This window comes from Erwinia sp. Eh17-17 (assembly GCF_039675725.1).
Taxonomy (GTDB): Bacteria; Pseudomonadota; Gammaproteobacteria; order Enterobacterales; family Enterobacteriaceae; genus Erwinia.
This window is the reverse complement of record NZ_JBDFQT010000001.1, coordinates 344,141-401,811: the sequence shown is the minus strand read 5'-3', so window position 1 is coordinate 401,811 and position 57,671 is coordinate 344,141. Positions and strand designations below refer to the sequence as shown.

At 57.8% G+C, this 57,671-nt stretch carries 48 protein-coding genes, 1 tRNA gene and 1 pseudogene (1 of these 50 cut by a window edge); 12 read left to right on the top strand and 38 right to left on the bottom strand.

Features of this window, described 5'->3' with window-relative positions:
- Positions 1-879 precede the first annotated feature (879 nt).
- Positions 880-1,332 carry a transposase gene (locus ABEH87_RS01715; protein ID WP_346573348.1) on the top strand — a complete coding sequence of 151 codons (453 nt, stop codon included), beginning with the start codon at positions 880-882 and terminating at the stop codon, positions 1,330-1,332.
- A 71-nt stretch (positions 1,333-1,403) separates the two neighbouring features.
- Here ABEH87_RS01715 and ABEH87_RS01710 read toward each other — a convergent pair whose 3' ends face one another.
- From ABEH87_RS01710 to ABEH87_RS01600, 23 genes are all read right to left on the bottom strand, one after another.
- Complete coding sequence (locus ABEH87_RS01710) at positions 1,404-3,383, bottom strand: hydantoinase B/oxoprolinase family protein (RefSeq protein ID WP_346573346.1); 1,980 nt, start codon at positions 3,381-3,383, stop codon at positions 1,404-1,406.
- The gene (locus ABEH87_RS01705) at positions 3,373-5,433 is read right to left on the bottom strand and encodes a hydantoinase/oxoprolinase family protein (RefSeq protein ID WP_346573344.1); all 2,061 of its coding nucleotides are present in this window, start codon (positions 5,431-5,433) and stop codon (positions 3,373-3,375) included. Before ABEH87_RS01705 ends, ABEH87_RS01710 begins: the two co-directional genes overlap by 11 nt.
- Positions 5,430-5,900, bottom strand: coding sequence for a GNAT family N-acetyltransferase (locus ABEH87_RS01700; RefSeq protein WP_346573342.1), 471 nt, complete (start codon positions 5,898-5,900; stop codon positions 5,430-5,432). Before ABEH87_RS01700 ends, ABEH87_RS01705 begins: the two co-directional genes overlap by 4 nt.
- A 193-nt stretch (positions 5,901-6,093) precedes the next feature.
- Positions 6,094-6,600 carry an Lrp/AsnC family transcriptional regulator gene (locus tag ABEH87_RS01695; protein WP_062742678.1) on the bottom strand — a complete coding sequence of 169 codons (507 nt, stop codon included), beginning with the start codon at positions 6,598-6,600 and terminating at the stop codon, positions 6,094-6,096.
- A gap of 131 nt (positions 6,601-6,731) precedes the next feature.
- Positions 6,732-8,048, bottom strand: coding sequence for a 4-aminobutyrate--2-oxoglutarate transaminase (gene gabT / locus ABEH87_RS01690; RefSeq protein WP_346573340.1), 1,317 nt, complete (start codon positions 8,046-8,048; stop codon positions 6,732-6,734).
- A 139-nt stretch (positions 8,049-8,187) separates the two neighbouring features.
- The gene (locus ABEH87_RS01685) at positions 8,188-9,315 is read right to left on the bottom strand and encodes a M20 aminoacylase family protein (protein WP_346574542.1); all 1,128 of its coding nucleotides are present in this window, start codon (positions 9,313-9,315) and stop codon (positions 8,188-8,190) included.
- A gap of 7 nt (positions 9,316-9,322) precedes the next feature.
- The gene (locus ABEH87_RS01680) at positions 9,323-10,249 is read right to left on the bottom strand and encodes a glyoxylate/hydroxypyruvate reductase A (RefSeq protein WP_346573338.1); all 927 of its coding nucleotides are present in this window, start codon (positions 10,247-10,249) and stop codon (positions 9,323-9,325) included.
- A complete protein-coding gene (locus ABEH87_RS01675) occupies positions 10,249-11,097 on the bottom strand; it encodes a GNAT family N-acetyltransferase (protein WP_346573336.1) in 849 nt (282 codons plus the stop codon). The genes ABEH87_RS01680 and ABEH87_RS01675 overlap by 1 nt, the downstream gene beginning before the upstream one ends.
- Positions 11,098-11,106: 9 nt before the next feature.
- Positions 11,107-12,438, bottom strand: coding sequence for an FAD-binding oxidoreductase (locus ABEH87_RS01670; RefSeq protein WP_346573334.1), 1,332 nt, complete (start codon positions 12,436-12,438; stop codon positions 11,107-11,109).
- Between the two features lie 302 nt (positions 12,439-12,740).
- A complete protein-coding gene (locus ABEH87_RS01665) occupies positions 12,741-14,405 on the bottom strand; it encodes an ABC transporter ATP-binding protein (protein WP_346573332.1) in 1,665 nt (554 codons plus the stop codon).
- Complete coding sequence (locus tag ABEH87_RS01660; RefSeq protein WP_137269314.1) at positions 14,402-15,256, bottom strand: ABC transporter permease; 855 nt, start codon at positions 15,254-15,256, stop codon at positions 14,402-14,404. Before ABEH87_RS01660 ends, ABEH87_RS01665 begins: the two co-directional genes overlap by 4 nt.
- On the bottom strand, positions 15,256-16,209 hold the full coding sequence (locus tag ABEH87_RS01655) for an ABC transporter permease (RefSeq protein ID WP_346573329.1): 954 nt from the start codon (positions 16,207-16,209) through the stop codon (positions 15,256-15,258). The genes ABEH87_RS01660 and ABEH87_RS01655 overlap by 1 nt, the downstream gene beginning before the upstream one ends.
- 29 nt (positions 16,210-16,238) lie before the next feature.
- Positions 16,239-17,843 carry an ABC transporter substrate-binding protein gene (locus tag ABEH87_RS01650; RefSeq protein WP_346573327.1) on the bottom strand — a complete coding sequence of 535 codons (1,605 nt, stop codon included), beginning with the start codon at positions 17,841-17,843 and terminating at the stop codon, positions 16,239-16,241.
- A gap of 57 nt (positions 17,844-17,900) precedes the next feature.
- Positions 17,901-19,178 (bottom strand): FAD-binding oxidoreductase, encoded by a 1,278-nt coding sequence (locus ABEH87_RS01645; protein ID WP_346573326.1) that lies wholly within the window; start codon positions 19,176-19,178, stop codon positions 17,901-17,903.
- A gap of 18 nt (positions 19,179-19,196) precedes the next feature.
- Positions 19,197-19,865: a haloacid dehalogenase type II gene (locus tag ABEH87_RS01640; protein WP_346573324.1), complete on the bottom strand. Its 669-nt coding sequence runs from the start codon at positions 19,863-19,865 to the stop codon at positions 19,197-19,199.
- Between the two features lie 41 nt (positions 19,866-19,906).
- The gene (locus ABEH87_RS01635) at positions 19,907-21,376 is read right to left on the bottom strand and encodes an aldehyde dehydrogenase family protein (protein ID WP_346573322.1); all 1,470 of its coding nucleotides are present in this window, start codon (positions 21,374-21,376) and stop codon (positions 19,907-19,909) included.
- A 352-nt stretch (positions 21,377-21,728) separates the two neighbouring features.
- A complete protein-coding gene (locus ABEH87_RS01630) occupies positions 21,729-23,186 on the bottom strand; it encodes an NAD-dependent succinate-semialdehyde dehydrogenase (RefSeq protein WP_346573320.1) in 1,458 nt (485 codons plus the stop codon).
- Positions 23,187-23,678: 492 nt separating this feature from the next.
- Complete coding sequence (locus ABEH87_RS01625; protein ID WP_346573318.1) at positions 23,679-24,887, bottom strand: MFS transporter; 1,209 nt, start codon at positions 24,885-24,887, stop codon at positions 23,679-23,681.
- Positions 24,888-24,991: 104 nt separating this feature from the next.
- Complete coding sequence (gene cbl / locus ABEH87_RS01620) at positions 24,992-25,948, bottom strand: HTH-type transcriptional regulator Cbl (RefSeq protein WP_346573316.1); 957 nt, start codon at positions 25,946-25,948, stop codon at positions 24,992-24,994.
- A gap of 146 nt (positions 25,949-26,094) precedes the next feature.
- Positions 26,095-27,012, bottom strand: a complete 918-nt coding sequence (nac, locus tag ABEH87_RS01615; RefSeq protein WP_346573314.1) for a nitrogen assimilation transcriptional regulator NAC — start codon at positions 27,010-27,012, stop codon at positions 26,095-26,097.
- A gap of 309 nt (positions 27,013-27,321) precedes the next feature.
- Positions 27,322-28,353: an ABC transporter permease gene (locus ABEH87_RS01610; protein WP_346573313.1), complete on the bottom strand. Its 1,032-nt coding sequence runs from the start codon at positions 28,351-28,353 to the stop codon at positions 27,322-27,324.
- 19 nt (positions 28,354-28,372) lie between these two features.
- Entirely contained in the window at positions 28,373-29,857 is a 1,485-nt protein-coding gene (locus ABEH87_RS01605) for a sugar ABC transporter ATP-binding protein (protein WP_346573311.1), read from the bottom strand.
- A 33-nt stretch (positions 29,858-29,890) separates the two neighbouring features.
- The gene (locus tag ABEH87_RS01600; protein ID WP_062743083.1) at positions 29,891-30,814 is read right to left on the bottom strand and encodes a sugar ABC transporter substrate-binding protein; all 924 of its coding nucleotides are present in this window, start codon (positions 30,812-30,814) and stop codon (positions 29,891-29,893) included.
- A 513-nt stretch (positions 30,815-31,327) separates the two neighbouring features.
- Between ABEH87_RS01600 and ABEH87_RS01595 the strand changes: the two genes are divergently transcribed.
- A tRNA-Asn gene (locus tag ABEH87_RS01595) sits at positions 31,328-31,403 on the top strand.
- A gap of 148 nt (positions 31,404-31,551) precedes the next feature.
- Positions 31,552-31,662: pseudogene (locus ABEH87_RS01590) on the top strand (DUF4102 domain-containing protein); the annotation flags it as partial.
- Positions 31,663-31,905: 243 nt separating this feature from the next.
- On the opposite strand, the gene ABEH87_RS01585 reads toward ABEH87_RS01590, so the two are convergent.
- Genes ABEH87_RS01585 through ABEH87_RS01575 form a run of 3 tightly spaced genes read right to left on the bottom strand, consistent with a single transcriptional unit; the run spans position 31,906 to position 34,460 of the window.
- Positions 31,906-32,343 (bottom strand): hypothetical protein, encoded by a 438-nt coding sequence (locus ABEH87_RS01585; RefSeq protein ID WP_346573309.1) that lies wholly within the window; start codon positions 32,341-32,343, stop codon positions 31,906-31,908.
- A gap of 51 nt (positions 32,344-32,394) precedes the next feature.
- On the bottom strand, positions 32,395-33,783 hold the full coding sequence (locus ABEH87_RS01580; RefSeq protein ID WP_346573307.1) for an ATP-binding protein: 1,389 nt from the start codon (positions 33,781-33,783) through the stop codon (positions 32,395-32,397).
- On the bottom strand, positions 33,783-34,460 hold the full coding sequence (locus ABEH87_RS01575; protein ID WP_346573305.1) for a response regulator: 678 nt from the start codon (positions 34,458-34,460) through the stop codon (positions 33,783-33,785). Before ABEH87_RS01575 ends, ABEH87_RS01580 begins: the two co-directional genes overlap by 1 nt.
- A gap of 205 nt (positions 34,461-34,665) precedes the next feature.
- On the opposite strand from ABEH87_RS01575, the gene ABEH87_RS01570 reads away from it, so the two are divergent.
- Complete coding sequence (locus ABEH87_RS01570) at positions 34,666-35,502, top strand: MipA/OmpV family protein (protein ID WP_346573303.1); 837 nt, start codon at positions 34,666-34,668, stop codon at positions 35,500-35,502.
- A 546-nt stretch (positions 35,503-36,048) separates the two neighbouring features.
- On the opposite strand, the gene ABEH87_RS01565 is transcribed toward ABEH87_RS01570, so the two are convergent.
- Positions 36,049-36,531: a cold shock domain-containing protein gene (locus tag ABEH87_RS01565; protein WP_346573302.1), complete on the bottom strand. Its 483-nt coding sequence runs from the start codon at positions 36,529-36,531 to the stop codon at positions 36,049-36,051.
- 140 nt (positions 36,532-36,671) lie between these two features.
- Between ABEH87_RS01565 and ABEH87_RS01560 the strand changes: the two genes are divergently transcribed.
- Positions 36,672-37,370, top strand: a complete 699-nt coding sequence (locus tag ABEH87_RS01560) for an RluA family pseudouridine synthase (protein WP_346573300.1) — start codon at positions 36,672-36,674, stop codon at positions 37,368-37,370.
- A gap of 50 nt (positions 37,371-37,420) precedes the next feature.
- Here ABEH87_RS01560 and ABEH87_RS01555 read toward each other — a convergent pair whose 3' ends face one another.
- Complete coding sequence (locus ABEH87_RS01555; RefSeq protein ID WP_346573299.1) at positions 37,421-37,960, bottom strand: DUF2058 domain-containing protein; 540 nt, start codon at positions 37,958-37,960, stop codon at positions 37,421-37,423.
- Positions 37,961-38,076: 116 nt separating this feature from the next.
- The gene (gene katG, locus ABEH87_RS01550) at positions 38,077-40,287 is read right to left on the bottom strand and encodes a catalase/peroxidase HPI (RefSeq protein ID WP_346573298.1); all 2,211 of its coding nucleotides are present in this window, start codon (positions 40,285-40,287) and stop codon (positions 38,077-38,079) included.
- 301 nt (positions 40,288-40,588) lie between these two features.
- Here katG and ABEH87_RS01545 point away from each other — a divergent pair, with 301 nt between their 5' ends.
- Positions 40,589-42,094, top strand: a complete 1,506-nt coding sequence (locus tag ABEH87_RS01545; protein WP_346573296.1) for a hypothetical protein — start codon at positions 40,589-40,591, stop codon at positions 42,092-42,094.
- An 85-nt stretch (positions 42,095-42,179) separates the two neighbouring features.
- Here ABEH87_RS01545 and ABEH87_RS01540 read toward each other — a convergent pair whose 3' ends face one another.
- Genes ABEH87_RS01540 through ABEH87_RS01515 form a run of 6 tightly spaced genes read right to left on the bottom strand, consistent with a single transcriptional unit; the run spans position 42,180 to position 48,475 of the window.
- On the bottom strand, positions 42,180-43,043 hold the full coding sequence (locus ABEH87_RS01540) for a ribokinase (RefSeq protein WP_346573294.1): 864 nt from the start codon (positions 43,041-43,043) through the stop codon (positions 42,180-42,182).
- 1 nt (position 43,044) lies between these two features.
- Positions 43,045-43,902, bottom strand: a complete 858-nt coding sequence (locus ABEH87_RS01535; RefSeq protein ID WP_346573292.1) for a MurR/RpiR family transcriptional regulator — start codon at positions 43,900-43,902, stop codon at positions 43,045-43,047.
- Positions 43,902-44,873 (bottom strand): ABC transporter permease, encoded by a 972-nt coding sequence (locus ABEH87_RS01530; protein ID WP_346573290.1) that lies wholly within the window; start codon positions 44,871-44,873, stop codon positions 43,902-43,904. The genes ABEH87_RS01535 and ABEH87_RS01530 overlap by 1 nt, the downstream gene beginning before the upstream one ends.
- Positions 44,874-44,894: 21 nt before the next feature.
- Positions 44,895-46,388: a sugar ABC transporter ATP-binding protein gene (locus ABEH87_RS01525; RefSeq protein ID WP_346573288.1), complete on the bottom strand. Its 1,494-nt coding sequence runs from the start codon at positions 46,386-46,388 to the stop codon at positions 44,895-44,897.
- A 16-nt stretch (positions 46,389-46,404) separates the two neighbouring features.
- Positions 46,405-47,445, bottom strand: a complete 1,041-nt coding sequence (locus tag ABEH87_RS01520; RefSeq protein WP_346573287.1) for a substrate-binding domain-containing protein — start codon at positions 47,443-47,445, stop codon at positions 46,405-46,407.
- Between the two features lie 49 nt (positions 47,446-47,494).
- The gene (locus tag ABEH87_RS01515; protein ID WP_346573285.1) at positions 47,495-48,475 is read right to left on the bottom strand and encodes a TIM barrel protein; all 981 of its coding nucleotides are present in this window, start codon (positions 48,473-48,475) and stop codon (positions 47,495-47,497) included.
- Between the two features lie 320 nt (positions 48,476-48,795).
- Here ABEH87_RS01515 and ABEH87_RS01510 point away from each other — a divergent pair, with 320 nt between their 5' ends.
- The 6 genes from ABEH87_RS01510 (at position 48,796) to ABEH87_RS01485 (ending at position 55,826) form a co-directional block, all read left to right on the top strand.
- On the top strand, positions 48,796-49,881 hold the full coding sequence (locus tag ABEH87_RS01510; RefSeq protein WP_346573283.1) for an aldose 1-epimerase family protein: 1,086 nt from the start codon (positions 48,796-48,798) through the stop codon (positions 49,879-49,881).
- Between the two features lie 343 nt (positions 49,882-50,224).
- A complete protein-coding gene (locus ABEH87_RS01505) occupies positions 50,225-51,235 on the top strand; it encodes a substrate-binding domain-containing protein (RefSeq protein WP_346573281.1) in 1,011 nt (336 codons plus the stop codon).
- Between the two features lie 86 nt (positions 51,236-51,321).
- Entirely contained in the window at positions 51,322-52,806 is a 1,485-nt protein-coding gene (locus ABEH87_RS01500; RefSeq protein WP_346573279.1) for a sugar ABC transporter ATP-binding protein, read from the top strand.
- Positions 52,799-53,800: an ABC transporter permease gene (locus tag ABEH87_RS01495; RefSeq protein ID WP_346573277.1), complete on the top strand. Its 1,002-nt coding sequence runs from the start codon at positions 52,799-52,801 to the stop codon at positions 53,798-53,800. The genes ABEH87_RS01500 and ABEH87_RS01495 overlap by 8 nt, the downstream gene beginning before the upstream one ends.
- Positions 53,797-54,846 carry an ABC transporter permease gene (locus ABEH87_RS01490; RefSeq protein WP_346573275.1) on the top strand — a complete coding sequence of 350 codons (1,050 nt, stop codon included), beginning with the start codon at positions 53,797-53,799 and terminating at the stop codon, positions 54,844-54,846. The genes ABEH87_RS01495 and ABEH87_RS01490 overlap by 4 nt, the downstream gene beginning before the upstream one ends.
- 119 nt (positions 54,847-54,965) lie before the next feature.
- Positions 54,966-55,826 (top strand): MurR/RpiR family transcriptional regulator, encoded by an 861-nt coding sequence (locus tag ABEH87_RS01485; protein ID WP_346573273.1) that lies wholly within the window; start codon positions 54,966-54,968, stop codon positions 55,824-55,826.
- Positions 55,827-55,876: 50 nt separating this feature from the next.
- Here the strand turns inward: ABEH87_RS01485 and ABEH87_RS01480 are convergent, their stop codons facing one another.
- The 3 genes from ABEH87_RS01480 to ABEH87_RS01470 form a co-directional block, all read right to left on the bottom strand.
- On the bottom strand, positions 55,877-56,401 hold the full coding sequence (locus ABEH87_RS01480; protein ID WP_346573272.1) for a PadR family transcriptional regulator: 525 nt from the start codon (positions 56,399-56,401) through the stop codon (positions 55,877-55,879).
- A gap of 1 nt (position 56,402) precedes the next feature.
- Positions 56,403-57,194, bottom strand: coding sequence for a siderophore-interacting protein (locus ABEH87_RS01475; RefSeq protein WP_346573270.1), 792 nt, complete (start codon positions 57,192-57,194; stop codon positions 56,403-56,405).
- 125 nt (positions 57,195-57,319) lie between these two features.
- Positions 57,320-57,671: the end of an EmmdR/YeeO family multidrug/toxin efflux MATE transporter gene (locus ABEH87_RS01470; RefSeq protein WP_346573268.1), read on the bottom strand. Its footprint extends 1,079 nt past the window's final position; 352 of the gene's 1,431 nt are visible here — the last part of the coding sequence; the start codon falls outside the window, past its right edge — the gene reads right to left on this strand; the stop codon is at positions 57,320-57,322.

Below are 57,671 nucleotides of genomic sequence, written 5' to 3'. Positions count from 1 at the left end.
GCACGGGGCGACCGAAAAAAAAGGTCTTCATCACCGCTGTGCTATGCCATTGGCACGGGGCGACCGAAAAAAAAAGGTCGCCCCCTACGGGACATTAGGAAACCATCACCCTGGGGCGACCGGTGCGATGGTTCGCCTCCGGTGGCAATACCGTTACCCGAATCCTGTAGGGGCTGACCTTCTTTTCCGGTCAGCCCGCAGCGCGCAGACCATCAACACGGGGCGACCGGAAAAAAAGGTCGCCCCCTACGGGACATTAGGAAACCATTACCATGGGACGACCGGTGCGATGGTTCACCCCCGGTGGCAATATCGTTACCCGAATCCTGTAGGGGCTGACCTTCTTTTCCGGTCAGCCCGCAGCGCGCAGACCATCAACACGGGGCGACCGGAAAAAAAGGTCTTCATCACCGCTGTGCTATGCCATTGGCACGGGGCGACCGAAAAAAAAGGTCGCCCCCTACGGGACATTAGGAAACCATCACCATGGGGCGACCGGTGCGGTGGTTCGCCCCCGGTGGCAATATCGTTACCCGAACCCTGTAGGGGCTGACCTTCTTTTCCGGTCAGCCCGCAGCGCGCAGACCATCAACACGGGGCGACCGAAAAAAAAGGTCTTCATCACCGCTGTGCTGTGCCATTGGCACGGGGCGACCGGAAAAAAAGGTCGCCCCCTACGGGACATTAGGAAACCATCAACACGGGGCAACCGGTACGATGGTTCACCCCCGGTGGCAATACCGTTACCCGAATCCTGTAGGGGCTGACCTTCTTTTCCGGTCAGCCCGTCATTTTTTCGAGCCGTCTCGGGAAAACACTCTTTGATATTTTACCTGTAAACACCGGGCTTTTACGCTGGGGTTTTCAGGGAGAAACATCATGCAAAAACGGAAATCGCTTCGCCTGCCTCACTATGATTACCGCCATCCGGGCGCTTATTTCATTACGCTTGTCACCCACCAGCGTAAACACTATTTTGGCGAAATTGAGGCCGGCATTCTGCACCCTTCCCCTGCCGCCACGACGGTATGCCGCTGCTGGCGAACGCTGCCGGACAGGTTTACTACGCTGAAAATCGATCAAATGGTGCTGATGCCCAATCACCTGCACGCTATTCTCTGGATAACGCAAGGAACCGGACCCGGCCTGAATTCCCTTGTCGCCCTGTTTAAAGGCAGCGTCAGTAAAACGGTTCGCTCACCGCGGCCTTTGTGGCAGCGGGGATTTTACGATCGGGTTATCCGCAACAGTGCAGAATTAACCCGCATTCGCGACTATATTCGTCAAAACCCGCTGCAGTGGGAACTGGATAAACTGAACAGCGCAGAATAATGCGGATACCGGATGACGGGGCACCAACCTCTGTCCGCACGGTCGGGGAAATCCTCGGTACGGGACCGGTGTTATACCGCGCTCAGCGCCGGGAAACGTTGCTTCAGCCCGGCAAACAGCCCCGACATCTGTTCAGCCAGCGGCAGCTCGCCGCCCTCGCCCGCCTTCACCGCCGCAAATATCTGATGTTTGAGGAAGTGACGCCAGACCACCGGCTGCTGCGCCAGGAATGCGGTCAACAGCTGATAGCGCTCCGGCGTCCACAGGGTTTCAAAGGTGCGGCGCGCCTCACCGACGTCAAAGTGTTCGCCGCTGCCTTCCGGCATCGCCGCACGCAGGCGCGCGGTGGTGACTTCGTCGATCTCACCGTGTGCGAGCGCCACGCCGTACTGCTCACGCGCCGCCTGCTCCGTCAGGAATCCACACTGCACGTCCTGCAGTACCGCCTGCACGCGGCGGTTCTTCGCCAGCCCGTAGCCCCCTGCGCCCGGCCCTTTAATCGCCACCACATCACCCGGACCACAGTGGATCACATCGGTGTTGCCGTGCTCCGTCACCCGGCCATCGGCATGTTCGGTGCGGAACCATGAGGTGCTTCCCGCACGGCCCCCTGCCGCTCCGGCAGAGGAGAACACCGAACGGTTGCGGTTACGTGCCGTAATGGTGGTATTCGGGGCAGACACTTCAAATGCCATTTCAGTCGCCAGCCCGCCGCGATACTCACCGGCGCCCGCGCTGTCGGTCGCCAGACCATAGCGCAGGAACCGTACCGGAACTTCGGCTTCGTTAATCTCAATCGGCGTGTTTTTCAGGAAGGCCGACAGGCCACCGGAGCCGTCCGGGCCATCGTGTTTCGGCGTACCGCCCGCCCCGCCGCCTACCGGGCCAAGAGAGGCGACGACGCTGCGGTTCAGTCCGTCAACCGTGCGGATATTTATAATCGAGTTACCGCCAGGCGAGTTGGCGGGCAGCCGTTCCGGCATCGCCAGGGAAAACGCCCCGACGGTGGCAATCTGCGACATGGCACAGGTCAGCGAGCGCATGCCTACGGCAGCCGGCGCCTCGCAGTTCATAATGGTGCCCGGCGGCAGGATCGCCCGCGTCGGGCGCAGCGTTCCGGCGTTCAGCAGCAGCGAACGGTCCAGCGTTGACAGCACATAGGTGACCCCGACCAGCGCCAGCGGATGACGCTCCCGCCCCCCGGTTGGCATATTGAGCGAGGACATTAACTGCGGATCGCTGCCGGTATAGTCCAGCTCCAGGCTGTCGCCTTTTACCCGCAGCGTCACGGCGATTCGGCAGGGATAGCCGCCTTCACCGTCTTCGTCCGCGTAATCGGCATAGAAGTAATCCCCGTCAGGGATGGTGCTGATAATCCCGCGCGCCTGCTGCTCGGCGTAGTCGAGGATCCCCTCCACTCCGGTCAGGAAGTCCTCAATGCCAAAGCGGGCGATAATCTCCTGCACCTTGCGCTCTCCGATATTCACCGAGGCGATCTGGGCGTTGAAGTCCCCCCAGTTCTGGTCGGGCGCACGCACGTTAAGCCGCATAATGCGCGCCACCTCCTCATTCAGCACGCCGCCGCTGATGATCTTCAGCGGCGGGATGCGGATACCCTCCTGCACGATTTCCGTCAGCGAACGCGACAGTGAGGCAGGAACCGCGCCGCCAACGTCGGTGTTGTGGATATGCCCGACCACAAAGCAGGTGATTTCACCGTTATGGAATACCGGTTTCCAGATATGAATGTCCGGTGAGTGGGTGGCAACGTTACCGGCATACGAGTCATTGGTGATGCAGATATCGCCTTCCTGATAGCCGTCTATCAGCGTCAGCACCGGGCCGTAATCAATGCCGCTGTACCAGGGCGCGCCGAAGCTGCGCGGCGAGGCAAAAGCCAGCCCGTCGCGGCTGACAATCTGACAGGAGAAGTCTTCCGTCTCTTTGACAAAGGTGGAGTGCGCGGTGCGCATCAGGGTAAACGCCATCGCGTCGGCGGCTGCCGCGCAGTAGTTGGCGAGAATTTGCAGGTTACGTCCATCAATGGCCATGATGTGCTCCGGTTTGCGGGGTAATAATCAGGTTACCGTAGTGGTCAACATCGACCTGCATCTGCGGGGGGACACAGGTGGTGCAGTCGTCCTGGGCAATAATCACCGGTCCGGTGAGCTGGTGACCGGCAAACAGCGCGCTGCGGGAGACCACATCCAGCTGCCACCAGCGGCCGTCAATCCAGGCCTCGACCTGGCGCAGCGCCTGTACCGGGCCGTTGGCCTTAGCCAGCGTGGTCAGGCGCGGTTTCGGCGTCGGGGATGAGAGCACCAGCCGCAGATTGATCATTTGGACCGGGGCCTGCGCATCGTGATGGCCAAAAAGACGGGTGTGATGGGTGTCGAAAGCGCTGCGGATCGCCGCCAGGTCGCCCTCCAGCAGCCAGGACGGCTGCAACAGCACGTCAATCTCAAAGGACTGTCCACGATAGCGCATATCGGCCGAGAAGCTCAGCTCATACGGCAGGTCCGCGCCGTATTCACGGGCCAGCCAGCCTTCGGCTTCAGCCCGCAGCTGCTGCGTATTCTGTTGCAGACGCTCGCTGACGGCCGGGACCAGGTCGCAGTAAAGCGTGCGGATGAAATCGTTTTTAATGTCGGCCACCAGGCCCCCCAGCGCCGAGAGCACGCCCGGCGTTGGCGGCACCACCACGCCTTTCAGCTTCAGCTCCCGCGCCAGGAAACAACCCATCATCGGTCCGGCACCGCCGAACGCGAGGAAGTAAAATTCGCGTGGATCCAGGCCGAAGCGTGAGATCAGCCCGCTGGTATCGCTGTACATGCTGGAGACGGCCAGGGCGATGATATTTTCAGCCGTCTCTTCAATGCTGATCCCCAGCGGGTCTGCCAGTTTCCCGACCGCTGCACGCGCTCCGGCAACATCTACCTGCACGGCGTTGTAACCGAGGTCACCGTGGCCAATCAGACCACAGGCGGCAAAGGCATCGGTGGCCGTGGCTTCAGTGCCGCCACGGCGGAAGCAGACCGGCCCCGGCAGCGATCCGGCGCTGTCCGGTCCGACCTGCAATACCCCCAGGCTGTCGATCCAGGCAATCGATCCCCCGCCCTGACCCACCGACGTCACCGAGACGGACGGAATGTAGATCGGGAAGTCACCGATGATTTCACCGTTGCCATATTCCGGGCGACCGTCAACGATCACCGCCACATCAGCGCTGGTGCCGCCGATATCCAGACTTAACAGTCGGTTTAAGCCGCAGCTTTCAGCAATATAGCTGGCCCCCATCACCCCGGAGGCCGTGCCGGACAGCACCATCTGCACGCACTCGGCTTTAGCCTGCGCCAGGCCCATCACGCCGCCGTTGGATTTGGTGATACGCGGGGGGACCGGCACGCCCATCTCTTTCAGCGCCCGCTCGAAGGCATCAAGATAGTGGATCACTTTCGGCTGCACGTAGGCGTTAATCACGGCGGTGATGGTGCGCTCGTATTCGCGGATGATCGGCCAGATCTCCGCCGAGCAGGAGGTCAGCAGATCGGGCGCCACTTCAGCGACGATTTCGCGAACCTGTGCTTCGTTACTGGCGTTGCGGTAGCTGTGCAGCAGTGAAACCACAATGCCCTCGCAGCCCGCCGCGCGTGCCGCCTCCACCGCGTCAATCACACTCTGCCGATCGACGGTTTGCAGCACGTTGCCGTCGCGGTCGCTGCGTTCTTTGATAGCGAAAACGCGGTCGCGGGTGATTAACGGTGCCGGGCGGCGCGAGAACAGGTCGTGGATATGGGGAATTTTAAGCCGCGCCAGCTCCAGTACGTCACAGAAACCTTCGGTGGCGAACAGCGCCAGCTTCACGCCTTTGCGCTGGATCACCGCATTAACGCCGACCGTAGTACCGTGGGTGAAGTAGGTGATTTCTGCAGGGTCAATACCGTCGCGCTGCCTGAACGCAGCCAGCCCGGTGGTAATTTCGCTGCCGGGGCTGTCGGGGCGCGACAGGACTTTCAGGGTACGGATGCTGTTATCGCGCTCGTCCAGCAGCGCAAAATCCGTGAACGATCCGCCAATATCGACGCCAACGCGGTAACTCATGGGGTGTTTTCCTCTGGTGGGGTGGGAATAAATTCCATCAATCGTTGTGGCTGGGCCACCGGCTGCCAGCCCGCCCGACGATAAACCTCGTGGGCATCGTCGGTGGCCAGCATCCAGCGTTTTATGGTGTGGAGTTCCGGGTGGGTCAGAATGGTGGCAGCAAACCAGCCGCCCAGCCCTTTGCCGCGGTGGGCATCATCAATCATCACGTCGCTGAGGTAGGCAAAGCGGCTGTAGTCGGTGATCAGGCGACCGAAGCCGACCTGCTTCTGCTGATAATAGATGCCAAACGGCATCGATGCGGCCAGCGACCGCTCGGTGGTGGCCAGCGACTGCCCGGCGGCCCAGTAGCTTTTTTCGGCAAGCTGAGCGTGGATCCACGCGATATCGAGTTTGCGGGTATCGCTGCTTAACAGATATTCATCGCGCTGCCACTCGGCAACCACGGGGACAACCGGCTTGAGCATGGTGGCTCCTGACTCTTTTTTCGGCGGATAAAAAGAGTGTAAGCCCTTTACCCACCGCAGTTTTTTGGTTGTTCGGGGTCGGTACGGCGTTTTGTGGGGAATTACGGGCGGGCGGGGAAATATTCTGCCGGGGCGATGTTACCTCACGGGCGGACCGGAAAAGAGGGTCCGCCTCTACAACAGTGGTAAATGTTTAAAATTCGACCTGGGTATGGCGGGTAATCAGCGACCTGAGCGGCACGCTGCTTTTCATAATCGGTGACTTAATCACGATATAACTGAAGTACTTGTCGATGCCCACTTTGGCGTCCAGCAGTCCTTCAATCACTTCCTGATAGTGCTCAATACTGCGGGTAATAAAGCGCAGCAGATAGTCATAGCCACCGGTGATCAGGTGGCACTCCATCAGTTCATCAACCTCGCGGATGGCATTTTCAAACTTGAGAAAATCTTCGCGCCGATGGCCGGAAAGGGTCACTTCGGTAAAAACGGTGACCGAGTCGGTGATTTTCGTCAGATTGATGTGCGCCTCGTAGCCGGTAATAAACCCGGCGGTTTCAAGGCGCTTTACGCGCTGCAGGCAGGGGCTGGGCGAAAGCCCAACGGCATCGGCCAGATTCACATTGCTGATACGGCCATCTTTCTGCAGCTGTACCAGGATGTTAATGTCGATACGGTCCAGTTTCATTAAGCCGTTCATAAGACCCCTCATTGGTTCACGTCGCTCAACTGGTATAGCACGCTTAATCACTGAGACGCCAGTGTTTTAACAACGCGTGCTATCCGGGCGTAATTATCAATAAATGCAATAATATCAATGAGGAAGAATTATCAGCCCAGGCGACCGGTGGCACGAGCCAGTGCGATATCAAAGATATGCAGCGCCTCTTCCAGCTGCGAATCGCTGGTCACCAGCGGTGCGAGGAAACGCACGGTATTACGATGCAGGCCGCATTTAATCAGCAGCAGTCCTTCCTGGCAGGCGCTGTCGAGGATCTTCTGCGTCAGTGCGGCGTCGGGCTTTTTGCTTTCGAAGTCGATAATCTCTACCGCCTGCATAAAACCAATGCCGCGCACTTCTCCGATACAGGCATATTTCTCCGCCAGCTGTTGCAGGCGCGCATTCATCTGTTCACCGAGCTGATTTGAGCGCTCCAGCAGGTTCCCGTGCTCAAACAGATCGAGCACCGCCAGCGCCGCCGCGCAGCCCAGCGCGTTCCCGCCATAGGTGCCGCCCAGCCCGCCCGGCGTCGGCGCGTCCATCACGGCGGCTTTGCCCACCACGCCGGAAATGGGCAGACCGCCGCCGAGGCTTTTTGCCACGGTCACCAGGTCCGGCACAATCCCGCTGTGCTGGAAGCCGAACATCTTGCCGGTGCGGCCAAAACCGGTCTGCACTTCGTCACAGATCAGCAGGATGCCGTGGCGTTCGGTGATCTCACGCAGCGCCTGCATAAAGGCCGGTGACGCCGGCAGGAAGCCGCCATCGCCCTGCACCGGCTCGATGATGATCGCCGCCACGCGCTCCGGCAGGATCTGCACCGCAAACAGGGTATCCAGCGCTTTTAAGCAGTCCGCTTCGGAAACATCATGGAAGGCGTTCGGGAACGGAACGCGGTAAATATCACCGGGGAACGGGCCAAAGTTCTGCTTATACGGCTGGCTCATGCCGGTTAAGGTCACGCCCAGCAGGGTTCGGCCATGAAAAGCCCCGTCGAAAGCAATAATGCCGGGGCGCTGGGTGTGTGCGCGGGCAATTTTCACCGCATTTTCCACCGCTTCGGCGCCGCTGGTGAAAAAGACGCTTTTAAATTCTTCGCCCGCACCAATCAGCTTGTTCAGGCGTTTTGCCAGCTCGATATAGCCCGGATAGGCTGCCACCTGGAAACAGGCATGAGACACCCGCTGCAGCTGTTCCGTCACCGCATTGACCACCGCAGGATGGCTGTGGCCAACGTTTAATACGCCAATGCCGCCAACGAAATCTAAATAGCGATTCCCTTCCACGTCCCAGACTTCGGAACCTTTACCTTTCGCAATCACAATCGGGTGTGCGGTGACGACGCCACGGGGAACATTTTCTGCACGAGCGTCCAGAAACAGGGCGTTATCAGAGAATGTCTGCTGTTCAGCCAGTAAATTGTGCATTTATTTGCCTCATTGACGTGAAGATGAATACGTTGCCCGCTGCGGGCATGGGTCAAGTATCGCAATAAGCCGTAAGGGAAAGCTGCCGTTCAGGGCACAGCGGCAGCATTAACTTTCGTAATTCGTCCTAAACGTTGAATTAAATTTTTACCGCCAGCGATTCCTGCACTACCGCGCAGAACCAGCGGATGCCGTAAGGGATCAGCGCATCGTTAAAGTCATATTCGGAGTGGTGCAGCGGGCGGCTTTGCGCCGAGCCCAGCCACACATAGGCACCCGGCCTCGCCTGCAACATAAAGGAGAAGTCTTCAGAGGTCAGCGCCGGTTTTGCCGCCGGGCCATGCTCCAGCCCGGCACGACGTGCGGCGCTCAGGGCCACTCCCGCCTCGTGCGCCGTGTTGACGGTGGCCGGATAGTAGCGGTCATAGGTGACGCGGGCCGTCAGGCCGTGCGCCGCCGTCACGTGCTGCGCCAGCTCGCGCATGCGCTGCTCTATGCGGTCCTGCACCGCACGGTCAAAGGTGCGTACCGTTCCGCTCAGCGTGGCCTGCGCCGGGATCATATTGTGCGAGAAACCGCCGTTAATGCGCGTCACCGTCAGTACCGCCGGATCGCACGGGTCAAGGTCGCGGCTGACAATGGTGTGCAGCGCCACCACCAGCTCGCTGGTGGCCAGCAGCGTGTCGGGCGTCAGCTGCGGCTGAGCAGCATGTCCCCCGCCCCCTTCAACGGTGATACTGAAGGCGTCTCCGGCGCCCATTATCGGGCCGGGCCGGGTCTGCACCGTCCCCAGCGGCAGCTGCGGCCAGTTATGGATGGCATACACCGCATCGCACGGGAAGCGGGTAAACAGGCCGTCGTCGATCATCGCCTGCGCGCCTGCCAGCCCCTCTTCCGCTGGCTGAAAGATGAAATTCACCGTGCCGTCAAAATCCGGGTCAGCGGCCAGCGCCTGGGCCGCCCCCAGCAGCATCACCGTGTGGCCGTCGTGACCGCAGGCGTGGCAGACGTTCGCCTGCCGGCTTTTCCACGGCTGGCTGCCGTTATCCGCCATCGGCAGGGCATCCATGTCGGCGCGCAGCCCAACAGAACGCGGGCTGGTGCCGCGCTTCAGCACACCGACGACGCCGGTTTTACCGATCCCCTGATGCACCTCCAGCCCCAGCCGGGTGAGGAATTCTGCTACCAGCCCGCTGGTACGGTGCTCCTGATAGCCCAGCTCCGGGTGCTGGTGAATATCGCGCCGCAGCGCCACTAATGCTGCCATATCCATCTCAGTATCCTTTATCGCGGTCGACCACGCCGACCATGGTTTCACCGCGCTCAAAGCGGCGGATATTCTCCAGCAGCGCCCGCACCGCGCTTTCCGGCTGCGTCTGGCTGGCGATATGTGGCGTCAGCCAGACAGCCGGATGTTGCCAGAAGGCGTGCCCGGCGGGCAGCGGCTCCGGGGCGGTCACATCCACCACCGCCGCGCTCAGCTGCTGGCTGTCGAGCGCGCGGATTAAATCGTCATGGCTGAGCTGCGCGCCGCGTCCGACCTGCACTAGCGCCGCCCCCTGAGGCAGCTGGCTGAACAGGTCCGCGTTCAGCATCCCTTCGGTGCTGGCGGTCAGCGGCAGCAGGCAGATCAGAATGTCAGTGCGGGCAAGGAACTCGCAGAGCCGTTCGTTACCGGCAAAGCACTGTACGCCGGGCAGGTCGCGCGGCGTGCGGCTCCAGCCCGCGCAGTCAAAACCGAGCGTCACCAGCGGTTTCAGCACCGCTTCGCCCAGCGTGCCAAGCCCCATCACGCCGATGCGCCGTGTTGCGGCGGTGTGTACCGGATGCGCCTGCCAGATGCCCTCCCGCTGCTGCTGCAGATAGCGCGGCATATCGCGGTGCAGGCCGAGGACGGCAAAAGTGACGTATTCCACCATGCCGCTGGTCAGGCCGGGTTCGATCATCCGCACCACCGGCAGATCCGGCGGCAGGCTGGCATAGTCGAACTGATCGGCCCCTGCCCCGACGGAAAACAGCACTTTCAGGTTGGGAAACTGCTGCATAATATCGGCGGGTGGGACCCAGGCGACCAGATATTCCACCTCTTCCGGGTTCCCGATCTCCGGCCACAGCCGGAAGCTGGCGGCTGGCGCCATTTCCGCCACCAGCGCGGCCCATTTCTGCCCGCGTTCGGGTTCAGACTTATAGACGATATTCATCAGGCCAGCGCCTGGTTCATCAGGGCGAACGCCTGCATGCCGCCCGCTTCCGGCTGCCACGGTGTCCCTTTGTACATGGTGACCGGTGCATCCACCTCCACCAGCCCCAGCGCGGTGAGCCACGGCCCCATCCCGGCGGAGCGGTCGGTATCGATGCGCACAAACTGACCGCTGACGCCGCTAAGCAGGTGACTGACCAGCAGCTTCGCGTTGGGCAGGCTGCGTGCAATCACCGGGCCAATGGCGTAGCCGTGCCCGAAGCGGCGCAGGCAGGCAAACCCTGCCGCCGTGCCGTTCTCTTCCAGTACCAGAAAACGCTGCGCGCTGTCGAGCAGATTGGCGATCAGCAGCGGGCGATGCTGGCCCAGCGTCTGACGGTCCAGCGCGGTCAGCAGTGCAGCATCCTGTACGCCTGCACTGCGCAGCTGCTGATGGGGGCCACAGGCAACGGGCGTCACCGCCGCCAGTTCACGGCACTGATGCTGTTCAACGTGGCCGGTGGCGACGAAGCCCAGTTTTTCATACAGCGGCTTGCCCGCTTCTGTGGCGTGCAGGCGGACATTGCTGCCTTCCAGTTTCGCCAGCGTCTGCTGCATCAGCTGTTTGCCAATGCCGCGCCCCTGCTGGGCTCCGTCAACAATCACCAGGCCGAGAGTGGCGTAATCACGCCCCCAGCGCCAGTGCAGCGCTGTCCCTATCACCTCGCCATTTTCCTGCGCCACCAGGCCCTCGCCCAGCAGCAGCGCCTGCTGCCAGTCGGCGCGGCGGTGCGGCCACTTCATCTGCTGCGTCAGGGCGTAACCGGCATCCAGATGGTTTTCATTCATCGCGACAAATTCGATAGTCATTTCTGCTCCTTACATCATGCCCGGCGCATCAAGGCCGGAACCGTCGATCAGGCGTTCATAGCGGAACGGCGTCGGGTCAACAATCGGGGTATCTCTGGTGGCGAGGTCGGCAGCCAGCCGTCCGGCTCCGGGACCAATGCCGAAACCGTGGGCGCTGTATCCGGCCGAAAGCACCAGTCCAGGCAGCCTGCCGACCGGGGAAATCACCGGGACCGCATCGGCGGTGCTGTCGATCATCCCGCCCCAGGCCTGCTCCAGGCGCACGTTTTCCATTGAGGGGAACTCCTGGCGCATTGCGCTCAGCCCCTCCGCCACCATCGCCATATCCGGCACGGGATCGAGAATACGGACTTTTTCAAACGGTGAGATGCCGTCCATACGCCAGTGGGCCAGCGCCTCCGGTCCGGTGATAAACGGGCTGAGGCCGAGGTTAATCTTCAGATTTTTACGGCGCGCCTTAAAGGTCGGCCAGAACTGACGCGCATAGCGCAGCCCCTGTAAACCGGGTTCCAGGCGACCGCGACCGGAGACGGAAACGGTGTAGCTGCCGTCCAGCTGCGGGCGGCAGGCGAAGCCCGGCGTGTAGAGCGGCAGCGCGATTTTCTGTTCGATCGGCGCGGTGCGGAATGCGGTGCCGATGACGTTGCCAAGCGGCAGATCAATGCCGTGCCGGCGGCAGAACATGGACGTCCAGGCCCCGCCGGCACAGATCACGCTGCTGGTTTTGATCAGCCCCCGTTCGGTGACGACGCCGCTGACGCGTCCGGCGGAGATATCCAGCCCGCGCACCGCGCACTGCTGAAACACCAGCGCCCCCAGGCGCTGGGCGGCAATCGCCAGGCCTGGTGCCGCCAGCGATGGCTCGGCGTGACCGTCTGTCGGGGATGAAATGCCCCCCAGCCAGGCGCTGGAGCTGCCCGGCGTCATCGCTTTCGCCCGTTCGGCGGTGAGAATTTCGCTGTGGAAGTCATAGCCTTTCGCCATTTTATTCCAGGCTTCCCAGGCGTTAATATCCTGCTGGTTTTTTGTGGCGTACACCAGGCCACTGCGGCGGAACCCCAGCTCTTCACCGGTCTCCTCACCCAGTTCGCCCCAGCGTTGCAGCGCATATTGGATCAACGGCAGCTCGCGCTCGTCGCGGTTCTGCTGACGGCACCAGCCCCAGTTACGGCTGGACTGTTCGCCGCTGACCAGCCCTTTCTCAATCAGCACGACGCTGACGCCTTTTTTCGCCAGTTCATAGGCTGCGGCCGCCCCGGCAATGCCGGCTCCGATCACCACCACGTCGGCGGAAGGCGGGAAATGAGGGCTGTCCTGTACGTATCGAATCGGTGCGGGCATGTTGTTCCTTACCTGAATATGGTGTCGCCTGCGGGCGGACCGAAAAAAAAGGTCCGCCCCTACAAAACCGTGATTGCCCGTGGGAGGCAAATCCGGTGCGGGCAGGTGGTTCCCTGCCTGCATATGGTATCGCCTGCGGGCGGACCACAAAAAAAGGTCCGCCCCTACAAAACCGTGATTGCCCGTGGGGGGCAAATCCGGTGCGGGCAGGTGGTTCCCTGCCTGCATAAAGTTCCGCCACGACAAATATCTCACCGTAGGGGTCGACCCTTTTTTTCGGTCGACCCTTGGACATGAATCTGTTACAGCGCGATATCGCTCTCTTCGTGCTCGTCCAGCCAGCCCTGACGCAGCTCCGGGACGGCGCGCTTCAGGCGCTCATAGTACAGCTCGCTGGACGGCTTGTCGTAGTCGGCGCGCGCCACCTGGGTAACCATGCGGCCATTCTTCACCACAATGATCTCGTCACACACCGAACGCACCGCATGCAGGTCATGGCTGATAAACAGCACCGACAGCCCCAGCTCGCGGCGCAGCTCGGTAATCAGGTCCAGCACCGCTGCCGCCACCACAGTATCCAGCGCTGAGGTCACCTCATCGCACAGGATCAGGTCCGGCTCTGCCGCCAGCGCACGCGCCAGGTTCACGCGCTGCTTCTGCCCGCCGGACAGTGACCAGGGCTTGCGCCACAGCACGCTGCGCGGCAGACGAACCAGGTCGAGCAGCTGCAGCATGCGCTTTTCCAGCGCGGCGCCGCGCAGCCCGTGGAACAGCTTCAGCGGGCGCTTGAGGATGGTTTCAATGCTGTGCGCCGGGTTCAGCGCGGTATCCGCCATCTGGAATACATACTGGATGCGGCGCAGCTCATTCTCCGGGCGTTTATACATATCCCCGGCAATATAGTGACCGTTAAACAGAATATGGCCGCCGCTCGGCTTATTCATGCCGGCGATAGCGTGGGCCAGGGTGGTTTTACCCGACCCCGACTCGCCGATGATGCCAATCGCCTGGCCGCGATACAGGCTGAAGTTGATCTCTTCGAGAATTTTGATTTTCGGCTGACCGCTGCTGTCCAGCGGGCCGTATCCGGCAGAGAGATCGCGCACCTGCAACAGCGGCTGTACGCTCTCTCCCTGCGCCTGCCACGGGCTCGGACGCGGTTTCTGCCTTGCCGCTTCCAGCAGCAGGTGGCTGTACTCTGCTTTGGGTGCGCGCAGCAGCTGTTCGGTGGTGCCGTATTCAGCAATCGCGCCTTTCAGCAGCACCAGAATTTTGTCGGCCATCTGCGCCACCACCGCCAGATCGTGACTGACGTAGATGGCCGTCGTACCGCGCTGGCGCACCACGCGGCGGAAGGCTTTCAGCACCTCCACCTGGGTGGTGACGTCGAGCGCAGTGGTCGGTTCGTCGAGGATCACCACCTCCGGATCACCGATCAGCGCCATGGCGGTCATCAGGCGCTGAAGCTGCCCGCCGGAAACCTGGTGCGGATAGCGGTTACCGATGGTTTCCGGGTTGGGTAACGCCAGCTCGCGGAACAGCTCAATCGCCTTGGTTTCCGCATCAGCGCGGCTCATCACCCCGTGGATCACCACCGGCTCGACGACCTGATCCATGATGGTCATTGCCGGGTTGAACGAGGCGGCGGCACTCTGGGCAATATAGGCAACTTTGTTGCCACGGAACTGACACAGCTGGCCAGGGGTCAGCGAGGTGACATCCGTTCCCGCTACGTGAACCGTGCCGCCAGCAATTTTACAGCCGTGACGGGCATAGCCCATCAGCGCCAGAGCGATGGTGGTCTTACCGGAGCCGGACTCGCCAATCAGGGCCAGCACTTCCCCTTTCTGCACGGTGAAGTGAATATCAGACACCAGGGCTATTTCATGACCATCATCGGCCTGCGCGGTGACGCGCAGATGATCGACGGACACCATCGGCGTTGACGCATGTGGCGTAATATTCATGCAACCCCCTTAGCAACCACGGTTAATGAACGCATCGACTGTAAGCTGTCAATAAACAGGTTAGCCCCGATAGTCAGGCTGGCAATGGCCACCGCCGGCATCAACACCGCCGGAGAGCCATCAAACAGGCCCTGCAGGTTTTCACGCACCAGTGTCCCCCAGTCGGCATACGGCGGCTGTACGCCAAGGCCGAGGAAACTCAGGCCGCTGAGCAGCAGGACGATATAAACAAAGCGCAGGCCGAAATCGGTCAGCATCGGGTGCAGCATATTCGGCAGAATATCGTGGATAGCCACGTACAGGCGGCTTTCACCGCGCAGACGCGAGGCCTGCACGTAGTCCATCGAACGCAGGCTGGAGGCCATAGCGTAGGCAATGCGGTAGGCGCCCGGCCAGTAGGTAAACACAGCGGTGATAATCAGCATCGGCAGCGAGGATCCGAACACGGCGACAATCATCAGCGCGAGGATTTTACCCGGCAGCACCAGCATGGCATCGTTGATGCGCCCCAGCACCTCCTCCAGCCAGCGCCCCGCTACGGCGGCCAGCAGTGCCAGCAGCGTGCCGACCAGGCTGGCGAGCACGGCGGCAGTCAGCGCCAGGCCGATGGAGTAGCGCGCGCCGAACAGAATGCGGCTGAAAATATCACGGCCAAGATAGTCGGTACCAAACCAGAACTCGCGGCTGAAGTCACCGAACAGCGGCCCGCCGCCGATATCCTCCAGATTGTGCGGAGCCAGGGCGGTGCCGAACACCGCCATAAAGATCCAGAACAGGGTGATCAGCAGGCCGATGCGGCCGCTGATGGTGAGCGATTGAAAGAAGCGCCACGGCAGCGTCAACAGATTCATCAGCCCCTCCACTTAGGATTGAATGCGATTGTCAGAATGTCAGCGGCCAGCAGCAGCACCAGATAGCAGACGGCAAAGAACATCACGCAGAGCTGCACCACCGGCAGGTCGCGGTTGCTGACCGCATCCACCATCTGGCTGGCCAGCCCCGGATAGCTGAAGATACTTTCGATAATGATCACGCCGCCAAACAGGTACGAGAGGCTGAGCGAGATGGCGTTAGCAATCGGCCCCACGGCGTTGGGCAGCGCATGACGCAGCATGGCGCGCAGCGGCGAGACGCCTTTCAGCAGGGTCATTTCCAGATACGGGCTGTCCATCTGGTTCACGATCGCCGCGCGGGTCATCCTTGCCATCTGCGCGACCACCACGCAGCACAGCGTCATTACCGGCAGGGCAAAGGTGCGCAGAAAGCCGAGGAAATCCTGATGGGTGGAGCCGAGCGACATCGCCGGAACCCACTGCAGTTTGACCGCGAAGATAATCACCGCCACGGTCGCCACCAGAAATTCCGGTACGGCCACCACGGCCATGGTGCTGACCACCAGCGCACGGTCAAGGAATGACCCGCGCTTCATGGCGGCGGTAATGCCGATAAACAGCGCCAGCGGGACCGACACCAGTGTGGTGGTGGCGGCGAGCTGGAAGGTGGCCGGAATTCGCTGCGCCACCAGCTGGGTCACCGGAAGATTGCTGGCGAAGGAGGTGCCAAAGTCGCCCTGAAGCATGCCGGCCAGCCAGCTGAAGTAACGCATCATCAGCGGTTGATCCAGACCGAGCTGCTGGCGCAGTGCCGCGACCGTTTCAGGCGTCGCGGACTGGCCGAGGATCATCTGCGCGGCGTCGCCCGGCAGCATGCTGGTGATAAAGAACACCAGCGCCGAGACAATCAGCAGCGTAAGTAAGCCCGACCCTATGCGCCGGAATATCAGTGTGAAAATGTACCTGTTCATCGCCATTCTCCTGGTGAAAGTTGAAAGATTTACGACGTCAGCCAGGCGTATTCGTGGAAGCGATAGCCCATCATCATGCCCGACGGCATCGCTTCCACCCCTTTCACTTTATTGCTACAGCCGTCCATCGTACTGATGAAGGCCGGGATCAGCGTGCCGCAGTTGTCGTACACCAGCTTCTGCATATCGCCATACATCTGTTTGCGCTTTGCCTGGTCGCTTTCGCCACGGGCAGCGGTCACCAGCTGGTCGAACTGCTCATTTTTCCAGCCGGATTCGTTCCATGAGGCAGAGGAGTAGTAGAACTGAGAGAACAGCATATCCAGCGTCGGGCGCGGGTTAACCGAGCCGTAGCCAATCGGGTCTTTCATCCAGTGGGCTGACCAGTAGCCGTCATACGGTACGCGGCGCACCGCGACGTTCAGACCCGCAGAGCGGGCAATCTGCTGGATAAGCTGGCCGCCTTCCACCGCCCCTTCGATATTCGGGGTGGTGATGATTTCCACTTTTGCGCCGACCATATTGGCCTTTTTCAGGTGGAATTTAGCTTTGTCGAGGTCCAGCGGGCGCTGCGGCAGATCCTTGTTAAACATCGGGTGCCACGGCGGCACCGGCGTGTCGTTACCGACGTCACCAAAGCCCTGCAGGACGGTTTTAACAATCATCTCGCGCGGCTGCAGGTATTTCATCGCCAGCACAAAGTCCGGGTTGTTGCCGGGTGCCCGATCGGTACGGATGATCAGGTCGCTGTACATGCCGGATTTACTTTCCATGATGGTAAATTTGCCGTTCTGACGCAGGCGTTTCACATCGTTAGCTGACAGCGTGGAAACCATATGCAGGTCGCCGGACATCAGGGCGTTGACGCGGGCAGCCGGGTCGGTCACGCCCATCAGCTCCACCTCGTCCAGATGAGGCAGTCCCGGTTTGTAATAGTTTTTGTTTTTGCTGCCGACGGTGCGCACGCCCGGCTGGAACGAGGTGAGGACAAACGGCCCGGTGCCGATGGCTTTGCTGAAGTCTTTGGTGCCGTCCTGCACAATCAGGAAGGAGCTGGTCGCCAGGATGGACGGCAGGTCATAGTTTGGCTGTTCGAGAACGATCGTGATTTCTGAGGGGGCTGCCGCCTTGATCTCTTTCATCTGGCTGGCCAGGGTGATAACCGTGGAGGCCACGGCCGGATCTTTATGGCGGCTGAGAGAGTAAACCACATCGGCGGCGGTCAGCGGTTTGCCGTCATGGAAGGTTACGCCGGTGCGCAGCTTCACCTGCCAGGTCAGGCCGTCGCTGCTGGTCATGGATTCGGCCAGCGCGGGCTGCGCTTTCAGCTCTTTATCCAGCTCCATCAGGCCGCTGTAGAACATAAACTGACGGCAGTAGTCGCCGCTGTTGCTGCCTTTTGCCGGGTCGAGGGTATCGCTGGCTGAAGCATTGGCGACGGCAGCACGCAGTTTCCCCCCTTTCACCGGGGCCTCCGCTGCGAAGCTGAACTCCGGGAAGCCGATCAGCCCGGTGCTCATCACCGCACCGGCGGACAGCAGCTTCATCATGCCACGTCGTGAAATAGCAACATCCGTAATCGCCTGGGTCAAATTCGGGTTAACGCGGCTAAATTCTTTGCGAAATTTACTCATTTGCACACCCTCGAAATCGTTATTAATGACGGTTACCCTGGTCGGATAGATTCTTAGTTAAGAAAACTTATCTTTGGCTTTGTAATACAGTCCCGCTACCGGCAGGAACCAGGGCTTCCCGAAGTAGCCGGGAACCGCTGGCCAGCTGCTGCGCTGCCACGGGTTGTCGTTGCTTTTTTCTGCTATCAGGTCGGCCATCACGCGGCCCATCCACACGGACATCTGGGTGCCGTGCCCGCTGTAGCCCAGCGAGTAGAACACCCCGTCCTGTTCACCGGCATGGGGCAGACGGTCAGCGGTCATATCCACCAGCCCCCCCCAGCAGTAATCAATGGCAACGTTGCCCAGTGCCGGGAACATGGCCTGCATTCCTGCCTTCAGCACCTCCCCGCTCTTCGCATCGGAGGTCGGGTTGCTGATGGCAAAGCGGGCGCGGCCGCCAAACACCAGACGACGGTCGGCGGTGGTGCGCAGATAGTTGCCCAGGTTCAGCGAGGTGACATAGGTGCGGTCACCCGGCAGTAAACGGTTGAGCAGGCGCTCATCGAGCGGTTCAGTAACCACCACAAAGCTGCCCACCGGGATGATGCGGCGCTGGAACCAGTCAAACGGCCCGATATTGGAACAGCCGGTGGCCATCAGCACTTTTTCCGCCACAATCTCGCCCTTCGCGGTGCTGACGCGGTGACGGTAGCCGTTCAGACGCGTCAGGCCGGTGACCGCGCTGTGCGGATAGACCGCCGCCCCGGCACGGACAGCTGCGTCGGCGAGGCCAGCGCCAAACTTGCCCATATGCATCTGCCCGCCGTGGTGCTGGAGCAGCGCGCCGTGGAACTGCGGCGAGTCGATTTCGCGTTTCACTTCATCCGCGCTGAGTATTTCCACGTCGGGATCGACGTGCCGTTTCATCATCTCGCACGCCGCCACCAGCGACGGCAGATGTGAGGCTTTGCTGGCCAGCTTGAGCTTGCCGCAGCGGCGAAAATCACAGTCGATCTGCTCGCTGGCCACTACGCTCTGCACGTAGTCCACCGCATCGGCAAATGCACGGTAGTAGCGGGTAGCCTGTTCAACGCCCTGGCTTTCCACCATGGCGGCGAAGTTATGCGCCACACCGGTATTACAGTGGCCGCCGTTGCGGCCGGAGGCCTGGCTCATTACCTCACCCGCTTCCAGCACCACCACTTTCACGCCGCTGCGGGCGAGATTAAGTGCCGCCGAAATGCCGGTAAAGCCGCCGCCAATCACCACCACATCGGCAGTGGCTGGCAGGTCGCCTGTTGCTGCGCCGGTAAACGCCGGTGCCGTTGCCTGCCAGAATGATTCCAGTTTCATACCCTGCTCCTCTGAGGCTTACAGCCCCACCACGCCCGGAAGACCACCGATACCGCTGATTTCGGTATATTCATAGGCCGGGTTGCCCGGACCGTGACCGCGGTTGACATACACTTTGTTTTTGATGCCGAGGTCATACGCGGTCATCAGGTCATAACGCAGGCTGCTGGAGACGTGCAGGATCTCTTCCGGGCCGCAGTCGAGCTTGTTGAGCATGTATTCGAAGCCCTTCATCTGCGGCTTATACGCCCCCACCTCTTCAGCGGTGATGGTCATATGGATCGGCGCACCCAGGCGCGGGATGTGGTTTTTGATCAGCTCATTGGTTGAGTTGGTCAGCAGCACCAGCGGGAACTCTTTCGCGACTACCGCCAGCCCGGCGGGCACGTCCGGGTGTGGCCCCCAGGTGGCACAGGCGGTCATCACGGCGGCACAGTCTTCATCGGTGCACTCCACGCCCCATTTGTTACAGGTGCGGTACAGCGCGCTGGCCACCACCTGTGGGTAGAGCTTGAACGCCCCCAGCACTTCATCCAGGCGGTAGCTGGAGAAGTCATTGGTGAACGCCAGCATCTGTGCCGGACTGACGCGATCCGCGAAGATGGCGGCAGCTGCCCCGGCCATATCGAAGTTGATCAGCGTGCCGTAACAGTCGAAGGTGATGTATTTCGGTTTAAACACAGCCATTGCGCTACCTCTACAGAGTGGGTTTAGGGATGAAAGCAGGGTCAGAAGTCGATCAGCACGCTTTTATAGCGCTGGCAGGCCTCGAAGGCCTGACGCCCAAGATCTTTGCCGATGCCGGATCCGTGGAAGCCCCCGGTCGGAATAATAAAGTCGCCGGAGCGCCCGTAGCGGTTGATCCACACCGTTCCCGCCGCAATGCCACGCATCGCGCGCAGGGCACGGTCGATATTTTTGGTATGCACCCCGGCGCACAGGCCGTAGGTTGGATGGGAGGCCAGCGCCAGGCCTTCGGCTTCGTCGTCGAAGATCTGCACGGTCAGTACCGGGCCAAAGATCTCCTCCTGCACCGCCGGGTTGTTATTGCCGCTGACGGCCAGCAGCGTCGGCTGCCAGAAATAGCCTTCGCCGGTATCGGCAAAGCGCTCACCGCCGACCAGCACTTCAGCGCCCTGCTGACGGGCGCTTGAGACCACCGACGCCACTTTTTCCGCCTGACGGCGGTCAATCATTGGCGCATAGCGGCTGCTGTCGTTCCAGGTGACGCCAGCGCGGAAGCCCTGGCAAAGATCAATCAGCTTAGCGATCAGCGCATCGTGAACGCCGCGCTGCACAATCAGACGGGTCCCGGCCACGCAGGCCTGGCCGCCGTTGGCGGTAAAGCCGCGCAGAATTCGTCCGGCAACCTCGTTGATATCACCGCAGTCGTCAAACACCAGCTGCGGGCTTTTACCGCCCAGCTCCAGCGTCACCGGCTTCATACCGTTGAAGGCGGCATCGCTCATGATGCGCGCCCCGGTGGCGGTGGAACCGGTAAAGGAGACTTTACGCACCAGCGGATGCGCCACCAGCGCACTGCCGGTGACGGCCCCGCCGCCCTGAATGATATTCAGCACGCCGGCAGGCAGCCCGGCCTGAATTGCCAGCTCGGCCATGCGCACGGTGGAAAACGGCGTCAGTTCGGACGGCTTCAGCACCACGGCGTTACCTGCTGCCAGCGCCGGGCCACATTTCCACGAGGCCATCGACAGCGGGAAGTTCCACGGGGTAATTGCGCCGATCACGCCGTAGGGCTCCGGCACCAGCATACCGAGGCTGGCATCGCGGGTCGGCAGCACGTCGCCGCTGTATTTGTCGGCGCACTCGGCGTAAAAGCGAATGGCTTCGGCAGTGAACGGGATTTCGTGGTTCACCACGTCGTGAATTGGTCGGGTTGAACCGAGCGACTCTAACTGCGCCAGCAGCGGGTCGTGGGCGATCAGGTCAGCCCAGCGGTTCAGTACGGCCCCGCGCTGGCGTGGCGGGCAGGACGCCCAGCCGCTGTCACGCGCTGCCCGGTCGGCGTTGGTCACCGCCTCGTCCACCAGCGCGGCATCTGCGGAAAACAGCTCGGCGGCACGCAGGCCATCGGAAGGACGGTTAACGGTTAACGCCTCTCCTTTACCGGTCAGATGCTGACCATTAATGAAGTGTCCTGCCGGTAACGCTATTTTATCGGGATCGAAGCTGAGCATGAACGGACCCTTAATGTTGACCAGAACTTTTTGGTCTGAGTTATTTCATTTGTATTAAGCAATGCAGAAAGTATGCCACCCGTGCAAAAAAATAATAATGCGTAAAAGCGGGTGCAAAAAAATTTTCTGCCGTAATGACGGGCGTTTTATGACAGATAAACCGACTGAGTAAATAGATGATTTTCATCACAAAATAAACGCACCGCTTTGGTGATTCTGGTACTAAACCTGCACCAGCACAGCGCATGACTTTGCGTTCTTTCAGCATAAGTAACGGTATTTAAGACAAAAAAAATCCTGCACCCATTCAGGTGCAGGACTTTTTTTTATCACTTAAAATTTATTTTTAATTTTATAAGCTGCCAAAGTGGAACGCTTTAGATTCCAGATATTCGTCAATACCGTAGCGCGACCCCTCGCGACCGACGCCCGATAATTTAATTCCGCCAAACGGTGCCACTTCCAGCGAAACCGACCCGGTATTAAATCCGACCATGCCAAACTCCAGCGCCTCACCCACCCGCCACGCGCGGCGAATATTTTCGGTAAAGAAATAAGCGCCCAGACCAAATGGCGTGTCGTTCGCCATCGCGATGGCTTCATCTTCCGTGTCAAAGATAAACAGCGGTGCTACCGGGCCGAAGGTCTCTTCGTGGGCAATGCGCATGGCGCTGGTCACGCCGCCCAACACCGTCGGCGCCACAAAGGTGCCGTTACCGCTGCTGATACCGCCGGTCAGGAGTTCAGCCCCGTGGCTGAGGGCATCTTCAATATGGCCGTTCACTTTGCTGACGGCGGCCTGGTTAATAAGCGGGCCGATGGTGCTGCCCTCGGTAAAGCCATCAGCGACTTTCAGCTTTGCCACTTCTGCCAGCAGGCGTTCTGCAAAGCGCGGGTAGATGTTGCGCTGAACGAGGATACGGTTGGCGCAGACGCAGGTCTGCCCGGCGTTTCGGAACTTGCTCATCATCACGCCGCTGATGGCAATCTCAAGGTCGGCATCATCAAAGACAATCAGCGGGGCATTGCCGCCCAGCTCCAGACTGAGGCGTTTAATGCTGTCGGCGCTCTGCTGCATCAACAGCTGGCCCACTCGCGTTGAGCCGGTAAACGAGATTTTGCGTACCGTGCGGCTGCCGGTCAGGGTCTCACCGATGGCCTTCGGCAGCCCGGTCACCACCTGCAACACCCCCGCCGGGATGCCCGCGCGCTGCGCCAGTTCTGCCAGCGCCAGCGCAGAGAGAGGCGTCAGCTCCGAAGGTTTAACGATAACCGGGCAGCCTGCCGCCAGCGCCGGGGCAACTTTACGGGTGATCATCGCAATCGGGAAGTTCCACGGCGTAATCGCCGCCGCCACGCCCACCGGCTGTTTCAGTACCAGGATACGACGGTCGTCGCTGGGTGCCGGGATAGTGTCGCCGTAGATGCGGCGCGCCTCTTCCGCGAACCATTTCACAAAGCCCGCACCGTACAGCACCTCCCCTCTGGCTTCGGCCAGCGGTTTCCCCTGCTCGGCGGTCATGATAATCGCCAGGTCGTCGGCGTTGTCGAGGATCAGCTGATGCCATTTTTCCAGCAGCAGCGCGCGCTGGGCGTTGGGGGTTTTCGCCCAGCTTTTGCGTGCCGCATCGGCAAAGGCAATCGCCTGTTCAGTTTCCTGCGCGCCGAGCGACGGAATGGTGCAGAGTACATCGCCGGTAGAGGGGTTGATCACCGGCAGCGTTTCGCCATTGAAGGCCCCCTGCCACTGTCCGTTGAAATAAGCCTGCTGGCGCAGCAGAGTGGCATCCTGTAAACGTTGTGCGAGCATAGCGTCTCCTTAATTAGTTCATTTCACTTTAGCGGAGGAGGCACAGCCAATGCTGCGTTATCGTTCGATGCGATGCGGGGTGAAGAGGGTTTTGGCCGGGGAAACGAAATTTTATGCCGCGCCCGTCGGCCGGGGTGGTGGCGAGGGGAACCGGGGTACAGACCATCACGGGTTGACCGAACCGTAGGGGTCGACCCGAAACCCGGCATGGCGACAAGGGGAACATGGGTGCAGACCATCACGGGTTGACCGAAACAGAAGGTCAACCCCTACGGTGCAAGGCATCACCCGGACGCGTAGGGGGCGACCCTTTTTTCCGGTCGACCCGAAACCCCGTGTGTTGACGAGGGAAACACAGGTGCAGACCATTACCACGGGTTGACCGAAACAGAAGGTCAACCCCTACGGTGCAAGGCATCATCCCGTACCGTAGGGGTCGACCCTTTTTTCCGGTCGACCCGAAATCCCGTGTGGGATACGCGGGCCCTGCCGTTATCGACAATTCCGACGGGAAAGAAGAAATGCCATCATCACCATGCCCCCCGCCAGCGCGAACGTCAGCCGCATACCGTGGGACGATGCCAGGTCTGGCGCAAAATTCCCGTAGCGCACCCCGGCGGCATACACCGCCGCCATCAGTGCGGCTCCCGCAATAAACCCCAGATTACGCCCCAGATTCATCAGTCCGGACACCAGACCACGTCGCGCAGGATCGGCACCTTTCAGTAATGCGGTATTGTTTGCCGCCTGAAACAGCGCATAGCCCGCCGTTAACAGCATCAGCCCGGCAAGATAGCCTCCACCCCCCGCTCCCGGTGGTAACCCTGCCAGCAGCAGGCAGCCCCCGGCTACCGCCGCTAACCCGACCGACGTGGTGTTGCGCGCCCCCAGACGGTCCACCAGTCGTCCGGCAGGCAGGCCGCAGACTGCCGCTACCAGCGGCCCGACGGCCATCACCAGCCCGGTCTGGCGGGGGGTGAGCAGCAGCCCGTGGCTGAGATAGAACGGGCCGACGACAAAGGTGGTCATCATCACCATCGCCACCGCCAGGCTCATCGTCAACCCGCGTGCCAGCGCCCCCTGACGCAGCAGGGACAGCAGTGAACCCCGCGGCGTCACCGCCTGTGCTGCGGCAGTATGCGGCAGAAAATGCTGTAGCAGCCCCCAGGCCACCAGACCGAGCGGCAGATTGATCAGAAACAGCGCCTGCCAGCCAAAGGCGGCAATCAGCAGACCGCCCAGCGCCGGGCCCAGCGCGGTCCCGATGGCAGAAACGGTGCCCAGCAGGCCCATGGCGCGCCCGGTGCGGTCGGCAGGCAACACCTGAACCACCAGCGCCAGCGTGCTGGCCATCATCATCGCGCCTCCCAGCCCCTGCACGATGCGCGCAGCGATCAGCCAGCCGATCCCGGTCGCCAGGCCGCAGCCAAGCGAGGCCACGCTAAACAACAGTACGCCATAGCCCAGCAGCCGCTGGCGGCCAAAGAGATCGGCCAGCCAGCCCATTGCCAGCACCGAAGCGGTCACCGCCAGCAGGTACGCCAGCACCACCCACTGCATCTGCGCAAAAGAGGCACTGAACGCCGCAGCCAGCGTCGGCAGCCCGACATTGGCAATACTGCTGCCCATCGACGAGATCAACATGCTGAAGGCCAGCGCACAAAGCGGCCCGGAAGAGGAACGAACAGGAAGTAAGGTCATGGCATAAGCCCGCAGGTGAAGGTACCCGAAGCTTATGCCGTTGACGGATAAGGCGGAAGACGCACGAATGTCACTATATAGCTGCACCCGGCGCCATGTCAGGATCAGATCTGGAAGTCGATCACCGGCTCTTCTTCGTTCAGCGACAGCGCCTGGCGTTTAATCTCTTCCAGTGAAAGGTTGGCGTTACACAGTTCGAGGAACTGCCAGACGTAATTACGCTGTAACTGGCCGCGTTTCAGCCCCAGCCAGACGGTATTTGAATCAAACAGGTGGCGGGCATCCAGGCGCGTCAGCGACGAGTGCTCATCCAGCTGGCAGGCCTGGTCGGCCAGTACCCCAACGCCCAGCCCCAGCTCAACGTAGGTTTTCACCACGTCAGAGTCCTGTGCGCTGAGAACGATATCCGGTTTCAGGCTGGCGGCATGGAAGGCGCGGTCTACCTTCGAACGCCCGGTAATGCCCTGCCGGTAGGTAATCAGCGGGTAGCGGCTGAGGGCCGCCAGCGTCAGCGGCTGCTGCTGTTCCAGATCGTGCCCCTTCGGCACCAGCAGCGCATGGTGCCAGCTGAACCACGGAAAGGCGGCCAGCGCCGGGTTGTTCACCACCTGCTCGCTGGCAATGCCAATGTCCGCCTCGCCCGCCACCAGCATGGAAACAATCTCCTGCGGCGAGCCCTGATTCAGCTCAAGGCGCACATTAGGATAAAGCGCGCGGAAGGCTTTAATCACTCTCGGCAGGCTGTAACGCGCCTGAGTATGGGTGGTGGCAATGGTCAGCACGCCGCTGGACTCATTGGTAAAGACATCGGCCAGGCGCCGGACTTTACCCGCCTCATCCAGAATACGTTCGGCAATGGTCAGCAGCGCTTTACCGGGCTCGGTCATCCCCAGCAGGCGTTTGCCACGGCGGATAAAGATCTCGACCCCAAGTTCATCTTCCAAATCCCGGATATGGCGGCTGACCCCTGACTGGGAGGTAAACAGCGCATTGGCCACTTCGGTAAGATTAAACTCGCAGCGTGCCGCTTCTTTAATAATTTTAAGTTGCTGAAAATTCACGCGCGCTCCTCCCTCTGTTATCTGTTGGTTTCCTTCATGTTAAGGATGCACATTGATAGCAACAAATAATAAAAAAAGGTTTTATATGCTTTTTAGCGATAAGGCGTGAAGTGAGGCGCGCGACTGCGCGCCCGGCACCAGGGGGATTAACTGACCAGCATCAGCTCGCGATCTTCCGAAACGGGATTATTCAGCAGCGACAGCAGGATGTTTTTCACGGCCTGCGCGGAAGGCGACATCGGCAGCGTGGAGGAGACGTTCAGCGACAGCGGCAGGTTCAGCGTCGGGCTGGTAATGCGCGCCATCCAGGCATTGGTTGAGCTGACCAGCGCACGCGCGGCAGACTCCGGTAACACCGTTGCGCCCATTCCGCTGGACACGGCGGCGGTCAGCGTGGCGATGGATTCAATTTCACCGATAATGCGTGCGCTGAGGCGACGCAGGGAGAAAGCCTCATCCACGCGCTTACGCACGGCGCTGTAGTCTCGCGGCAGGAACAGATTCATCCCGGCTACATCAGTCAGATCGATGGTCTGGCCAGGGCAGACGCTGGCACCCACCAGATAAAGTTCTTCTTTCATCAGCGGAATGCTGGTAATACCGGCGGCCGGTGAGCGGTCGTAAAGCACTGCCATATCCAGCTGCCCACTCATCACTTTTTCATTTAATGAGGCACCGCCGTTCTCGTGCAGATAAACCAGCACGTCCGGGAACTGTTCGCGCACGGTCTGCAGTAAAGGCATGGTCAGCGATGAGGCTGCCGTCCCCGGTGCCAGGCCGATAGAGACCTGCCCGCCCAGCGCCTGCCCGGCATTGATCACCGCCGTCTGCGCCTGTTCACACTGGCGCAGAATAGTGCGGGCGTGAGCATAGAGGATTTTACCCGCATCGGTCGGCGTGACGCCGCGCTTGGTGCGGATCAGCAGCTGCTGGTCCAGTTCATTTTCCAGCGTGGCGACCTGCTGGCTGAGCGCCGGTTGCGCAATATGCAGCACTTCTGCCGCCTGAGTCAGGCTGCCGATATCGACGATTTTCACGAAATACTTCAGTCGTCTTAAATTCATTTTGCCTCCGTCACGTATCCCCGATCGCCAGCGAAACTGGCGGTTTATAATAAGTTTTCATTCTGACAGAACAGGATTTGCAAGGGACGTGCCAGCTTTTTTCTAACGGTGACAGGGCGTCAGAAACAGGGTGTAACAGACGGTAAAATAAGAGAATCTGATTACTGGCAGCGGCAGGCACGTTGCGATTGCGCGCTGGCCGGTAAGATTGGGACAGGCGGTTGCACACGGATGGTGCAGGAAATGCGTTGAGGATGTGCAGGTTTTTGTCGGGACTGACCCTGATTTGCAGTCAGCCCCGACAAAGGATTACCGTTTTTTGCGGTTGCGATACATATCGATGGATACCGCGGCCACAATAATCATCCCTTTGATAATATCCTGGATGTAGGCGTCGACGCCGACAAAGGTAAAGCCACTTTTAATCAGGCCGAGGATCACCGCGCCGATCAGCGTACCGGTAATGCGCCCGACCCCGCCCATCAGGCTGGAACCGCCGATGACCGCAGCGGCAATCGCATCCAGTTCATAACCCAGACCCATACTTGACTGGCCGCTGCTGACGCGTGCCGCCAGGACCACCCCTGCCAGACCGGATAAGCCGCCCGCAATGGTGTAAACGATGATCAGGTATTTATTGACGTTAATACCGGAGACTTTCGCCGACACCATGTTGCCGCCAATCGCGTAGACATACTTGCCGTAGCGGGTGTGTTTCAGCGCGATATGGAAAATCACCGCCACCACCAGGAAGATAATCACCGGCATTGCGCCCTGACCAATGGAGGTGAAGCCGTCAGACAGGAAGCTGATAGGGTTACCCTGGGTGTAATACTGTGCCAGACCACGGGCTGATACCATCATGCCCAGCGTGGCGATAAACGGAGGAATACCGGTTTTCGTAATCAGCACGCCGTTGACGATACCGCACAGTATTCCGACCCCAATACCCGCCCCGATGGGCAGTACCGCAGGCATGTCCACCAGCGACGGAAACATCGGTGACAGGCTTTCAGAAGTTTGCGCCAGACTGGCCGCCACCACTGCCGTCAGCGCAATCACTGAGCCGGACGACAGGTCAATCCCCGTGGTGATAATGACCTGGGTCACCCCGACGGCAATAATACCGATGATGGCAACCTGCAGAACGATCAACACCAGACGGTTCGGGTTCATCAGGAATGACTGATCGCGCACATACCAGCCGAAGGCTTCAAAAATCAGCGCAATGCCGACCATCACCACAAAAATACCGGTATCTTTAGGCAGTTTGCCTTTCAGGTTGCTGAAGAACGATGGTGTTTCAGCTGACTGTTGCGTTGTCATTTTCACATCACTCATGTTTGTTTACCTTACGCCCTTACTCGGACGCCAACGACAAAATGGTTTCCTGGTCGGCTTCTTCTTTATTGAGGATGCCGGTAATACGTCCACCGTGCATCACCATCACGCGGTCACTCATACCAATAATTTCCGGCAGTTCAGAGGAGACCATGATGATGGCAACGCCGCGGCTCGCCAGTTCGCTGATAAGACGGTAGATTTCCGCTTTTGCGCCGACGTCGATACCACGAGTAGGTTCGTCAAGGATAAGGATTTTGGGTTGTGCCAGCAGCCAGCGGGCAATCAAGACTTTTTGCTGGTTACCGCCACTGAGGTTATTGATGATCTGGTCCATGGTTGGCGTCTTGATATTCAGACGCTTGATCTGTTCCAGACAGTCTTTCGCCATGTTGGCGTGATCAACAAAGCCGCCCTTAGCGCTGTAGTCCGTCATCTTGACGATGCTCATGTTCTCCATTACTGACAGCACGAGGAACAGGCCGGACTTTTTACGGTCTTCGGTCAGGAACGCCAGCCCTTTATCAATGGCGCTGGCCGGCGAATCAATGGTGGTTGGCACACCGTCAATCAGGATTTCGCCGCTGTCGATGGAGGTCATACCAAACAGACTTTCCATCACTTCACTGCGTCCGGCACCGACCAGCCCCGCAACGCCGAGGATCTCACCGCGACGGACGTTAAAGCTCACGTCGTGGAACACATCCTTACGCGTCAGGTTGCGCACCGTCAGCACATCTTCACCGATATTGCTCTCGGTTTTCGGGAATAGCTGGGTCAGTTCACGCCCCACCATCTGGGTAATCAGCGACTGGCGCGTATAGCTTGATGTCTCGTTGCTCGCCACCCAGGTGCCGTCACGAAACACGCTGACTTCATCGGTAATGGCAAAAATTTCATCCATTTTGTGGCTGATGTAGATGATGGCTTTGCCCTGCGAACGCAGGTCGCGAATGATGGTGAACAGGTGCGCCACTTCGGTTTCCGTCAGTGCCGACGTCGGTTCATCCATAATCACAATGTCTGAGTTCCAGGACACCGCCTTAGCGATCTCCACCATTTGCTGGGAGGCGATACTGAGATCGCCCACCATTTGTTCAGGACGCAGACGGATATTGAGCTTAACCAGCAGGTCTCTGGTTAAACGGTTGAGCTTGCCGTGGTCAACGAAGCCGAATTTCATCGGCTCGCGACCCAGCCAGATATTTTCGGCGACCGTCATATGCGGTACCAGATTTAGCTCCTGGTGGATCATGGAAACACCCGAACGCAGTGCATCCAGCGTATCGGTAAACTGCACAGGCTCCCCTTTAATGCGAATCTGTCCCTCATCGGGACGATAAATCCCGATGAGGCACTTCATTAAAGTGGATTTACCCGCACCGTTCTCACCCATCAGAGCATGCACCGTTCCCGGCTTGATACGAAATGAGACGTTGCTTAACGCCTTCACGCCAGGGAAAAATTTGCTGATGCCTTCGGCTTCAAGCGCATATGCGGTCATTTGACACCCTCCGTACTACGAGTTCAGCGAAAGTTATTTCAGGTTTTTACTGGTAAAGTTGGTGTAGTTATCTTTAGTAATCAGCTGATAAGGGATAAATACGTTTTTCTGAACCTGTTCGCCTTTCGCCAGTTTCACGGCAGTCTGTACGGCACCGGCACCCTGACCTTTAGCGTCCTGGAAGACGGTAGCGACCATTTTGCCGTTTTTAATCATCTGCAGTGCATCTGGGGTACCATCGACGCCCGCAATCAGGATTTTCTGGTCGTTCTTACCCAGCGCCTGCAGGGCACCGATGGCCATTTCATCGTTGTTGGAGGCAATCGCCTGGATATCATCACCTGCCGTCATCCAGTTACTCACCACGTCTACCGCATCGTTGCGGGTAAATTTCGCGGTCTGTTTCTGTACCACTTTCAGGCCTGGATATTTTGCGACTACCGCTTCAACCCCTTTGGTACGGTCACGGGTCGCTTCGTTGGCGAGGTCACCCAGCAGGATGGCGACGTTACCTTTGTAGTCCATACGTTTTGCCAGCGCTTCCATCTGCAGACGGCCTGCCAGCTCAGAGTCAGAACCCACATACGCCATCTTGCCGGTCAGCTCGGTCGCTGGCTTACGGTTAACGAACACCAGAGGAATACCGGCTTTCGACGTCAGATCAACAATCGGCTTCACCGCGTTGGTATCTACCGGGTTGATGATGATGGCGTCTACGCCCTGGCCGATAAAGTTCTGAACCTGTTGCAGCTGCTGTGCGACGTCACCTTTGGCGTCTTCAATCTGGCCTTTGACGTTTTCCGTTTTCATCTCGCTGGTAATGGAGTTACGAACGATGGTTAAAAAGTTGTCATCAAACAGCGCCATAGAGACGCCAACCTGCAGATCTTTGGCAAAACTGGTAACAGGCAGCATGCAGACTAACAGTGACGCTAAAATTGTTTTTTTCACGTTCATGTCCAGGTCCTTAATTATCGTTAGCTTGCGAAGGTTTAAGATTCTGCGAATGAAAAATTTCTTTTACATTCAGACAACCTCACCCACGGCTTAAGTAAAGTGTAGGGGGTAACTATATCGGGTAAAACTATCTTTCTTTTTACTGTGCATCGGGTCTTACTTTTACTATAAAAAACAGAACATTAAGCACACTTCCATTGTTTATTTTTTGTTGGTATTCACTGGTGTTGGCGCGAGGCAGTTTTTTTGTTTCAAAACACAGTCAATTGAAACTTTCACTATGAAAGCATCGAAACGCATGTTTTAAAATCAGCAAATAACAAAAATTTGACACACCTCTAACATCGGCCAGCTAATAGCAACAAAGTGAGATCTGGCGCAGAGATTGAAGATTGTCCAATCAAGATAAAAAAAACGCAGACTGCTGCTTTTCACAGCAAACGCACTGTAAGGATAGATTAGGGCTTTGACATTTGTCCGACACGCCGTTAACATGCGCCCCGTTCACACGATTCCTCTGTAGTTCAGTCGGTAGAACGGCGGACTGTTAATCCGTATGTCACTGGTTCGAGTCCAGTCAGAGGAGCCACATTTCTATTTTCATGCATCTTCTCGAATCTATCTACGATTGAGATTCAACGAGTTAGCGTGAAAAGCCATCCCGATGTCTTTTCATATCCCCTGCGCATCGGGCAAGATTTGGGGTCATTTCAGTTCGACGAGGGAGTGACCACCCTATGTCTCTGACCCGCACTAAAATCCGCCGCTTATAACCCTGCGCTAAACCCTTCAAAGTTTCCGATTCTCATGGCCTGTACCTTTTAGTCAATCCTGGTTGTTCACGTCTCTGATCTCTCAAATAACGTGTTAACGGTAGGGGATGCCGCATTGCGCTGGGCCACCACTATTCTGAAACAGATTAAATGTCTCTCTCGTGATGGTGAATTGAAGTGAATATTAGCGATTACCTTAGTGCTGAGGGTATCTATTGGAATATTAGTACAATCGGGAAGTCTACGGGATAATTAACCTCATTGAGTGCTTTATCATGTTTGCATAATGAGATTGCTGAGTTGTACGAGAGTGTCGTGTTAGCAAGTTCTATCGCCATCAGCCCAGCGCTTGATATCATTCATATTTGGCGACCTGATGCCCGTACTCAAGATATTCTTGGTTGTGTATAAGCTAATCATCGCTTTTTCACCCTCATGACTTTCTATCTCAATGAGCGTGTTGTTAATCAACAGTCCTTCGGAAAGAAACTTTTGCGTGATCTCACCTTCTTTACGCTCACCGTCAAACTCGCTGAATACGATCACCGGGTTTCCTGAATATGATTCATATTCCAGACACTGCCTTGCCATATGCCTTATAGTTCGATAAGTATCCGAGGATCCCGTCTTGCTAATAAAACTGCCGTCTAAGGATGATTTGCTGTTTTTTAAATCGCTGACGGTTATGGCGCATCCGCTAAGTGAGATAGAAAGTAATAGGGTAGCCAGGGCCAAATATTTCAATTTATGCTCCATTATTCTGGTCAATGTCTTACGCATGACTGGGACTAATAATTGCGTTCTCTTTCAGACAGAATGGTGATTTGGGATATCAACAATAACCATCAGCCCGCCTTCTGCAGACGTACTTAGGAAAACACTGCTGTTATGTTGCTGCGCAACCGCTTTGACGATGGCAAGCCCCAATCCACTCCCGCTTTGTATCTGATTGGGATCGCGAAAAAATCTGTCGAACACGCGCTCCCTCAATTCAACCATGATCCCGGGCCCTGCATCTGAGATACGCACCTGAGTGGATTTATCTAACGATCGTACCTCTACCTCAACCCGCCCGCCCTCAGGACTGTACTTCACAGCATTTTCAATTAAGTTGTCGAGCAGCGACATCAGGCGTTCCCTGACACCTGTAATCCAGACTTCATCATGAGAGTAGAATTCAAGCTCAATTCGGCTCTCAGCAGCTAGCGGTGCCAACTCAGCCATTCGCTCCTGTATCAGCGTCGTCAGCGCTACAGGTTCCATAACAGTGTCAATGCGCGCTTCACTGTGCATCAGCAGCAGCAACTGATTGACGAGACGGGCAGCACGGCTATTGCTACGAATAATCCCTGTAAGCAATTCCTGTTGACTAAAGTTGCTTACATCGGACTGCAAAGCCTCTACATTGACTCGCATTGCAGCCAGCGGAGTACGCAACTCGTGAGCGGCATCTGCAATAAAAATCCGCTCCCTTTCAGTGCTTTCTCGTACCCTGGCAAGGAATATATTTATCGCGTCCACTATTTGGCGAAGCTCCTTGTGCTTTGGCACTGCTTTTAAGGGAGAAAGATCTTCTGGTGTTCGTAAGGAAACTTCATTTGCCACCTTGTTCCAGGGACGCATTGCAATGCGGATTGACAGCCACGCAGGAAACAAAAGAAAAGGAATGCATACCAGCAGCGGTAATATGTAGTATCCGCGCGAGTTCAGGTATATGAAGAAGTTCCAACCTCCAGCAGGAGTGAGCAGTGTTACCTCTGTGTCGGAGCTCCTGGACTTCAGAGTACGGCTGGTCCAGGTGCGGCCGTTACTCTGAATACTCTGAATCACTCCATAACCGATGTTTTTCACTCCTACCGGAGCGCCATCCGATGAATAAATTATCTCTTTATTCTTCCTGACGATTAGGCTGATTGACATTTTAGGGTCTTCACCTCCGCCATAGCCTTCCCGCAGTGCCTTGCTGAATGTTTCCAGCACATCGTTTAAATCGTGTGGGCGATTCCCCATACGATCCACCAAAGTCATAATGGTTTCATAGGTTTTGTTGCCTGATAGCATTGGAGGGCTACGTAAGTTATCCCATAAAATGTAGGTCAGAAAAATACACCAGAGCAGCGTGAGTAATAGCATCTGGGCGATCATAATTCGCCGTACGAGCGTTGGGATTCTCAGATAGCGCCAAAAATTACGCATCAACCTGCCCCCTTCTGAATGGGTACGGTGTCTATGACAAACCCCACGCCTCTCACTGTTCGCACATATCCGTCACCGATTTTGCGACGCAAATTGCCCATATGGACATCGAGCGCATTGCTCATATTTTCTTTTGCACCGAAGATCCTTTCTTCCAGAAAACTCCGTATCAGCACACGGTCAGGGCGCAACATTAACGTTTCAAGCAGTGCGTATTCACTTGCCGTCAAATCAACATGACTCGCGCTTACAGTCACGCGACGAGTCGGCACATGCAGAGACAGCCCTCGAATTTCTATCGCCTCATCCTGAAAACCGTAACTGCGCCGCACCAGTGCTCTCACCCTGGCCAATAACTCGGCGAGAACGAAAGGTTTGACGAGATAGTCGTCTGCACCGGCATCCAGCCCAGTCAAGCGGTCCTGCAGAGTGCCCCGGGCAGTCAGGATGATAACGGGGATCCCCTTAAACTGTTGACGCAGTCGCGCCATCAGGCTCATGCCATCACCGTCGGGCAGACCGAGGTCGAGCAATACAAGTTCTGGCACGCATAGATCAAGTTGATGCAGCGCATCTACTTTGCGGCGAACCCATATGACATCTAATCCCTGGTCTGTGAGGGCAATACGAACGCCATTGCCGAGATCGATGTCGTCTTCGATTAGGAGAATTTTCACAAGAGTTACTTTATCAACAGTGAATGAAGAACGTCTGAAGAAAAAAACGGTATCAGTAAATCTATCAGGTTTGCATAACGGGTACTTGCTTCAGTATTTCTTCATTTTTGGCTCATCAGAACTTCAGGGCCAGCATTCACACTGAGCGTTCTGGCGTTTAAAACCGCTTGTATCGTAGTCAGTTGAATCCACAAGGACTTCCTTAATGAGAAATATCAAGCTGAGTCATAAGTTCCTCCATTCACTCTCTGGGCAGACCCTGAGAAAAGTGTTGTCAGGATTTGTCCTGGCGTTACTGGCAACCCCAATACTGGCAGCAGAACAGAAACAGGGCAACGAGTTGACCCTGGGAGGAGGAGTGGATGTTGCGCCACGCTATTCTGGTTCGGATGCAAACCGGGTCACGACGGCCCTGGTGATTGATTACTCTATGTTAAATGGTTTCTTCGTCAGCTCGACACGTGGTATCGGTTACGGTAACAACATCGGGAAATTTGATTACAGCGCTGCGCTGAGTTATCGCGCAGGCCGAAAGGATCGTGATGTGGACAGCGATTCGCTCAGCTACGGTAGCGACCACTTGCGAGGTATGGGTGACGTTAAAGGCTCGGCTATCGCTGTGCCTGGCCTGGGGTACGAGGTGACCGACTGGCTTAATTTGCAATTGCAGGGTGAGGTACCGGTTTCTCAGCGAAGCAATGGTGAGGCCCTGCATTTCAGCATTGTCAGCCCACTCTATACGTCATCGAAAAACGCTGTGACGCTGGCGCTGACCAGTAGTTGGGGGACCAGCAAGTACATGCAGACTTACTACGGGGTCAGTGCATCACAGTCGGCCGCATCGGGGTTTGCTCGATATGATGCCAGGTCTGGAATTTATGCCTATTCACTGAATATGGACTGGACGCACAACCTTAATCAAGATTGGAGCGTAGTTGCCGCAGCAGGTGTTACGCAGTTGGCTGGTGATGCACGAAACAGTCCAATTGTTCAACGAAAAACATCGCCCACTGGCAGTCTGAAGGTGACATATCGCTTCTGATCGTTGTTCAACCTGTGCTTCTCGCTAGCGTGTGGCTATGCACTGTCAATAAATACAAATTCGCCCCAGTTCAGATGATGGGGCACTACTCAACGGGGAGCAGGCCCGGTCACTGTCAGCTACCGTCTGGCATATTCCGCATTGCCCCTGACTTCATTGCAGAATTTGCTTACTCAGAGAGTAATAAATTCAGGCTCATAGCTCACAGGGAAGTTTACTGACCTGGCGATAAAGCACACTTTATGGATCGCATGGTGAATTGCGGTTGCAGCGTCAATATCAGTACCGGCGACTACAGTAATTTTTGGCCTGAGTACGATTGATAAGAAGCGGCCAGCGACAGAAATATCCCATGTACGGGCATATGAACGATATCCGGAGGTTCCTTTCCCCAGAGTTCCGGACTTGTCTTCGTCTGAAAAGGAGCTAATACGGGTCTGTTTACACCGGCGGCGAAGGGAAAAAAGCCGCACATACGAAGGTCAGTCAGCAGGATGGCATCCCGCGGATGGATGGGATGCCGGCACCGGGTCAGAGAGGAAGCGATCAGACTTTGAGCATTTTCACCGTGCTGTCGATGTCGATCTCATCTTCTGAGAAGATCAGCGTTGTGCCCTGGAAGGTGGTAATAGCCAGTTTTTTCAGCGAGCGCATTTCACCCGGCTGAACGTCTGTTTTTGGCCGGATGCTGTTCATCAGCAGGCCCACGGACAGCACCGCGTTTTCTTTATCAATGCGGGTATCAGCAGGGACCTCTTCGCTGTAGACCACGTAAGAGCGGATCGAGGTCATTTTCAGGCGCTCGCCTGCGATATAGATATAGTGACTTTCCGGCAGGACTTTCACGTCGAAAGCGGACAGCCCCTTGTTGTTAGTGGTAGGTTCAAACGTCACCGCCGCATCTTTCTTGATCAGATCAGGGTTGGCGACCTTAATCACGTGAAAATAACGGTTATCACCGTTTTCATCTTTGATAAATCCAAAGCCTTTTTCTTTAAACCAGGTTGTGATCGTTCCGTTCATCGCCATTACCGCCTACTTAATCGTTTATCTGCTCAGTTTTTACAGCGCGCAGTGTAAAACACAATGCCTGCGCAGACCACGCCTTTGGTTTAAGTATGGTGCATAATTCGTTATTATCCGCCCCCACTCTCGCTCCGGGTCCACTGATGTCCGCCATTATCGATACCTTTATCGCCCCGCCGTGCCACGACGAGATAGAGATCCTCTATCAGGATGATCACCTGGCATTAATCAATAAACCCAGCGGGCTGCTGAGCCTGTCGGGAAAAAATGCGCAAAATCTTGATTCAGTGCATCACCGGCTGGTGAAGATCTTTCCCGGCTGCACTCTGGTTCACCGCCTGGATTTCGGTACTTCCGGACTGATGGTGATTGCGCGCAACAAGGCGATCAATGCCGCCCTGTGCCATCAGTTCAGCCAGCGTACCGTCAGCAAGGTTTACAGCGCCCTGCTCTGCGGCCATCCCGGCGATAACGCAGGGACAATCGACGCGGCGATTGCTAAAGATCCGGCGCTGTTCCCGCTGATGTCGATTTGCGCCGTCCACGGCAAGCCCGCCCGCTCACGCTATCGGGTTGTTGAGCGCCTGTACCAGCCGTTGGAGGGGGGGACGTTACTGCCGGTAGCGCGGGTGCAGCTCACCCCGGAGACCGGACGCACCCATCAGCTGCGCATTCACTGCCAGCATCTCGGCTATCCGATTCTCGGCTGTGACCTGTACGGCGGCCGCCTGCTGCCGGGTACGGAGCAGGTGCCGCGCCTGATGCTGCACGCCAGCGAACTGGATTTTGTTCATCCCGTCAGCGGAGAGCAGATCAACGCCCGCCACCCCTGCCCGTTCTGAAACCTGGGTTTTAACTCATTGATGATGCCGGGCTGAACGTGTAGCGCGGATTACCACATCAGATCGTCAGGCACTTTAAAGTCAGCATACGGATCGTCTTCATCCTGCTCTTCCTGACTCAGCGCGCTGTTTAACACAATGCTGCTGGCATCGCGCTGGGCAATTTTGTCGGCGACGCTGGCGGGGATGATGGCGTACTGACTTTCGCCGCTGTTATCCGTCATCAGACGCGCAATGGCGAGACGGCCGCTAATCAGCTGAGACTGCGTGAGCTTATCGACGGATATTTTTTTAATCAGGTTGCCATCGGTGAAGTTAAAACCGATATCGCCTCTGGAAATATCGAGCCTGTTCATTTCAATCAGCTGCTTTACCTGAGCTTTATATTCTTTCGACAGCGCCGCCTGTTTCTGCTGCTCGCTCAGCTGCTTATCGCGTTCAGCCTGAGCTTTTTTGTTCTCTTCTACCGCTTCCCTCGCCTCACGGGCCTGCGCTTTAGATTTTTTGACCGTCCTCTGGACTTTGGCCATTTTTTTGCTGCTTACCAGCCCTGCTTTGAGCATCTGTTCTTGTAAGGTCAGTTTTGTCATGGTGGTTTCTGAATCCGCTGTAAATTTTCCGGGATTATACCTGTAACTGCCGGGCGTGTGCCAGACAGAGAAAAGCCCGCTCAGGTCTCCCCGGCGGGCTTTTCAGGTTAGCGCTCTCAGATATCGAAACGATCCAGATTCATCACCCTAGTCCAGGCGGCAACAAAGTCTTTCACAAACTTCTCTTTCGCATCGCTGCTGGCGTAAACCTCAGCAGAGGCACGCAGTACCGCATTGGAACCAAACACCAGGTCGGCACGGGTCGCGGTGAACTTCACCTCGCCGCTAACGCGGTCACGCCCTTCAAAGCGCTCCCCGCTGCCGTCGGTGGCTTTCCACTGCGTGCGCATATCCAGCAGGTTGACGAAGAAGTCAGTGCTCAGCTCGCCCGGACGCTGCGTGAACACGCCGTGCTGGCTGCCGTCAAAGTTAGCGCCCAGCGCGCGCATCCCGCCGATCAGCACCGTCAGCTCTGGTACGGTCAGCGTCAGCTGCTGGGCCTTGTCGATCAGCAGATTCTCTGTCGACGTGCGGCCTGCTGCACCGCGGTAGTTACGGAAGCCGTCTGCTTTTGGCTTCAGCAGTTCAAACGATTCAATATCCGTCTGCTCCTGGCGGGCATCAACGCGGCCGGGCGTAAACGGCACGTCAATCGCCACACCTGCCGCTTTTGCCGCCTGTTCAACACCGACCACGCCAGCCAGCACGATAACATCGGCCAGCGAGGCCTTCTGCACTGACTGCTGAATGGCTTCCAGCACGGGCAGCACGCGGGCCGCCGTAGCGTTCACTTCCCACTCCCTTTGCGGCAGCAGTGCCAGGCGCGCGCCGTTGGCCCCCCCGCGTTTATCCCCCCCGCGGAAGGTGGACGCCGACGCCCACGCCACCGAGGTCAGTTCACTGACGCTCAGGCCGGAAGCGGCAATTTTCTCTTTCAGCTGCGCGATATCCGCCACGGTCGGGTGATACTCCGGCACGGGCAGCGGATCCTGCCAGATCAGGTCTTCTTTCGGCACTTCAGGACCGATATAGCGTGCTTTTGGCCCCATATCCCTGTGGGTCAGTTTGTACCAGGCGCGGGCAAAGGCTTCGTTAAACGCCTGCGGGTCGCCGTGGAAACGACGGGAGATTTTCTCAAATTCCGGGTCGAAACGCAGCGTCAGGTCGGTCACCAGCATCGTGGGTTTATGTTTTTTCGCCGTGTCGAAGGCATCAGGAATAATCTCCGGTGCATTGCTGGCTTCAAACTGAATCGCCCCCGCCGGGCTGCGCGTCTGCACCCAGTCATATTTGAACAGGTTCTCGAAGAAGTAGTTACTCCACTGCGTTGGCGTCTGTGACCAGGTCACTTCCAGACCGGATGTGATGGCATCTGCCCCAGCACCGCTACCGTGCGTGCTGGCCCAGCCCAGCCCCTGAGCTTCAATCGGCGCAGATTCAGGATCGTCACCGACGTGCGAGGCCTCACCGGCACCGTGCGTTTTACCCAGGGTGTGACCCCCGGCGATTAACGCCACGATCTCTTCGTCGTTCATTCCCATATTGCCGAAGGTGGCACGAATCGCCGGAGCGGCCGAAGCTGGATCGCCACTCTGCTCTGGGCCTTCAGGGTTGACGTAGATCAGCCCCATTTCCGTGGCACCGAGCGGCGAAGAAGCCAGCGACTCAGGATGTCGGTGTTCCAGCCAGGCGGTCTCATCGCCCCAGTTCACATCCTGGTCCGGTTCCCAGACGTCTTCACGCCCGGCACCAAAGCCGAAGGTGCGGAAACCGGAGTTTTCCAGCGCGACGTTACCCGCCAGAATATAGAGGTCGGCCCAGGAGATTTTCTGACCGTATTTTTGCTTCACCGGCCACAGCAGACGGCGCGCCTTGTCGAGGCTGACGTTATCCGGCCAGGAGTTGAGTGGGGAGAAACGCTGCTGACCGCGCCCGGAACCGCCGCGTCCGTCAACCGAACGATAGGTGCCCGCACTGTGCCACGCCATGCGAATGAACAGACCGATATAGCTGCCCCAGTCGGCTGGCCACCAGGACTGAGAGTCGGTGAGCAACGCCTTGATGTCGGCTTTCAGCGCAGAATAATCTAATTTGGCAAATTCTTTACGGTAATCAAACCCTTCATCCAGCGGGTTAGAACGGCTGGAATGTTGATTCAGCAGGTCGACCCGCAGCTGATTGGGCCACCAGTCACGGCTGGTTGTGCCGCCGCCGGAGGCTTTATTTTCGTTACCGGCATGGAAAGGACATTTCCCCGCCGGGGCTTCTCTGTTGGCTTCGGCTACTGGCTTTGCATCTTCGGGCTGGTCATCAATTGAATGGCTCATGCTCACACTCCCTAATTTATTGTCATCACTACTTTATACGTGACGGTCACCGGGTCACACCTGAATTACCCTATGTCTTTGATAGCTTATTCTGTGGGTTTTAAGCGTTCATGTTGCACAGGCTGATAATGAAAAGCCTTTTTACCCTGTGTATAGAGTAGCCCTTCATTAGAAAAGGTTTTTCGTGTCGGCACATTAAATGAAAAAAACTCACGTCAGGCTCTGAAAACGGGCTTTTTGCTATCTGGCGCTGGGGTTTTTGGCTATAGTTTCCCGAAATTAACAAGGACTAACAGCCAGAATGAAACCTACCCCAGGCGATATCTATTGTGTTTTCCACCCCCAGCTTCAGCAGTATGTTGCCTGTCAGGTGACAGCGCTTAAAGACTCACGCCTGGTCGCGGTACTGGAACTCGACTGGTCCGGCGATGCCCTGCCGGATGCCGCCGGGCTGGTGGCAATGCGGCCATTGATCTGTGATTTTTTCTTCTGGCGCGAACATCTCGACCACCGTTTCCTGCCCGCCAGCGTCCCGCCCCATTACACTTACGTCGGGAACCTCCCTCCGCTGGTGAATGAAGAGGTCAACAGCTACGGCGGCGGCTGGTGCGTTGGCAACAGCCTGCACAGCCAGCGCCGCTGGCAGACGATTGCCCCGGACAGACGTGCACGGTTTAAAGCAGCTTCGCGTGACCGCCAGGTGACGCTGCCCACAGGCGTACTGCCGGAGAACACGACGAAGATCACCGACACCTGGCTGACTGGCCTGACTGATTTCTCTCTACTGGAACAGCTGCCCTGTCTGACCTCGATTGAAACGGCACAGGGCAGCGAGGCGCTGGCGGCCTTTATCCGTCAGCACCCGTTCATCAGTGAACTACACTGGGCCTCCTGCGCCGGGATGACCGCGCTGGACCTGAGCGGCAGCCAGCTCCGACGGCTGATCGTCGACCCGACCGGACTGACCTCGCTGACGCTGAATGATAATCTCCACCTGCTCTCATTCACCCGCGAACCGGCGCCCGATCTCGTGATCCACAGCCTTCACGACGGCCGCCACCTGACGCTTTCGCCCGGCCAGACGCTGCCCGCGTTGCAGGGGCTTGATGCGCTGCGTGAGCTCTATTTAACCCAGGTTGAGCAGGCAGATATCGCCGCGATTGCCGACCGTTTCCCGGCGCTGGCCGGGTTAAGGCTGTGGGGTAAGCCGGGCACCGTCGCCCATATGGACAGCCTGTCGCGCCTATCTCAACTGCAAACCTTCACCACTGTCGATCTGTTCGGCTTCAGCCCGGAAGAATTTCCGGTACCGGAGCAGTTGCCCCATATGGCGATGCTTTGGATGAGCAGCCTGCCGGCTGACGTGGCGGCAGCGGTGAAAAAAAGCTGGAAAAAGGCGGCAGGCGTGGAGCTGTCCGTGACTAAACCGCGCAAGCCGGAGTGGCTGGCAGAGAATCTCACCAATCCGTTCCGCGACTGGGATGGCCGTGAAAACATCAGCCCGGCCAACGCAAAAAAGGCCGCCACGCTGTATAAGAAAGCGCGGATTTCCCTGCGTGAGATCGACAGTGCCAGCGATGCCGCCAGCGTGAGCGCTAGGGCGGAGGAGATGGTGCGCAGCTGGGCAGACGCCTTCAACGCCATGGATCGGCGCAGCAGCAGCATTGAGACCATCGAGCGGGAAGAGATTGCCGACGTGATTTACGGGCTGTTATCAGAGATGGAGCAGCAGCTGGGGCAAGGCACCCCGCAACCGTTTGATAAGGCCGCCATGATGGACCTGTTCGATCGGTTACGGGATTTTTAATCCGCCGGGGTGGGTAGACATTATCCCCCCCATACAGGCAGACATATCCCCGTAGGGGCTGACCTTCTGTTCCGGTCAGCCCGTTTTACCGGGACGGACGCGATACGTGTTCGGCTGCCGCCTGGTTGGCTTTATCAACCGCCACCGCCAGCGTCGCCCCCTGCAGCAGCGTGGTGCACAGCATCCCCATAAAGCAGTCGCCCGCCCCGTGAGTGCTGACCAGCTGTACTTTCTGCGCTGGCAGTGACCGGGCTGGTGCGCCCTCTTCGCAGAAGGCAACGCCGTGCTCCCCTGCCGTCACCACCACCGCCGGGAAACGGCCGCCGAGGCTCTCTGCGGCCTGACAGGCCGCGCTTAAATCCGCCACCGCAATCTGACTGAGATCGCGGGCTTCCACCGCATTGACCACCAGCAGGTCCACCGCGCCCAACATCTCAGGGGTAAGCGGGCGCGCCGGGGCCGCATTAAGGCACACACGGATGCCGCGCTTTTTCGCTTCGGCTGCGGCCTGATGGTTCACCGCCTCCGGCACCTCATTCTGCAACAGCAGCATACTCACCTGCTGCCAGAGTGCGTCATCGCTCAGGGACGCCAGCGTAATGTGGTTATTGGCATTTGATACCACCACCGCGCCGTAGTCGCCTTCCGCATCCTGAATGGCTACGCTCATTCCGGAGGGAATGCCCACGTTGACCGCGACATGAGTGGTATCCACGCCGTTTTGCTGCAGCACGGCGAGTAAAAACGCCCCCTGCGCATCGTCGCCCACCGCCCCGGCAAAGCGCACCTGCGCACCGGCAAGCGCCGCCGACACCGCCTGATTGCCGCCCTTACCGCCGAATTTATAGGCACAGCCGCTGCCAATCACCGTTTCCCCTTTTTCCGGGCGATGGTCGGCCTGCAGCATAATATCGTAATGAAGACTGCCGATGACTAAGATGTGGCTCATACTAGTATTCTCTGAGATCCTGGACTGCCTGCTGGGTTTTCTTCAGGTTCTTCTCCGCCGTCTTGAGATCCTTCTGCGCTATCGCCACAAACAGTGCATCCAGAATGTTCAGCTGGGCAATGCGTGACGCGGCGTTTTCCCCCAACAAATGCGAGCCCTGAGAGGTTGACGTGAGCACCACATGCGCGCTGCGCGCAATGGGCGACTCGGCATAGTTAGTAATAGCAATCACTTTGGCTCCGTTGCGTGCCGCCAGTTTTATCGGGTCATTCACCGCGCGCGTGGCGCCGGAATGGCTGATGGCGATCACCGCATCGTCATCCGATAACACTGCCGCTGACATCAGCATAATATGCGCATCATCATACACCGTGGTTTTAATCCCAATTTTTAACATCTTATGGGATAAATCCCGTGCGACGGTTGCGGAACCGCCAACGGCATATAAATCGATGTGTCGCGCTTTAAATAAAATATCAGCCGCCCGGTTGAATTCAGACACATCAAGAATAGTCAGCGTTTCTTCTATTGCCTGAAGTGAGGTTCTGAATACTTTTGCCAGTAATTGCTCCGACGAGTCATCCGCCTCAATTTCCGCATGCATACCGGCCACTTCAGAGTAGTTATAATAGATCAGGCTACTTCTGAAATCCCTGAAACCTGAAAAGTTTAACTTCTTGGCAATTTTGACCACCATGGCTTCAGAAACATTATTCATCTGAGCGATTTCTTTAATTGAGGTCTGCTCAGACAAATCCGTTTTCGACGTCACGGAATCAACCACCTTTCTTTCCAGAGGGGTCAGGCTGGGTAATCGCATACGTATTTTAGCGCCTATGGCTCGCGGGTCCTGCTTCATTACTTGCCTCGTGTCGCTCTGTCAATCAACATCGCTATGATAATAATAAGGCCAGTAGCAAGCAATTGATAAAACGCCTGAATATTAAGAAGCGTCAGGCCGTTACGTAAGGCACCGAGGATCACCGCACCAATCAACGTGCCGACGATACTGCCTTTTCCCCCCATCAGCGAGGCACCGCCAATGGCCGCCGCCGCAATCGCATCCAGCTCCCAGAGGTTACCGATGGTCGGCTCGGCCGCGCCTAAGCGGGCAATCAGGATCAGTGCCGCCAGCGAGGCCAGCACGCCAGAGATGACAAACACCGTCACTTTGGTGCGCTTCACCGGGACACCCGCCACGCGCGCCGCTTCTTCATTCCCCCCGACGGCGAGGATATATTCTCCCAGCGGGGTTTTGTTCATCACCACCCACAGGAACAGGGCGATGACCACCACCACGATAATCGGCGTCGGGACGCCAAACACCGTGCTGTTGACCAGATTGCGGAACTCCATCGGGATACCAAACACCGGATTACCATTGGTGAAGATCAGCGCTAAAGCACGGAACAGCGACAGTCCGCCCAACGTCACGATAAACGGCTGCAGCCCGGCATAGGCCACCAGCGTACCGCTGAACACGCCGCACAGCGCGCCGACGCCCAGCGTCGCCATGACCGCCAGCGGCACCGGAACACCAGCCACCATCAGCGTCGCACCCAGTACCGCAGACAGCGCCGCCGTCGGACCCACCGACAGATCAATACCGCCGGAAATAATCACCAGCGTCATCCCCAGCGCGATAATGGCATTAATGGACGACTGCTGAAGAATATTAAGCAGGTTAGGCAGCGTCCAGAATACCGGAGACAGAAACGAAAATGTCACCACAATAATTAATAAACCAATCAGCGTTCCCGCATCGCGCAGATTAAATTTGAACAACGCCGCTGACGGCACCCTGGTTTGCGTTTTCTCTTGCGTCATCATGATAATTACCTTTAATCGTTCTTAAGCCAGATCGTTAATCGCGTAACGGGCAATATTTTCTTCGGTGATAGCCTCACCGCTCAACTCTTTGGTAATTTTCCCTTCACGCATTACCAGCACCCGATCTGAAATACGCATAATTTCCGGCATTTCAGAAGACACCACCACAATGGCTTTTCCCTGGCGGGCTAATTTCTCAATCAGATTATAAATTTCTGACTTGGCACCAATATCAATTCCCCGGGTTGGCTCATCAAAAAGAAACACTTTATTATCCGCTGCCACCCAGCGACCGATAATCACTTTCTGCTGATTACCGCCGCTTAACGTGCCAATCGGCTTTTCAATATTTAACGGACGCAGATTCAGGTCACTCATCACTTCCAGCGCCACTTTATCAAGCTGGCGCTGGCGTATCAGACCTGCACGGGTAAATTTCATCATCGACGGCAGCGCCATGTTCATTTTTACTGCGCGCTGCTTAATGATGCCCTCTTTTTTGCGGTCTTCAGGAACCAGGCCAATCCCGGCCTTAATGGCGCTGCTGACGTTCAGCGTTTTCACCGCGACGCCATCCACCAGCACGCTGCCGCTGGTGCGGGCATCAATCCCGGCAATCAGCTTCAGCAGTTCTGTACGCCCTGCCCCCACCAGCCCGGCAATACCCAGCACTTCCCCGGCTTTGACGCTGAAGCTGGCAGACTGGACCGCGCGGTCGCGCCCCAGTCCGTCCACCCGCAGCACCTCTTTGTCGGTGATATAAGACTGGTGCTGCACTTTTTCTATCTTGCGTCCGACCATTTTGGTGACGATGGTTTCTTCGGTTTCGTCGCAGATATTGACCACGCCCACCTGTCGGCCATCGCGCAAAATAGTGGCGCGGTCGCAGACCTTGAAAATCTCGTTCATCTTGTGTGAAACGTAGATCAGCGCCACATTCATCGACTTGAGATCGGAGATCAGCTCGGCCAGGCGGTCGAACTCGCGCGGCGTCAGGCTGGAGGTTGGCTCATCCATCGCAATGATTTTGGCCTCGTCCAGCAGCGCACGCGCTATTTCCACAATCTGCTGCTGCGAAACTTTCAGGTTCTTAATCGGCTGGTCCGGGTCGATGCTTGGGTCGAGTCGGCGCAGAATGGCAATCGCCCGCTTGCGCTGCGCCTTACGGTCCACAATGCAGCCTTTAAAGCGCGTCAGCGGCCGGCCGAGAAACATATTTTGTGCAACGGAGAGCTCAGGAACATGCTGCAACTCCTGATGAATCATCGCAATGCCGGCATGGCGCGCAGACAGCGGATTCTTCATCTGCACCACTACCCCGTTCACCGCGATCTCGCCGGAATCCGCAGAGCGTACGCCGGAGAGAATATTCAGCAGGGTGGATTTCCCCGCCCCGTTCTCACCGATCAGGGCATGCACCTCTCCCGGTCTGACGGAGATATCCACATTCTGTAACGCTGCCGCACTGCCGTAGGTTTTATTGATGCCACGCATCGTCAGGCAAAACTGTTCCATACACCCTCCGCCGTTATTACTGCTGTGCTAAAAGCTGACGCAGCTTGTCGTTATCTTTGGTCGAGAAGGCATCGGCATTGTCTTTGGTGATCAACGCCTGCGGGGTGGACACCACGCGCGACAGTTTCTGGCCCGCGATCAGACGCAGCATCACGTCCATCGCCACTTCGCCAGTCAGAACCGGGAAGCTGTCCACGGTGCCGGTCAGCTCGCCGCGTTTAATCGAGGCATACGCATCGGAAATGCCGTCAGTGCCGAAGACGGCGGTCTGCGCAGATTTCCCCTGGGAGCGTACGGCTTCCACCACGCCCAGCGCCATACCGTCATTGTTGGCGTAGAAACCAATCAGGTCGGGATGCTGCTGCAGGATGGTCGAGGCCGCGTTATAGGCATTTTCGCGGCTCCAGTTGGCCGGAACGCTGGCCACCAGCGTGAACTTGCCGTTTTTAGTCATGGTTTCGCGGAAGCCTTTCGTGCGCTGCGCAGCAGCATAAACGCCCGGCTGCCCTTCAATGACGGCCACTTTACCGCCCTTCGGATAGTGCTGGATAAACCAGTTGGCCACGCGCACGCCGTTGTCTTTCTGTACGTTGCCGACGTAGTGCGCCGCGTTAGGCATTACGGCATCGTTGACGTTAACCACCGGAATATTTTTGCTTTTCGCCTCTTCATAGGCGGGCTGCATGTTGGCATCCGTCTGCGGAGAAACCAGCAGACCGTTAAAGCCCTGCGAGATCAGGGTTTCAGCAATCGACAGCTGGCCGAGCTGATCGTCTTCGTTGGCGGCCGCCTGATACTCGACGGTGATGCCATATTTCGCCGCTGCGGCTTTGTAGCCTTCACCCAGCGAGCGCCAGTATTCGTTGGTCAGCGTTTTGGAAACGCCGCCGATTTTCAGTTTTTTGTCCGGTGCCGGCAGCGGCCCATATTTTTCAGTGAGCTGCGTCCAGTCGGTACGGTCCGGTTCAGTATCGGACTGCAGCGGCGGCAGGTCGGCGGCATAGACGGACGAGCAGAACAGCGTAGCGGTGAGTACAGAGAGCAAGTGCTTTTTCATAATCTATCCTGTTATTTTTATAGGGCTTATTACCCGTGGGAGAGACGTATTACGGTGCCAGCATGATGTCGTTAACAATCTGCTGGGAGGTGACGGCATCCTGACGGCTGATGGCATCCAGCAGGGCCGGGTTGTTATCCAGTTTGTCGCAGAGACGGAGTAAACGGGTGACGGTGGCGATGTTGGTTTCGGCTTCCCGCACCGGGTCAAGGCCGCTGGCATCCGGGAAGGTGTCAAAGTAGTAAGCGCCTTTATAGCCATCGCGCTTCATCTGCCAGAGGAACTCCAGCGTAGCGCGTGGGTTAACGGAAGCTGCCATCAGGCCGTCATCGCGTTTGCCCCAGCCATCGTTCAGGTCAAGGCCGAGCAGGCGTGAACGGCGGGCAACCATCGCTGCGGCGTAAGCCGGGATTTCATTGGCGTACAGCACGTGGGCAAAGTCGAGGGTGATACCAAGGTTCGGGCAGCCCGCCTCTTCCACCGCCAGCAGGCAGGTCGTGACGTTCGGGAAAATGGCGAAAGCGCGCGGCTCGTTGGGTTTGTATTCAATGCTGACGTCCATATCTCCGGCATATTCAGCCACTTCACGTACCGCACTGACCGCATCTTCCCATACTTTTTTGTAGTCAACCTGGAAGCAGTAATCAAAGCCGTCCTGCCCCATCCACAGCGTCATAATGCTGGCACCAAATTCGCGCCCGGCATCAATCCCGCGTTTGGTCAGGTCGATGGCCTGACGGCGGATTTTGGCATCCGGGTTGGTATACGCGCCGATTTTGAATTCCGGTGCGTCCCAGCGCATCTGCATGCCGTTGACCGCCAGCCCCACGTCTTCGATTTTCTGACGCATGGTTTTCACATCGTCGGTGATGTGTTGCGGATAGTTCAGATCCAGATGGGTCAGGCCTTTTGCCGTAGCGGCACGCTCAATCATCTGCAGCACAGAAGGTTTGCCTTTCAGCTCCGGCCAGTAGCGCCACGCACCAGAGGCAAACGAGTTGAGGCGGGTCGCAAATTTCAGTTCTGACATATCGGTGTCCCTTGATTGTTGAGTTGTGAATTACTTTACAACTTTACATTTATTTGTGAATAAGTGCATTACTATCACTAACAAATTCTCGCCGCAACACGAACTGCCGTTTTACTACGCGATTTGAGAGCTGATTCACGAAACTGCGGCTGTGTACGGCCGGGAAAATGAAAAAGCTGCACAACTGTGTGACAGGTCGCATTTTGAACATCCGCTGAGAATTGACCGGCAGGTTGCCCGTTGTGTGATCACGGCGAAAGATTTACTGTAAAACACACTCCAGTAAACTTTCCGCACAATCACACAGGATGGGAACCGCGATGCCACACACCACAATCACGCTTAAAAAATCCTTTTTCAGCACCACTGCGTTTGAGGCCGTGCGGTCAGGCGACTGCCGTGCCGAACTTTACCGCACGTCAACCGGCATTGAGGCCGTACGTCTGAGTAACCGCCGCGGGCATCTGGTGATCCTGCCCTGGTATGGCCAGATGATCTGGCAGGCCACGTTCGACGGCGTTGACCTCACCATGCAGAGCCACTTCAGGGAACCGCGGCCGGCCAGCGATATCGTCGGCACCTACGGCTGCTTTATGTACCACTCCGGGTTACTGCGTAACGGCAATCCCGGCCCGCAGGATAATCACGCGCTGCACGGTGAGATGCCGCTGGCCGCGATGGACAGCGCCAGTATTGAAATCGGGGAAGACGCGCAGGGGCCGTGGATGGCACTGGCCGGAGAGCGTGAGTATCTGATGGGCTTTGGCGATCGTTACATGGCGCGCCCGCGCGTGGTGCTGCGCCCCGACGCGGCGACCTTTGACATTCAGATGACGGTGGAAAACCTCTCTCAGGATGACATGGACCTGATGTACATGTGCCACGCCAACTTTGCGTTTGTCGAAGGCGGGAAAATAATTCAGCCCACCGGTTTTGGCCGCGACGATATGGTGGTCCGCACCTCGGTGCCCACTATCGTTCAGGCCAGCGACAGCTACCTTGACCACCTGCAAAAGTTGCAGCAGGACCCTTCCGCCACCCGTGTTGTCAGCACCGATCTCGGCGTGGACCCGGAGCTGGTTTTTTATCTGAAAAACCTCAGGAAAGCCCAGGACGGGCGGGTACATGTGATGATGCGCCGGCCAGAGGGGGATGCCTTCTCGATGCGCTATAACCCGCAGGAGTTCTCCCATCTGGTGCGCTGGATCCTGGCAAACAACCGGCAGAAAGTGTGCGCCTTCGCCATGCCGGCGACCTGCGGTGTTGAAGGCCACTTCACAGAGAAAAGTCTGGGTAACGTCCGTACCCTGCACGGTGGAGAAACGGCCAGCTTCACCCTGACGCTGGGCTATCTGAACGCGCAGGAGGCCGGAGCAGAGGAACAGATCGTGCGTGCTTCACGCTAGCGGCTTTTCCCCCCTGCCGCAAAAGCGAGTTGTGAGCTGAATCAAATAAGGACACTTTGCTTCAGTAATAGAATTTACTTTGTAAGTTTTTTGAGTAAAGTCAATTTTACCAGCGGGACAATTAATGCGGTTTGTTCCAGGTACTGAGAGAAGACGAGACAGTTTTCCAGGCGTGCTGAAAACGGGACATCCTCTTCTTACCTTCTCCATTTTTTACCGTTTAGCCACGTTCAATGCCCCAGCGGAACCGGGTCCGACAGGCCAGCCTGTCCTCCTGCCCCTCTGAGCAGTTTTGCCAGAGAACGATGCGCGAAGATATCTATGATAAATAAGAGGTATAACCATGAATCGCCGCATTTTTGTTAAATTAATGAGTTTATCTGTGCTGATTTCGATGAGCGCAGGTATCGGCTGGTCAACTAACGCCGCCGCCGCTGAAACCAAAACCATGGTGACCGTGGTGAAGGCCGTGGGCGTTCCGTGGTTCAACATCCTTAATCAGGGGCTGGAGGAAGGCGGTAAGCAGTTCAACCTGAAAACCTCCATGGTCGGTCCGACCCGCGCTGACCCCGCGCAGCAGGTGAAGCTGATCGAAGATTTGATTGCCAAGAAAGTTGACGTGATTGGCCTGGTGCCGCTGGATACCAAAGTCACGGCCCAGGTGGTGAAACGCGCGCGTGACGCCGGGATCATGGTGATTACTCAGGAAGGACCTAACCAGCCCGGCAAAACCTGGGACGTGGAGCTGATGAGCGCCCAGGCCTACGGCGAAGCGCAGATGAAAGCGCTGGCGCGTGAAATGGGCGAACAGGGTGACTACGTGGTGCTGGTCGGTACGCTGACCACCACCGGGCACAATCAGTGGGCGGATGCCGCCATCGCCTATCAGAAAGCCAACTATCCTAAAATGCACCTGGCGGCCGACCGCTTCCCCGGCGCGGACTTTATCGATGAGTCCGAGCGCGTCACCCAGGATATTCTGAAAGCCTACCCCAAAGTCACCGGCATTATGTCGATGGGCTCCAACGGCCCTATCGGTGCGGGTAACGTGCTGAAAAAACGCCATCTGGAGAAGAAAATTGCGCTGGTGGGCACCACCATTCCTTCCCAGGCCAGGGCTTACATCATGTCGGGTGTGATCCGTGAAGGCTTCCTGTGGAACCCGAAAGAAGCCGGCCTGGCGATGACCTCCGTCGCCCGCCTTGCGCTGGATAATGCGAAATTTGAAAACGGTATGACTATCCCCGGCCTGGGCAAAGCGACCGTAGACAGTGAGAACAACGTGGTGATGGTCGATCGCATTCTGACGATTAACAAAGCTAACATCGCAGAACTCATCAAACTGGGACTGTAAAACACTGCCTTACTCCTGACACCGTCCCGGCGATCGCTCGCCGGGACGGCCTCCCTGTACCCTCACTTATTGCAAGGGGCCGCGCGATGTCCGTTTTCTTACAGCTAAATGGAATTTCGAAAATATTTGGTGGGGTCCATGCGCTGTCTGAGGTGGATCTCCAGCTCAGAACCGGCGAGGTCCACTGCCTGTGTGGCCAGAACGGCTGCGGTAAATCCACGCTGATCAAAATCATGTCCGGCGTCCACCAACCTGAACCCGGCGGCAAAATCACCATCGCCGGGGAACACATTACGCACCTGACGCCGGTCGAAAGCACCCGCCTCGGCGTGCAGGTGATTTATCAGGATCTGTCACTGTTCCCTAACCTCACCGTAGCTGAAAACATTGCTATCGGCCTGCACGCAGGCGGGTTGCGCAAGGTGAACTGGAAAAAAGTGCATCAGCTGGCCAGCGAGGCAATGCAGCGCATCGGCGTATCGCTGCCGCTGAACGATAAGGTCGCCAGTATCTCGATTGCCCAGCGCCAGCTGGTCGCCATCTGTCGCGCCATGGCCGCCGATGCGCGCCTGGTGATTATGGATGAGCCCACCTCTTCGTTAACGCGTTACGAGGTTGACGCCCTGCTGAAACTGACGTTGCAGCTTAAAGAGCGTGGGATCACCATTGTTTTTGTCAGCCACCGCCTGGATGAAGTGCTGGAAATTGCCGACCGGGTCACCGTGATGCGCGACGGCAAAATGCTCGGTACTTACGACGCGCGCGATATGTCTGACCGCAAACTTGCCACGCTGATGACCGGCAAGGAGTTCAGCTATCAGTGCGCCGCCAAAGATCGCCCTGAGACGGCGACGGTGCTGGAGGTACGCGGGCTGTCGCGTCCGGGAGAATATCAGGACATTCACTTCGACGTGCGGCGCGGAGAGATCCTCGGCCTGACCGGGCTGCTCGGCTCAGGGCGTACCGAGCTGGCGCTGTCGCTGTTTGGCCTTACCCGCCCTGAAAAAGGCGAAATCGTGCTGAACGGTGAGGTCGTCCGGCTGCGTTCGAACCGCGATGCCATCAGCCGCGGAGTCGCCTATCTGTCTGAAGACCGTCTGGCGCTCGGCCTGGTGCTGGAGCAGTCGATCAGCGCCAACATCACTCTGTCGGTGATGGAGCAGCTGGTCGGCAGCGGCGGTCTGATCCGCGAGGACTGGTATGAAAGTACCGTGCGGCACGGCATCGAGTCGCTGACGATTAAAGCGGGTAACCCCGACAATAAAGTGAAAACGCTTTCCGGCGGCAACCAGCAGCGCGTGGTGCTGGCAAAATGGCTGGCGACCAATCCCTGCCTGCTGATCCTCGACAGCCCGACCGTCGGTGTCGATATCCATGCGAAAGACGGCATTTACGCCATTATCAGGAGCCTTGCCGCCAGCGGCATGGCCATCATTATGATCTCCGACGAAATTCCGGAAATTTACTACCACAGCGACCGCGTGCTGGTGATGCGCGCCGGCCGCTTAAACGGCGAATATATTCCGGGGCGCTGCTCAGAAGAAGAGTTAAAGGAGGCGGTGAATGCGTGATTTTTTCCAGCGGTTTATCCATACGCATGAGTGCCGGTTGCTGATCGTCATCACCCTGATGGTGGTGTTTCTCACGCTGTTTACGCCAGAGTTTGCCTCTCTGCAAAACCTGGTGGATGTGCTCGGTGCCACGTCGTTTACCGGTATTCTTGCCGCCGGTCTGCTGGTGGTGATTATTACCGGCGGCATCGATCTCTCCTTTGCCGCCGTGGCGTCGATCACCCAGTTCACCGCGCTGACGGTCGCGAACCACTTCGGCATCGGCTGGGTCGGCGTGTTTGCCATCGCAATCGGACTGGGGGTGGCGCTGGGGTTGATCAACGGCCTGCTGGTGAACTCGCTCAGAACCTCGGCGCTGATCATTACCATTGCCACGCTGAACGTCTTCTTTGGCATCCTGCTGACCGTCACCGGCGGGGCCGATATCTTCGCCCTGCCGGACTGGTTTACCGCCGGGTTTGAATTTGTCTTTTATACCGACGCCCAGGGGATCCCTTATGCGGTGAACTTCCAGATTATTGCGCTGTTCTTTATCTTTCTGCTGACGTGGCTGCTGCTTAACCGCAGCAACGTTGGCCGTCAGATTTACGCCATGGGCGGCAATCCGGACGCGGCACAGCGCGTGGGATTCAATGTCTATCGCCTGAATATGCTGGTGTACGGCTACATGGGCGCGCTGGCCGGCGTCGCCTCGCTGGTGCAGGCGCAGCTGGTGCAGTCGGTGTCCCCTACTGCGCTGGTCGGGCGCGAGCTGGACGTGGTCGCGGCGGTGGTGATCGGCGGGGCCAGCCTGACCGGTGGCTCCGGCACCGTGATGGGCACCGTGCTGGGGCTGGCGCTGATCGCCATTCTGCAGAACGGGCTGATCCTGCTTGGGGTGTCGTCGTACTGGTCCCTGTTCAGCACCGGGCTGGTGATTATTGCCGCCATGATCATGATGGCCAGAGAAACGCGCAAGCGTCATAAGCAGGCTGAAGCAGGAGCGGTATCATGAAACACAACGTAAACGGTCTCTCAGGGCGGATCCAGCAGCGCGTCGGCACCACCAACTCACGGCTGCTGGTGATTCTGGCGCTGATGGTCGTCGGCCTCGGCCTGCTGGAAGGGAATAAGCTGTTCGGCATTGCCGGACTACAGTCGATGGGTTTTCAGCTGCCTGAGCTGGGTTTCCTGGCGCTGGCGATGATGATCCCAATGCTGTCCGGCGGTATTGACCTGTCGATTATTGCCACCGCCAACCTGTGTGCGCTGACGGTCGCCTGGACCCTGACGGCGCTGATGCCGCTGATGCCGGACGGCCACAGCGTCAGCTGGGGAATGATGCAGGTGGGCGCTCTGTTCGCCGGGCTGGTCGTGGCGGCGCTGGTCGGCCTGCTGAACGGGGTGCTGGTGGCTTATCTGCGGGTGCCGCCGATGCTGGCAACGCTGGGCACCATGACCGCGGCCAAAGGCCTGGCGATTGGCTTCAGCCACGGCAACGTGATTTCCGGTTTCCCGGAGCCGATAGTGTTTATCGGCAACGGTACGCTGCTCGGTATTCCGGTCGCGCTGATTATCTTCGCGGCCGTAGTTTTCCCGCTGAGCATCTTCGTCAATAAAACCCCGCTCGGCAGCGCCATCGCCATGATCGGTTCGAACGAGCGGGCCGCAGAGTATTCCGGGGTGAATACGCGCCGTAGCCTGGTGTGGGTCTATCTGATTTCCGCTCTGCTGGCCGGGGTGGCGGGCATTATTATGATGGCCCGTTTCGACTCCGCCAATGCGGCCTACGGGGAGAGCTATCTGCTGGTCGCTATTCTCGCCGTCGTGCTCGGTGGGGTGGATCCCCTGGGCGGATTCGGTCGGGTCAGCGGCGTGATCCTGTCGCTGCTGATCCTGCAGCTGATTTCCACGGCATCGAGTCTGCTCGACCTCAGCCAGTTTATCACGCTGGCATTGTGGGGCGCGATCCTGCTGCTGGCTTCGGGCGGGATGGTGCTGAAAGAGTGGATGTCGGAGCGGTCAAAAGCGAAAACGGCGACGCAAGCCTCCAGGGCCTGACGCTGTTAATTTTCCCGTGCCGGGCGTAGCATCCCGGTGCGGGAAATCAATAGCCGCTCCCGATATGCCATGATATCTTTACGAATTAACAAACACTTAGTCAGGGAATAAGCCATCTCATGGTCAATACTGCCGATGATACAAGCTCGATTGGCCCCCGCTTACGCATGATGGTATCGGTGCTGACGCCTTTAGAGACCCGGCTGGTTAACGCGGTGCTGTCGAGCGACTTCGATGAACGCGTGGCCCTGAAAGACGTGGCCGCTCAGTGTGAAATGTCGGAAGCGATGGTGGTGAAGACGGCGAAAAAACTGGGTTTTAGCGGTTTTCGCGAGCTGCGCAGTAAGGCGGCGGAGTACAATCGCCTGCCCATCAATGAGATGCATCAGGAGCTCTCGCCAACGGATACGGCGGCCGAAATTGTCACCAAAGTGTTCCGCACCTCCGCTCAGGCGCTGGAAGAGACGCTGGCGATCCTGGATATGAAAGCCTTTGAGCGGGCGGCAGAGCTGCTGGCCAGCGCGCAGCAGCGCGATTTCTACGGCTTCGGTGGCTCGGCGCAGATTGCCCGTGATGCGGTGCATAAATTCCTGCGCATTGGCGCACGCGCCACCGCCTGGGACGACCCCCATATGATGCTGATGTCTGCCTCACTGCTGGGTAAGAATGACGTGGTGCTGGCGATCTCTCACTCCGGGCAGACCAGGGATATTCTCGAAGCGGTCAAAGCGGCCCAGGCTAACCAGGTGCCGGTGATTGCCATCACTAACTACTCCGGGTCTCCCCTTGCCAACCTGGCCGACACGGTGTTGTGTTCCACCGCGCAGGGTTCCCCCCTGACCGGCGAGAATGCCGCAGCACGCGTCGCGCAGCTTAATATTCTGGATGCCCTGTTCGTGGTGGTGGCCCAGAGCGACTACGCGCTCGCAGAGCGGCAGCTCAACCGCACCATGATGGCCGTCGCTCACAAAAGAAAATAGAGCCGCTGTCCACCACCACGCCGGGACTTTTCAATCCGCTCAGCTCGGTTTCAGCTGCGTTCAATTTTCTTCGCCGCATCGTCCAGCGCATCGATAATGGCGAACAGCGTCTGCTGCGAAATCCCTTCCTGCGACAGACGAAAGTTTAGAGCCGTTTTCATATTGTGGATGGCCCGCTCCACATCCGGCAGGCTGCGGTTGTTAACCAGCACGGCCAGCGTGGAGAGCCGCTGAATAATCGTCGCCAGGGTGGCGCGATGTTGACTCAGCTGTTCCCGCCCTTTCGCCTCCAGACAGTAGGCCTTGCGCGCCGCGAGGGGGTCAACCACCGCAATACACTCCATCTCCTCCAGCAGCGTGAGATTAGGATAGATAATTCCGGGACTTGGGGTGTATTCGCCTTTCGACAGATCCTCGACGGCTTTGATCAGCTCGTAGCCGTGCGCCGGCTGCTGGCTGAGGAAATGCAGCATCAGCAGACGAATATCGCTGGCATCGAGCATTTTTTCACGGCGCTTCCTGCGGCCAGGGCGCGCGCCGCTGTCGGAAGCGCAGATTGACGGTTCGCTCTTCATCTTATTTCTGATGCCAGTACGCCACGGCACGAACGAAGGTCGCATCACAGCCGCGCTGCTCAATGAAATAGTCGCTCAGCTTTTTCACGAACTCCGCTTCTCCGGTCAGCCAGATAAAGTAATCCTCTGGCGGCAGCTGGACGGTATCCAGCGTGGCGGTCAGCGCGGCCAGGTTCTCCGGCTGCATGTTGCCGCTGCCCATCCAGGCGGCATCTACGCCGTTCAGACGGCCAAGATAGCTCTGACCAACGGCCTCATCAACATAGCCGAACAGCCTGAGCTGCAAACCGCTGAGCACCTCGTGACGGCGCTTAAAGGCAGGCAGCCCACTTTCGTCACAGACATACAGCTGGAAGGCATAATCTTCCGGAACCACCAGCGAGCCGCGTGGACCGCCAATCGCCAGCTTATCACCCGGCTGTGCCTGCTCCGCCCAGTCGCTGGCCACGCCACCGTCATGAATATAGAAGTCGATGGTCAGGGTGTTGGCTACCCCGTCAAAGAACAGCGGCGTGTAGTCGCGGGACACCGGGCGCGCTCCCTCCTTCCACACCACGCCCTCCTCTGTCACGTCCGGCAGGTTCAGCGTACCGCTGCTGGCGTCAGGGAAAAACACTTTGATGTGGTCGTCAAAACCCGGAGAGGTAAACCCGGCCAGATCGTCACCGCTAAAGTCGATGCGCCAGAAGCGGTCGGCAGTGCGGCTTTTCGCGGTCACGGTCAGCTGGCGGAAGCGCAGCTCATTGCGCACGCGCTGGGGTACACGGCTTGCTTTTGCAGAGTCAGTTAACACAGGTCACCTCTGGGTTATTGAAATCAGGAATCATTCTCATTAGAGGGGTAAAATATATCTATGATATATCTTGATCGCAAGTCCGTCAGACTTAATCGCTGGACAAAAAGGTGGCAATCTGTGCGCTATTTCTGTTCAGGCTGCGGGCGATACTTCCACAGCCAGCGTCCACTGTTCATACGGCGATAGAAGAATCCGCCGCGGATCATCCAGTCCAGGAACATGCCGAGCCAGATGCCCACCACGCCGAAGCCGAGCACGATACCCAGCAGATATCCGGCCACAATGCGCCCTCCCCACATGCTTAACAGAGAGACCCACATGGTGAAACGCGCATCGCGCGCGCCTTTTAATCCGGCGGGCAGCACCCAGGAGGCCGCCCAGAATGGCATAAAGGCGGCATTGAGCCACACCAGTATCTTCACCACGTCGATCACATCTTCATCCCGGGTGTAAAACTGCGCCAGCACCCCGGCA

What these genes read in the sequence shown, in the direction of transcription:
- ABEH87_RS01700 (WP_346573342.1), bottom strand. Translation starts at nt 5,900, where the DNA reads ATGCTCAAGCCGGTTGTCCCCGTGGTTGCCGAGTGGCAGCGCGATGAA.
- ABEH87_RS01640 (WP_346573324.1), bottom strand. Translation starts at nt 19,865, where the DNA reads ATGGCTGTGTTTAAACCGAAATACATCACCTTCGACTGTTACGGCACG.
- ABEH87_RS01625 (WP_346573318.1), bottom strand. Translation starts at nt 24,887, where the DNA reads ATGACCTTACTTCCTGTTCGTTCCTCTTCCGGGCCGCTTTGTGCGCTG.
- ABEH87_RS01635 (WP_346573322.1), bottom strand. Translation starts at nt 21,376, where the DNA reads ATGCTCAGCTTCGATCCCGATAAAATAGCGTTACCGGCAGGACACTTC.
- ABEH87_RS01650 (WP_346573327.1), bottom strand. Translation starts at nt 17,843, where the DNA reads ATGAGTAAATTTCGCAAAGAATTTAGCCGCGTTAACCCGAATTTGACC.
- ABEH87_RS01520 (WP_346573287.1), bottom strand. Translation starts at nt 47,445, where the DNA reads ATGAAAAAGCACTTGCTCTCTGTACTCACCGCTACGCTGTTCTGCTCG.
- ABEH87_RS01630 (WP_346573320.1), bottom strand. Translation starts at nt 23,186, where the DNA reads ATGCTCGCACAACGTTTACAGGATGCCACTCTGCTGCGCCAGCAGGCT.
- ABEH87_RS01695 (WP_062742678.1), bottom strand. Translation starts at nt 6,600, where the DNA reads ATGAACGGCTTAATGAAACTGGACCGTATCGACATTAACATCCTGGTA.
- ABEH87_RS01680 (WP_346573338.1), bottom strand. Translation starts at nt 10,249, where the DNA reads ATGAATATCGTCTATAAGTCTGAACCCGAACGCGGGCAGAAATGGGCC.
- ABEH87_RS01555 (WP_346573299.1), bottom strand. Translation starts at nt 37,960, where the DNA reads ATGACAAAACTGACCTTACAAGAACAGATGCTCAAAGCAGGGCTGGTA.
- ABEH87_RS01505 (WP_346573281.1), top strand. Translation starts at nt 50,225, where the DNA reads ATGAATCGCCGCATTTTTGTTAAATTAATGAGTTTATCTGTGCTGATT.
- ABEH87_RS01545 (WP_346573296.1), top strand. Translation starts at nt 40,589, where the DNA reads ATGAAACCTACCCCAGGCGATATCTATTGTGTTTTCCACCCCCAGCTT.
- gabT (WP_346573340.1), bottom strand. Translation starts at nt 8,048, where the DNA reads ATGCACAATTTACTGGCTGAACAGCAGACATTCTCTGATAACGCCCTG.
- ABEH87_RS01570 (WP_346573303.1), top strand. Translation starts at nt 34,666, where the DNA reads ATGAGAAATATCAAGCTGAGTCATAAGTTCCTCCATTCACTCTCTGGG.
- ABEH87_RS01580 (WP_346573307.1), bottom strand. Translation starts at nt 33,783, where the DNA reads ATGCGTAATTTTTGGCGCTATCTGAGAATCCCAACGCTCGTACGGCGA.
- ABEH87_RS01685 (WP_346574542.1), bottom strand. Translation starts at nt 9,315, where the DNA reads ATGGCAGCATTAGTGGCGCTGCGGCGCGATATTCACCAGCACCCGGAG.
- ABEH87_RS01510 (WP_346573283.1), top strand. Translation starts at nt 48,796, where the DNA reads ATGCCACACACCACAATCACGCTTAAAAAATCCTTTTTCAGCACCACT.
- ABEH87_RS01705 (WP_346573344.1), bottom strand. Translation starts at nt 5,433, where the DNA reads ATGAGTTACCGCGTTGGCGTCGATATTGGCGGATCGTTCACGGATTTT.
- ABEH87_RS01540 (WP_346573294.1), bottom strand. Translation starts at nt 43,043, where the DNA reads ATGAGCCACATCTTAGTCATCGGCAGTCTTCATTACGATATTATGCTG.
- ABEH87_RS01610 (WP_346573313.1), bottom strand. Translation starts at nt 28,353, where the DNA reads ATGAGTGATGTGAAAATGACAACGCAACAGTCAGCTGAAACACCATCG.
- ABEH87_RS01515 (WP_346573285.1), bottom strand. Translation starts at nt 48,475, where the DNA reads ATGTCAGAACTGAAATTTGCGACCCGCCTCAACTCGTTTGCCTCTGGT.
- ABEH87_RS01600 (WP_062743083.1), bottom strand. Translation starts at nt 30,814, where the DNA reads ATGAACGTGAAAAAAACAATTTTAGCGTCACTGTTAGTCTGCATGCTG.
- nac (WP_346573314.1), bottom strand. Translation starts at nt 27,012, where the DNA reads ATGAATTTAAGACGACTGAAGTATTTCGTGAAAATCGTCGATATCGGC.
- ABEH87_RS01605 (WP_346573311.1), bottom strand. Translation starts at nt 29,857, where the DNA reads ATGACCGCATATGCGCTTGAAGCCGAAGGCATCAGCAAATTTTTCCCT.
- ABEH87_RS01530 (WP_346573290.1), bottom strand. Translation starts at nt 44,873, where the DNA reads ATGATGACGCAAGAGAAAACGCAAACCAGGGTGCCGTCAGCGGCGTTG.
- ABEH87_RS01675 (WP_346573336.1), bottom strand. Translation starts at nt 11,097, where the DNA reads ATGACTATCGAATTTGTCGCGATGAATGAAAACCATCTGGATGCCGGT.
- ABEH87_RS01585 (WP_346573309.1), bottom strand. Translation starts at nt 32,343, where the DNA reads ATGGAGCATAAATTGAAATATTTGGCCCTGGCTACCCTATTACTTTCT.
- ABEH87_RS01495 (WP_346573277.1), top strand. Translation starts at nt 52,799, where the DNA reads ATGCGTGATTTTTTCCAGCGGTTTATCCATACGCATGAGTGCCGGTTG.
- ABEH87_RS01710 (WP_346573346.1), bottom strand. Translation starts at nt 3,383, where the DNA reads ATGGCCATTGATGGACGTAACCTGCAAATTCTCGCCAACTACTGCGCG.
- ABEH87_RS01645 (WP_346573326.1), bottom strand. Translation starts at nt 19,178, where the DNA reads ATGAAACTGGAATCATTCTGGCAGGCAACGGCACCGGCGTTTACCGGC.
- ABEH87_RS01480 (WP_346573272.1), bottom strand. Translation starts at nt 56,401, where the DNA reads ATGAAGAGCGAACCGTCAATCTGCGCTTCCGACAGCGGCGCGCGCCCT.
- ABEH87_RS01715 (WP_346573348.1), top strand. Translation starts at nt 880, where the DNA reads ATGCAAAAACGGAAATCGCTTCGCCTGCCTCACTATGATTACCGCCAT.
- ABEH87_RS01670 (WP_346573334.1), bottom strand. Translation starts at nt 12,438, where the DNA reads ATGCCCGCACCGATTCGATACGTACAGGACAGCCCTCATTTCCCGCCT.
- ABEH87_RS01485 (WP_346573273.1), top strand. Translation starts at nt 54,966, where the DNA reads ATGGTCAATACTGCCGATGATACAAGCTCGATTGGCCCCCGCTTACGC.
- ABEH87_RS01490 (WP_346573275.1), top strand. Translation starts at nt 53,797, where the DNA reads ATGAAACACAACGTAAACGGTCTCTCAGGGCGGATCCAGCAGCGCGTC.
- ABEH87_RS01525 (WP_346573288.1), bottom strand. Translation starts at nt 46,388, where the DNA reads ATGGAACAGTTTTGCCTGACGATGCGTGGCATCAATAAAACCTACGGC.
- ABEH87_RS01535 (WP_346573292.1), bottom strand. Translation starts at nt 43,902, where the DNA reads ATGAAGCAGGACCCGCGAGCCATAGGCGCTAAAATACGTATGCGATTA.
- ABEH87_RS01565 (WP_346573302.1), bottom strand. Translation starts at nt 36,531, where the DNA reads ATGGCGATGAACGGAACGATCACAACCTGGTTTAAAGAAAAAGGCTTT.
- katG (WP_346573298.1), bottom strand. Translation starts at nt 40,287, where the DNA reads ATGAGCCATTCAATTGATGACCAGCCCGAAGATGCAAAGCCAGTAGCC.
- ABEH87_RS01665 (WP_346573332.1), bottom strand. Translation starts at nt 14,405, where the DNA reads ATGAATATTACGCCACATGCGTCAACGCCGATGGTGTCCGTCGATCAT.
- ABEH87_RS01500 (WP_346573279.1), top strand. Translation starts at nt 51,322, where the DNA reads ATGTCCGTTTTCTTACAGCTAAATGGAATTTCGAAAATATTTGGTGGG.
- ABEH87_RS01660 (WP_137269314.1), bottom strand. Translation starts at nt 15,256, where the DNA reads ATGAATCTGTTGACGCTGCCGTGGCGCTTCTTTCAATCGCTCACCATC.
- ABEH87_RS01655 (WP_346573329.1), bottom strand. Translation starts at nt 16,209, where the DNA reads ATGAACAGGTACATTTTCACACTGATATTCCGGCGCATAGGGTCGGGC.
- ABEH87_RS01560 (WP_346573300.1), top strand. Translation starts at nt 36,672, where the DNA reads ATGTCCGCCATTATCGATACCTTTATCGCCCCGCCGTGCCACGACGAG.